The organism is Burkholderia sp. PAMC 26561 (assembly GCF_001557535.2).
Lineage (GTDB): Bacteria > Pseudomonadota > Gammaproteobacteria > Burkholderiales > Burkholderiaceae > Caballeronia.
Window position 1 is genome coordinate 1597684 of sequence record NZ_CP014306.1, and the last position, 57671, is coordinate 1655354.

47 protein-coding genes (1 of these 47 running past the window's edge) are annotated in these 57671 nt (G+C 54.9%); 20 read left to right on the forward strand and 27 right to left on the reverse strand.

All coding sequences use genetic code 11. The features are described 5' to 3' along the window. A protein-coding gene (locus AXG89_RS07560) for a response regulator (RefSeq protein ID WP_062168940.1) crosses the window boundary here: on the forward strand, nt 1-855 show its 3' portion. Its footprint begins 78 nt before the window's first position; 855 of the gene's 933 nt are visible here — the last part of the coding sequence; its start codon lies beyond the left edge, outside the window; its stop codon occupies nt 853-855. Between the two features lie 764 nt (nt 856-1619). On the opposite strand, the gene AXG89_RS07565 is transcribed toward AXG89_RS07560, so the two are convergent. Beyond that, nucleotides 1620-2360 (reverse strand): hypothetical protein, encoded by a 741-nt coding sequence (locus AXG89_RS07565; RefSeq protein WP_062168942.1) that lies wholly within the window; start codon nt 2358-2360, stop codon nt 1620-1622. Nucleotides 2361-2802: 442 nt separating this feature from the next. On the opposite strand from AXG89_RS07565, the gene AXG89_RS07570 reads away from it, so the two are divergent. The 4 genes from AXG89_RS07570 (at nt 2803) to AXG89_RS07585 (ending at nt 7053) form a co-directional block, all read left to right on the forward strand. Continuing rightward, entirely contained in the window at nt 2803-3474 is a 672-nt protein-coding gene (locus tag AXG89_RS07570) for a hypothetical protein (protein WP_062168944.1), read from the forward strand. Between the two features lie 288 nt (nt 3475-3762). Then, nucleotides 3763-4722 carry an ABC-three component system protein gene (locus AXG89_RS07575; protein ID WP_062168945.1) on the forward strand — a complete coding sequence of 320 codons (960 nt, stop codon included), beginning with the start codon at nt 3763-3765 and terminating at the stop codon, nt 4720-4722. Between the two features lie 46 nt (nt 4723-4768). Beyond that, nucleotides 4769-5188 (forward strand): ABC-three component system middle component 2, encoded by a 420-nt coding sequence (locus AXG89_RS07580; RefSeq protein WP_236873386.1) that lies wholly within the window; start codon nt 4769-4771, stop codon nt 5186-5188. Nucleotides 5189-5190: 2 nt separating this feature from the next. Further along, on the forward strand, nt 5191-7053 hold the full coding sequence (locus AXG89_RS07585) for an AAA family ATPase (protein WP_062168949.1): 1863 nt from the start codon (nt 5191-5193) through the stop codon (nt 7051-7053). 87 nt (nt 7054-7140) lie between these two features. Here AXG89_RS07585 and AXG89_RS07590 read toward each other — a convergent pair whose 3' ends face one another. The 14 genes from AXG89_RS07590 to AXG89_RS07660 all read right to left on the reverse strand — a co-directional run bounded on the left by AXG89_RS07590 (nt 7141) and on the right by AXG89_RS07660 (nt 24272). Further along, nucleotides 7141-8511, reverse strand: coding sequence for a class-II fumarase/aspartase family protein (locus AXG89_RS07590; protein ID WP_062170407.1), 1371 nt, complete (start codon nt 8509-8511; stop codon nt 7141-7143). A gap of 291 nt (nt 8512-8802) precedes the next feature. Beyond that, entirely contained in the window at nt 8803-9819 is a 1017-nt protein-coding gene (locus AXG89_RS07595) for a LacI family DNA-binding transcriptional regulator (RefSeq protein WP_062168952.1), read from the reverse strand. A 105-nt stretch (nt 9820-9924) separates the two neighbouring features. Then, nucleotides 9925-11181 carry a M20/M25/M40 family metallo-hydrolase gene (locus tag AXG89_RS07600; protein ID WP_062168954.1) on the reverse strand — a complete coding sequence of 419 codons (1257 nt, stop codon included), beginning with the start codon at nt 11179-11181 and terminating at the stop codon, nt 9925-9927. 93 nt (nt 11182-11274) lie between these two features. Further along, complete coding sequence (locus AXG89_RS07605) at nt 11275-12429, reverse strand: porin (RefSeq protein WP_062168956.1); 1155 nt, start codon at nt 12427-12429, stop codon at nt 11275-11277. 259 nt (nt 12430-12688) lie between these two features. After that, complete coding sequence (locus tag AXG89_RS07610) at nt 12689-14074, reverse strand: aspartate aminotransferase family protein (protein WP_062168958.1); 1386 nt, start codon at nt 14072-14074, stop codon at nt 12689-12691. A 100-nt stretch (nt 14075-14174) separates the two neighbouring features. Then, nucleotides 14175-15653 (reverse strand): aldehyde dehydrogenase family protein, encoded by a 1479-nt coding sequence (locus tag AXG89_RS07615; RefSeq protein WP_062168959.1) that lies wholly within the window; start codon nt 15651-15653, stop codon nt 14175-14177. Nucleotides 15654-15738: 85 nt separating this feature from the next. Beyond that, nucleotides 15739-16980 carry a Zn-dependent hydrolase gene (locus AXG89_RS07620; protein WP_062168961.1) on the reverse strand — a complete coding sequence of 414 codons (1242 nt, stop codon included), beginning with the start codon at nt 16978-16980 and terminating at the stop codon, nt 15739-15741. 3 nt (nt 16981-16983) lie between these two features. Beyond that, nucleotides 16984-18306 carry an MFS transporter gene (locus AXG89_RS07625; protein ID WP_062168962.1) on the reverse strand — a complete coding sequence of 441 codons (1323 nt, stop codon included), beginning with the start codon at nt 18304-18306 and terminating at the stop codon, nt 16984-16986. 54 nt (nt 18307-18360) lie between these two features. Then, complete coding sequence (locus tag AXG89_RS07630; RefSeq protein WP_236873387.1) at nt 18361-19083, reverse strand: ABC transporter substrate-binding protein; 723 nt, start codon at nt 19081-19083, stop codon at nt 18361-18363. A 161-nt stretch (nt 19084-19244) separates the two neighbouring features. Then, nucleotides 19245-20009 (reverse strand): amino acid ABC transporter ATP-binding protein, encoded by a 765-nt coding sequence (locus tag AXG89_RS07635; protein WP_062168966.1) that lies wholly within the window; start codon nt 20007-20009, stop codon nt 19245-19247. A 12-nt stretch (nt 20010-20021) separates the two neighbouring features. Next, on the reverse strand, nt 20022-20867 hold the full coding sequence (locus AXG89_RS07640) for an amino acid ABC transporter permease (RefSeq protein ID WP_442861748.1): 846 nt from the start codon (nt 20865-20867) through the stop codon (nt 20022-20024). Between the two features lie 473 nt (nt 20868-21340). Next, entirely contained in the window at nt 21341-22162 is an 822-nt protein-coding gene (locus AXG89_RS07645; protein ID WP_082771361.1) for a type IV toxin-antitoxin system AbiEi family antitoxin domain-containing protein, read from the reverse strand. 258 nt (nt 22163-22420) lie between these two features. Then, entirely contained in the window at nt 22421-22873 is a 453-nt protein-coding gene (locus tag AXG89_RS07650) for a response regulator (protein ID WP_082771362.1), read from the reverse strand. A 562-nt stretch (nt 22874-23435) separates the two neighbouring features. Next, entirely contained in the window at nt 23436-24272 is an 837-nt protein-coding gene (locus AXG89_RS07660; RefSeq protein ID WP_162916014.1) for a type IV toxin-antitoxin system AbiEi family antitoxin domain-containing protein, read from the reverse strand. Between the two features lie 413 nt (nt 24273-24685). Between AXG89_RS07660 and AXG89_RS42030 the strand changes: the two genes are divergently transcribed. Both AXG89_RS42030 and AXG89_RS07670 read left to right on the forward strand, forming a co-directional pair. Next, entirely contained in the window at nt 24686-25060 is a 375-nt protein-coding gene (locus AXG89_RS42030; RefSeq protein ID WP_162916016.1) for a hypothetical protein, read from the forward strand. A gap of 251 nt (nt 25061-25311) precedes the next feature. Next, nucleotides 25312-27435, forward strand: coding sequence for a hybrid sensor histidine kinase/response regulator (locus tag AXG89_RS07670; protein WP_062168983.1), 2124 nt, complete (start codon nt 25312-25314; stop codon nt 27433-27435). Nucleotides 27436-27646: 211 nt separating this feature from the next. Here AXG89_RS07670 and phaP read toward each other — a convergent pair whose 3' ends face one another. Next, nucleotides 27647-28042 (reverse strand): TIGR01841 family phasin, encoded by a 396-nt coding sequence (gene phaP, locus AXG89_RS07675; RefSeq protein ID WP_062168985.1) that lies wholly within the window; start codon nt 28040-28042, stop codon nt 27647-27649. A gap of 810 nt (nt 28043-28852) precedes the next feature. On the opposite strand from phaP, the gene AXG89_RS07680 reads away from it, so the two are divergent. The 5 genes from AXG89_RS07680 to AXG89_RS07700 all read left to right on the forward strand — a co-directional run bounded on the left by AXG89_RS07680 (nt 28853) and on the right by AXG89_RS07700 (nt 34168). Next, the gene (locus tag AXG89_RS07680; RefSeq protein ID WP_062168993.1) at nt 28853-30751 is read left to right on the forward strand and encodes a potassium transporter Kup; all 1899 of its coding nucleotides are present in this window, start codon (nt 28853-28855) and stop codon (nt 30749-30751) included. Nucleotides 30752-31499: 748 nt separating this feature from the next. Continuing rightward, nucleotides 31500-31844: a response regulator gene (locus AXG89_RS07685; protein WP_062168995.1), complete on the forward strand. Its 345-nt coding sequence runs from the start codon at nt 31500-31502 to the stop codon at nt 31842-31844. Between the two features lie 1185 nt (nt 31845-33029). Next, nucleotides 33030-33299 (forward strand): hypothetical protein, encoded by a 270-nt coding sequence (locus AXG89_RS42035; RefSeq protein WP_162916017.1) that lies wholly within the window; start codon nt 33030-33032, stop codon nt 33297-33299. Nucleotides 33300-33376: 77 nt separating this feature from the next. After that, the gene (locus tag AXG89_RS42040; RefSeq protein WP_162916018.1) at nt 33377-33781 is read left to right on the forward strand and encodes a hypothetical protein; all 405 of its coding nucleotides are present in this window, start codon (nt 33377-33379) and stop codon (nt 33779-33781) included. A gap of 96 nt (nt 33782-33877) precedes the next feature. Further along, nucleotides 33878-34168 (forward strand): helix-turn-helix domain-containing protein, encoded by a 291-nt coding sequence (locus tag AXG89_RS07700; RefSeq protein ID WP_062169002.1) that lies wholly within the window; start codon nt 33878-33880, stop codon nt 34166-34168. 545 nt (nt 34169-34713) lie between these two features. Here AXG89_RS07700 and AXG89_RS07705 read toward each other — a convergent pair. After that, on the reverse strand, nt 34714-34911 hold the full coding sequence (locus AXG89_RS07705; protein WP_082771366.1) for a DUF3562 domain-containing protein: 198 nt from the start codon (nt 34909-34911) through the stop codon (nt 34714-34716). Nucleotides 34912-35303: 392 nt separating this feature from the next. Between AXG89_RS07705 and AXG89_RS07710 the strand changes: the two genes are divergently transcribed. Then, nucleotides 35304-35816 carry an arsenate reductase/protein-tyrosine-phosphatase family protein gene (locus tag AXG89_RS07710; RefSeq protein ID WP_062170409.1) on the forward strand — a complete coding sequence of 171 codons (513 nt, stop codon included), beginning with the start codon at nt 35304-35306 and terminating at the stop codon, nt 35814-35816. A gap of 93 nt (nt 35817-35909) precedes the next feature. After that, entirely contained in the window at nt 35910-38768 is a 2859-nt protein-coding gene (locus AXG89_RS07715; protein WP_162916019.1) for a putative bifunctional diguanylate cyclase/phosphodiesterase, read from the forward strand. On the opposite strand, the gene AXG89_RS42045 is transcribed toward AXG89_RS07715, so the two are convergent. After that, entirely contained in the window at nt 38752-38976 is a 225-nt protein-coding gene (locus AXG89_RS42045; protein WP_162916020.1) for a hypothetical protein, read from the reverse strand. The genes AXG89_RS07715 and AXG89_RS42045 overlap by 17 nt on opposite strands. Before the next feature lie 298 nt (nt 38977-39274). Here AXG89_RS42045 and AXG89_RS07720 point away from each other — a divergent pair, with 298 nt between their 5' ends. Continuing rightward, a complete protein-coding gene (locus AXG89_RS07720) occupies nt 39275-40822 on the forward strand; it encodes a methyl-accepting chemotaxis protein (RefSeq protein WP_062169006.1) in 1548 nt (515 codons plus the stop codon). Between the two features lie 49 nt (nt 40823-40871). Here AXG89_RS07720 and AXG89_RS07725 read toward each other — a convergent pair whose 3' ends face one another. Continuing rightward, nucleotides 40872-41519 (reverse strand): ParB-like protein, encoded by a 648-nt coding sequence (locus AXG89_RS07725; RefSeq protein WP_062169008.1) that lies wholly within the window; start codon nt 41517-41519, stop codon nt 40872-40874. Between the two features lie 464 nt (nt 41520-41983). On the opposite strand from AXG89_RS07725, the gene AXG89_RS07730 reads away from it, so the two are divergent. The 3 genes from AXG89_RS07730 to AXG89_RS07740 all read left to right on the forward strand — a co-directional run bounded on the left by AXG89_RS07730 (nt 41984) and on the right by AXG89_RS07740 (nt 45159). Then, nucleotides 41984-42208 (forward strand): hypothetical protein, encoded by a 225-nt coding sequence (locus AXG89_RS07730; RefSeq protein ID WP_062169010.1) that lies wholly within the window; start codon nt 41984-41986, stop codon nt 42206-42208. Nucleotides 42209-42308: 100 nt separating this feature from the next. Next, complete coding sequence (locus AXG89_RS07735; RefSeq protein ID WP_162916021.1) at nt 42309-42620, forward strand: hypothetical protein; 312 nt, start codon at nt 42309-42311, stop codon at nt 42618-42620. A 286-nt stretch (nt 42621-42906) separates the two neighbouring features. Beyond that, on the forward strand, nt 42907-45159 hold the full coding sequence (locus AXG89_RS07740; protein ID WP_062169014.1) for a hypothetical protein: 2253 nt from the start codon (nt 42907-42909) through the stop codon (nt 45157-45159). Between the two features lie 114 nt (nt 45160-45273). Here AXG89_RS07740 and AXG89_RS07745 read toward each other — a convergent pair whose 3' ends face one another. Next, nucleotides 45274-45702 carry a hypothetical protein gene (locus AXG89_RS07745; protein ID WP_069638340.1) on the reverse strand — a complete coding sequence of 143 codons (429 nt, stop codon included), beginning with the start codon at nt 45700-45702 and terminating at the stop codon, nt 45274-45276. Between the two features lie 154 nt (nt 45703-45856). Between AXG89_RS07745 and AXG89_RS07750 the strand changes: the two genes are divergently transcribed. Continuing rightward, entirely contained in the window at nt 45857-47389 is a 1533-nt protein-coding gene (locus AXG89_RS07750) for a CYTH and CHAD domain-containing protein (RefSeq protein WP_062169016.1), read from the forward strand. Between the two features lie 141 nt (nt 47390-47530). Here the strand turns inward: AXG89_RS07750 and AXG89_RS07755 are convergent, their stop codons facing one another. From AXG89_RS07755 to AXG89_RS07775, 5 genes are all read right to left on the reverse strand, one after another. Continuing rightward, nucleotides 47531-48088, reverse strand: a complete 558-nt coding sequence (locus tag AXG89_RS07755) for a nucleotidyltransferase domain-containing protein (protein ID WP_062169018.1) — start codon at nt 48086-48088, stop codon at nt 47531-47533. A 114-nt stretch (nt 48089-48202) separates the two neighbouring features. Continuing rightward, nucleotides 48203-48418 (reverse strand): hypothetical protein, encoded by a 216-nt coding sequence (locus AXG89_RS07760; protein ID WP_062169019.1) that lies wholly within the window; start codon nt 48416-48418, stop codon nt 48203-48205. A 367-nt stretch (nt 48419-48785) separates the two neighbouring features. Further along, nucleotides 48786-49124, reverse strand: a complete 339-nt coding sequence (locus tag AXG89_RS42050) for a hypothetical protein (protein ID WP_162916023.1) — start codon at nt 49122-49124, stop codon at nt 48786-48788. A 1311-nt stretch (nt 49125-50435) separates the two neighbouring features. Further along, complete coding sequence (locus AXG89_RS07770; protein ID WP_069638370.1) at nt 50436-51224, reverse strand: metallophosphoesterase family protein; 789 nt, start codon at nt 51222-51224, stop codon at nt 50436-50438. A 600-nt stretch (nt 51225-51824) separates the two neighbouring features. Beyond that, entirely contained in the window at nt 51825-52394 is a 570-nt protein-coding gene (locus AXG89_RS07775; RefSeq protein WP_062169025.1) for a BPSL0761 family protein, read from the reverse strand. Between the two features lie 411 nt (nt 52395-52805). Between AXG89_RS07775 and AXG89_RS07780 the strand changes: the two genes are divergently transcribed. Beyond that, nucleotides 52806-53051, forward strand: coding sequence for a helix-turn-helix domain-containing protein (locus AXG89_RS07780; RefSeq protein WP_062169027.1), 246 nt, complete (start codon nt 52806-52808; stop codon nt 53049-53051). 609 nt (nt 53052-53660) lie between these two features. Here AXG89_RS07780 and AXG89_RS07785 read toward each other — a convergent pair. Beyond that, on the reverse strand, nt 53661-55082 hold the full coding sequence (locus AXG89_RS07785; protein ID WP_062169029.1) for a UvrD-helicase domain-containing protein: 1422 nt from the start codon (nt 55080-55082) through the stop codon (nt 53661-53663). Further along, nucleotides 55075-56802 carry an AAA family ATPase gene (locus AXG89_RS07790; RefSeq protein ID WP_062169031.1) on the reverse strand — a complete coding sequence of 576 codons (1728 nt, stop codon included), beginning with the start codon at nt 56800-56802 and terminating at the stop codon, nt 55075-55077. The genes AXG89_RS07785 and AXG89_RS07790 overlap by 8 nt, the downstream gene beginning before the upstream one ends. Nucleotides 56803-57671: the final 869 nt, after the last annotated feature.

Genomic DNA, 57671 nt, shown 5'->3' on the forward strand with positions numbered 1-57671 from the left:
GTGTTGCTTGTTGTTGTAGTTTTCGCCCTGTGGCACTGGCCTTATCTATCGGTGTGGCTCTCTACAGTTACTCACGGCGAGATTTATCCGACCGGCATCAGAGTTGACAGGGCGGTTCAAACCCAGCAGGCCATCTCCAAATACAGCGAGCGAGCTGCTACGGCCGGCATGCCGTTTAGTTTGGATTTCGCGCAGGCAGCGGTCACGCTCGCGGCAAGGACCGCCCCCGCTCTGGCGGGCGCCACCGTCCTTTGGGTTGATGATAAGCCAGGGAATAACCAGTTTTTAGTTGAGGCACTCGCCAGTTTTGGCATCAGCGTGATTCGCGCCTATTCCACGCAAGAGGCGATTGAGCGCTTAGACCGCGACAGCTATTCACTCGTGATTTCGAACGTTAATCGCCCCAAAGACGTCAACCCGTCCGTTCGTCTGTCAAATTGCCCCGTCCGTTACTTTGACTGGCCGAGAAATGTCGACCCTGTGACACACGGGAAGACGCTAGACGAGTTCACAAAAGAGAGCAATGAATCGCCCCAAGCCGGGTTGGCGTTAGTCGAGTTGATTCGTCAAAAAAGCGACGTTCCAGTCATCATATTTACGAGCGCGAGTGCGCACGTGCTCGCGGACCGGTGTACGGAGATGGTGACCGACCGAGGCGACATTTTGCTGCAGTACGTTGTCTCAGCCTTAGCGTTAACCCGTTGGCGTTTGTTGTCAGGTAAAGACGCGGACAATTGGGCGGCCGACACACGCCCAAGCTCAAGCGCGGAAGTCTCGACCCGTGTTCCTTATGGCGCGGCGGCGAGCGCCCCGTTGGGTGCCAGTCGCGGTCGGGGCGGTGCCTCTGTGTACTAAGTTGGGTCGGTCTTGGTCCCTACGCTTCTGCTCGCTAGCCGATGTCATTAAGGCTGAACGGCGTCCCGCCTTCGTGCAAGTCGAACCAAAGCGACAGCTTGTCGTGGACCTGGAATGGTAACCATCTCCTTCTTGGCGGCGACCGAGCTTACTTGATGCTACATCCTCTGGAAGATGGCAGCGGGCATGAGACTCATCGAAACGACATCGCGCCAACTGCGAACACGGTCGAGGATTGATGTCTTGGGCAAGCAAGCGGCCGGGCGCGGTTGTGCTGGACCCGAACCCAGCGAACCCACCCCGGAGGGAGGGTGTCCGCCCATTACGGAGAACGAGAGGCTTATTGCCTTGGTTGCTGGAGACAGTGAGCGAAATTGCTGGCACGACAGCAGACGCGGCCGGAACATTACCAACTGGATGTGAAGCCGAGCAAGACATGGAGCAATTGCAGTAGTTCTTTGGCAACAGTACGTCCGCTCGGAGTCGGTGAGACGTCTACATCTGGCTGCGCAGTCCTCGGACGTTTTGTTTTGGATGGTGCGACCTCTTGCCAGCGCCTCAGACTCGTCGTCCGCAACGCTGCGACCTGCCGAACGACCAGCAAGCGACGAGGTAACAGTGAGCGTCATGAAGCGGAAGGGGCCGGTGCGCGCGGGAACAATATCCATCGTGCTGAAACCGTCACCGGCATTGGTGAGTCCCCATGCCTTCTAGCTGAGAATATCGGCAATGTCCAGGCGATTTCCACCGCGCCATCTCGGTGACTAATGGGACTCCTCGTAAACACGGAAGTAGACTGCAATGCGTTTCCCATCAACCTCGCGTGGATGGTTGGAGTGAGGCACGGTGCCCTTGAGGACGAATACGTGTCCCGCTGGACCATAGACTGGCACAGCATCTGTATCTTCGAACTGCTGTTTCTCTGCTACCGCACACAGCGCTGCCGCCAACTTTTCGCCAACAGTCTCCCTAGCAAAAACTTTGTCGACGTCGGCGGCAAGCGAAGGCCATAGGACAAGAGCTGCATCCGCCTTCGCAGCTATGTCATCGAGGTAAACACCTACGATTGCCATGGGCACGTCAGGATGCTTAGTTTTAGCGCCATCCTCCAGTCCATCAAGATGTGAGCCATTCTCCAAGCCACCGGACTCGCGGACGGCTATTTGAGGACGTGTCATAGACCTACATTCGTCTATCGGCCCGATGGCGTAAGCAACTTTCTGTTGAACGATGTACCGTAACTGATTTAAGGGCAAGGAGGTCTCGTCTCTGCGCCGCCAAGCCTCCACACTTTCGTCGACCATCTCCGGGCAAGCAGTCACGTAGGCGACATCCCTTTTCTGTTCGTCCGTTTCTCCCAAGGTGTATCGGCGCTCTATCTCGCTTCGAAGTTCCCGCACCAGTTGTCCCGAGATGGTGTCGCCTAAGGTTGAGTAGCCAAGTCTTTCATAATCAGCGGCTGCCCACGTTGCGTTGGTAAAATATTTAGATGGAGCGGAGACCATAATTCAAATTCAGGCTAATGGACTGGCCTCGGCGTCGAACCGTGACCCATTCACATGGTTTGTGAAAAAGCGAGCGTATGCGTTGCACCGACATCGCTGACAAAAAGATACCCGGTACTTCTAGCTCAATTGCTCGCTGCATTTCCGGTGTGTTTAACTTGCTAGTTCGGACACACTACCTCACCACCAGAGCAGCTTTCCAACAAATTTTTCTAGGCCAACCGGCGAGCGGCCCACGGCAACAACGTCGGCGGCCTTGTGCTAGCTCGCCTAATCCATTGCACGATGTGCGCTACCAACTAGGGCCGAGTCAATTGCGGCGGGAGCTAAAGTGGTACGATAAGTGACTGCGCGTACCGCATCCTTGCAATACCGCACTGTCGGCAATAAAGCGGTTTTCATGTTAGGCCGCTCAACAATTTAACTCGACATGTGAGGCTTGATGGGAGACATTCCGCAGCCGCAGCCCGACGCGCGCGAAGTCGAGTTTTACGCCGCAGCGCTAAACGCATTTTATACAACATCGCTAGAGCACGACAAAAGCGTATTCACGCTGTCTGCAGGCGGGGTAGGTCTGCTGGTAGCCTTACTCACATCCTCAGTCGGCATCACTTCGTTCGCAGAACTTGTCGCATACCTGACAGGAATTTTGTGTTTCGTGCTATCACTGGCGCTGCTTCTTGTAATATTCAGACTCAACAAGAACCATATCGTTGCGGTGGTTAGCGGCGACGACAAGCTCGAAAGCAATTTCCTCAAGTACCTGGACATAGCCGCAATGACCGCGTTCGGCTTAGGCGCGATGTGCGCCGGGGTAGTCGGGGTACTTGGCGCAGTTCATATTTACGAGATAAAGGAAAACAAAATGGCTGAGAGCAAGAAACCCACGACAACTTGGGCAGTTGTTGGTGACAGCGTAGATGGCATCCGACAACTCCGGCCGGACGTGATGCAAAAGAGTTTCAACGGCATCGAAAAATTGCGGCCGCAAGCTACCGCTGGCGCGTCCTCGACGACTGCCACGGCTGCTAAGCCTACCGCATCAACGCCGTCAGCTTCCGGCTCGCCATCCGCGTCAGTGCCGACCAATTCCACGCCAGCAAAAGGTAAATAAACACGCGAAAGGTTTTGCTTTGCTATGGCCGCCTCCGCAGGCACCTGTAACCCTCTACACCGCTTTTGCCGAGCAGGGGTGCGAGAGAATCTGCCTGCAGATACGTATCCGGAAGGAGCCGGATGCGGAGCGAGCGATGCGCCGATACAAGTCCAGCGTGGGAATCGACAATAAGAAATGCCCAGAGAAACTGAGAAACGACCGCCACGCCGTGTATCGCCAAAGGCAGCAACCGCACAATACGAGATAAGACCTGGCGCCCATGCGCCAATCGCGCAGCTACGGCTCATGAACGCCGACTCTTGGGAGCTGTTTGTCGAGGAGTGTTGTCTCACCCGACAGGGTACGGCTTACGCGAAAGTAAAACGGCTCGGTATGTCCGGCGACAAAGGCCGCGATATCGAAGCGCTCGTATCGGTGCCGCGTAAGCCGCATCAGTGGGACCTATATCAGTGCAAGTACTACAAGGACCCACTGGCGCCGTCAAGCTTCTTTCCTGAAATAGCCAGCTTCTTCGCGCGGCTCGCTGACAAGAGCTATTCTGAGCCTCAGGTCTATTACATATGCGCCCCGCACGATTGCGGAGTCGACCTAAGCGACCTACTCGTCGGCGAACCGGAATACTTCAAAGCACAGTTTTTGGAGGACTGGTCACAGGGAATCAGAGGGCTCAAAAAGGTCCTTTCGCCTGAAATCAAGGCTGTCATCGACGCATTCGACTTTGCACGGTTTCAGGAACTACCGGCTCGCGACCTTATTCGGATGCACGAAGCCGACCACGTTGCCCATTTTAAACGCTTCGGTATTCGGCCAAAGCGGCCCGTGGACCCCTCAGTACCGAGGTCTCCGCTAAAGCGCGAGGACAAATACGTCGAGGCGCTCCTCTCCATTTACAGCGAGCACGCTACACATCAGGTGGACCGCAAGGCGCTTGCCGGCTCCACTTACGAAGACCATTTCTTCGCAAGCCGCTCGGAGTTTTATAGCGCCGAAGGATTGAAACGATTTAGCCGTGACGTCTTTCCTGGTGAATTCGACGTGTTTATAGGTCTTATGTTGAAAACCGTTCGTAGCGCTGCGAGCTTCCCAACGCACGAGACAGGTTTCCAGCGATTGGCCGCAGCGGTCGACCGCGCTGTGCAGTTTAGGATGCCGGACAGCCCGCTCAGCGAAAGCCTGCGGACGCCTGACATGCCCGGTGCTTGTCACCATCTGGCTAATGCTGGAAAGCTGAAATGGGTGAAATGACATGACCTCATCGCCTTTCAATTCACCCTTCGAGTTAGGAATGCGAATGGCATTTATCCTTCAGGCGTTACGACCCCGCACAGCGGACCTGCAGACATTGGTTTTGCTGGACTACGCTCTTGTGTATTCGGCCGACCTGGATGGCCCTTCGAGCTTGCACACGCCAGTGCCTCAGCGCAACAGCGAAGTTTATGCTCGTCGCGCGCTTATCGAAGAAGGGCTGTACCTAATGAGCCTTAAGGGCATTGTGTCAGCGAATTTCGGCGAAGACGGGATTGTCTATTTAGCCGGTCCTCGATGCCGGCAACTCGTCAATGCGTTCACATCGCGATACGCGCTGGAGCTCGAACGCAGGGCAACATGGGTTGCGGATGCTTTCGGGGACACTTCCTTTGACGAGCTAACGCGCGTCTTTGACGTAGAAGGACAAAGTTGGGGCGCCGAGTTCGCCAACATCATTAGCTAACCATGTCATTTAAACTCAGACGCCTGATAGTCACCGGCACCGGCAAGCCAACGGCCGAGATTGACCTCACCAAGCCCGGTACGGTCATTTTCGGCCCAAGCGAAACTGGGAAGTCGTACGTGTTCCAATGCATCACATACTGCTTGGGCGGCGACACACTACCCGAGGAAATTCCCGAAGCACAGGGCTATCAATCGGTTTTTCTCGAACTGCAGGCTGGCCTCGGTTCGGGAACGGTCGAGGATGAACCAGACATTCAAAGCTCGCTAGGTTTCGATGACCCGTCTCAGCACTCTGTTGACCGTGATATTTTCACAGTTGTACGACCTATTCAGGGAGGCAGTGAAGCGATATACCGAGCTGAAATTGAGGCAGTGCCAACTGCGCGCCGGTTGAAAATCGACTGTAACGAGCTGATAACGCGCCTTGTAGGGGTCAGCGAGAACATCGTATTTAAAAAAGCGGGCACGAAAGGCTCATTATCGGCTGGGCCGTTGCGGCATTGGTCGCTGCTCTCGCAAACGTCCATCGTTGCCCGTGACAATGTACTTGGTGACTCAAGTGCGCGAACCGAACGAAGCGCGGCACTTGCCCTAATGCTTACCGGCGTTGATGACACAGCAATCGAGACGGGGGTCAGCACCGAAGAAAAACGTAACGCTGCCGGCGGAGCCGATGCCATTCGAGGCATGATTACCTCGCTCAAAGCCGATATTCCTCCGGAGACATCGAAGAAAGACCTCGACGAGACGCTGGCTCGTGTAGATGAAACGCTGGCGGCGCTCTCGCAGCAGCAGAAATCTAGAGCTCAAGGCCTTGAGACTGTCCGGGGCGAAATTGCGTCCGCCAGCGCGCAATTTAGAAAGTGTGAAGGAGAGCTTGCACAGTCGGTTGGTCTTGTAAACCGATTCAAGCTGCTTGAGCAGAAATATCAGAGCGATTTAGAGCGATTGGTTTCCTTAGGCGAAGGCGCGGCCGTCTACGAGTTGCTGGAGACACTGCCATGCCCGCTATGTGGGACCAACTTCGAACACCATGCAAAAGACACCGCAACCTCTGCGGATTCCGCGAACAGGCAGCGTCGAGCGTTTGCAGCGGAAGCCGCCAAAATCGAAAAGCAGCGGTCCGGGTTGAGCGCGGCATTGTTATATGAGAGCGAACGACTAACGTTCCTTAAAGCGAGACGCATCGACGTAGAGGCGGCTTTGGAGGGACACAGCGTTCGTGAGCAGCGGATGATTCACTCTGGTATCGCCGAGTTCGAAGTCTCCGCCACTGACCTTGCACGCCAGCGAAGTGAACTTTCTACGCAGGTGCGCGCATTCAAAGAGATAGCGAAACTGACTTCGGAGGCCGCGCGCCTACAAGCCATCAGCGCAACAAAGAACTCACGAGTCGAACGACAACTGGCGCAGGACGGACTGGCGCTATCAGCGCTAACGCTTGACCTAATACACGCATGGGGCTTTGACACTGTCAAACAGGTCACTTTTGACGCTGCACTGTTTGATATCCGCGTGGACGGTAGGAAAAGGACATCTTTTGGGCAGGGGGTGCGCGCCCTGTTTCTGGCCGCGTTCTACGTCGCGCTTCTTCAACACGCCGACATCGCCGGTCGCCCTCATCCAGGCTTCGTCGTGATTGATTCTCCGTTGAAATCGTATGCTGACAGAAAACAGGACGACCCGAACGTACCAAAAGCAACCGTAAAGACTCGCTTGTACAGTTGGCTCGCAGACTGGAACGGTCCAGGGCAGTTGGTCATGCTTGAAAATGAAGAGCCGCCGGCCGCGCTATTAGCCGTTTTGAAGCCCTTGGAATTCACGAAGCAAGAAGGAGTTGGGCGCCGGGGCTTTTTCCCGTAACCGAGGCGGTTTGATGAATGCGCACTCCTGTTGACAACATCCATTGGACATTGCCCCGTTCGTAATCGCGCCCCTCGATTCACACGGTCAGATGCACTTTGAAAATTCGACCGCCTGGTCGACCATTAGGGGTGCAAGACCAAGGTAGTTGACGGGGTCGGTCATCCTTTCGATTGCCGCGTCATCGAAATGCTCAGTAACAGAGGGCAGCGCCTTTAATGCTTCCGCGAGCGTTCCGCTTTTCTCGTTCACCGTACGGCAAGCGTCATACACAATGTCATGGGCTTGCTGGCGCCCTGTAAAGGGTGCCATCGCCATCATCACGGCTTCCGCAACGATGAGTCCTTTCGTTATTCCCAGGTTACGCTTCATCTGGTCCGTATCGACGATAAGACCGCCGAGTGCGAACTTCGCTTGGTGAAGCGCGCCTGCGGTGAGGATGAAGCTCTCGGGAATGGCAATCCACTCTGCATGCCAAGGACCGGTCGCTCGTTCGAAGTCTTGAACCATCGAATCAACCATTAGTCCGGCATGCTGACGCACGCCCTTAGCCGCTGCGAGCATCAGTTCGCTGGAGATTGGATTGCGCTTCTGTGGCATGGTACTGCTCGCACCACGACCTTTGACAAAAGGCTCATAGACCTCGGCAAACTCGGTCGAAGCCATAATCATGATGTCGAGCGCAATTTTGCCGAGCGACCCAGTAATGAGCGCGAGGAGATTCACCGCTTCTGCAAACCCGTCGCGTGCTACGTGCCATGTCGTTGCGGGTACGCCAAGCTTGAGCTCGCTCGCCAATGCCTTTTGGACCTCGAAGCCCTTCTCACCCAAAGAAGCAAGCGTTCCCGCCGCGCCTGCAAATTCAACAACGGCGACTCGTGGGCGTAGCTCCGACAGTCGCTGTTGATGACGGTCGAACATTGCTAGCCAAATCGCAACCTTATAGCCGAACGTCACCGGCAACGCCTGTTGAAGGTGGGTCCGGCCTGCCATGGGTGTATCGCGATGTTTCAACGCGAGGTCTTTGAGGATAATTCGCAATGCTCGAATGTCGCCCTCAACGACGTCAAGGGCGTCTCGTACCTGCATTGAGACTGCGGTGTCCATGATGTCTTGAGTAGTGGCGCCCCAATGCACATAGCGGCCCGCGTCCCCACACATTTCGACCATTTGATGCACCAAGGGCAGAATGGGATAACCCACGATGTCAGTTTCTTCGCGCATACGGTCGAAATGTATCTTTTCAATGCTGGATTCGCGAGCAATGGTCTGCGCCGCATCCAATGGAATTACTCCGACGCTCGCTTCGGCTTTAGCGAGCGCCACCTCCACGTCGATGTAACGTTGGATGAGCGAGTGGTCCGAGAACAGGCGCCGCATTTGTGCAGTTCCAAACGCGTCACGAAAAAGTATCGAATCGAAAACGGTGCTTGCGGAGGGAGCGGTTTGGCTACTCATTGCGGCCTCTATCCAGAGATGAAAGAATTTCGAACGCGGACTTGCGCGATACAGCCGACCCACAAAAATCATACTTCCGACGTCAGTTGGACACACGACGAAAGATAGCTGAGGTCGCCGTCAGGGTGCACCCGGCAGCGCAATTTTCCGCTTCAATGAGCGTTCGGAATAGCAACGCTGTCGAATGATTTACCATGTGCTTGCTCGGCAAAATTCATCGAAAGGTCCGATACCATTTCCAATGGTTATAACGGATAGCAGTACTTGAAATTTACAAACGCGACTAGCTACTTAGCGCACTGGCCCCGTCGACTGTCTTTCCATAATGTTTTCATGCTGAATTGTTAGGCTAATGTCACCTGTTGACTGGCCGGTCAACAAAGCAACCAGCATAGAAACTGCCTCGTAACCTAGCCGGTCCAAGGGATAGAACACTGACGTAACTGTTGGGTTCAGAAGTTCTGCAACCGGTCCGTCATAAAGGCTTGCCACGGAAAGGTCATCAGGGACCGCGTAACCCCGACGGTGCGCCTCGTGCATTGCTCCAGCCGCAACCAACTGATTCGTGGAGAAAAAAGCCGTCGGACGCTGAGGCAAATCGAGGAGTTTGCTCGCGGCTTTTTCACCGCCTAGCCGGTCGTAACCGGCATCCACGACAAGACTGCCGTCAAACGGCACTCCAAGTTCTTCCAGCGCACGCTTGTAGCCCTTTAGACGTCGACTTCCCAAAAATCGAAGGGTGCCGCCCAGGAATCCAATCCGCCTGTGCCCAAGGTCGAATAAATATCGAACCATCGCCCGCACACCGCCCTCGTCGTCAAGGATGACGTGAGGCACAGAATCATCGGCATATCGGTTCACAAGAACAACCGGCGCGTTAAGCTTTTTCACTGCTGCGAATTGCTCTTTTTCTCGGCGCCCAGTGGACACCAGGAAACCATCTACGCGGTTGCGCTCGAGAATTCTCGCCGCAAGGGTAGGGTCTTCGCCCTCCTCACCGATTCCACCAAGAAGCATTGAATAACTTCGCTCTCCGGCGGCCGCCTGCGCACCGAGAATGATGGCGGGAAACGCCGGGCTGTTAATTTCCGGCACAATCATGGCGATGGTGCCAGAGCGAGACATGCGAAGCCCTCTCGCTTGCGGATTCGGAGAATACCCAAGCTTGGTTATCATTTCCCGGACGTGATTCTTCGTTTCCTCGCGGACGTTCAGGCTTGGGTCATTATTGAGAATCCGCGAGATTGCACCTGCCGAAACGCCCGTTGCTTTTGCAACGTCCGAGATAGTGACGCGTTTTACAGCCATACCCTAAAACCTCGCTTCAAGAAGGCGCCGCTGGACCTTCGCAACCAGAAATAGCAATCATAATCTGGTTGGGCGAATACGCGGCCACGAACCGTTCCCAACGCCTTATTGTCCCGCTCCCAGGTAATCCCACGCTGACATCGCGTGCGTCTTGATGACCGTCATAAATTCATCAATAGAGACGGCTTCGTTAGGTGCTGCCATACCACTCGGGGAAGGGCCGAAGATGTAGGCAGGAACCTTATGGTAACGCCAGAACTTGCAGTCTGTGGCGCCTAACGAGGGAATGGCAAGCGGTTTGTTCCCGGTGACTGTAAACGCGTTATCGGCGAGGATGCCCACCATCGGGTGGTCGTGAGCACACGAATTCGATGGATTGCTGGCAGCCTCTTGAACCGATACTTCGACTTGTGGATACGCTTTAAGAATTTCGCGGATAAATGCCATCGTACGGTCCGCATTCAATCCAATCGGCAGCCGGATATCCGCTTCGAACGTGCACGAACTCGGAATCATATTTACCTTCAAGCCACCATGGATAGTTCCAATGTTCAGGGTGGGGCGCGCGAGTATCAGGCCGGCACCTGCACCCATCGCACCATCTGCGGCAGCCTGAACGTCCTTGCGTTGTAAATATGCGGCCAAGTCAGTTGGCAAGTCCGGCACGACGGACTCAATCGCGCCAAGTTTCGATATGACCTCGGCAGCGATGCGGCTAGCACTCTCGGTCTTGTGCACGTACGCGCCGTGAGCCCCTTCGGTGCGGACAACAAACGTCAATCGAAGTGTGCCTTTCTCAGCGAAACGTATGGTGCCGATACCGCCAGGTTCTGCGTTCAGCATACAGTCCCCATGCCAGCGCGTGTCGTTCTCAAGCAGCCAGCGACTACCCCACTTGCCGCCGGTTTCTTCGTCTGATACTGCTGTCAGACCGACGCTGCCCTTGAGCAAATCGCGAAACCGATGAAGATATGTGAACGCAATGGTGGAAGCTGCGGTGCCAGACTTCATGTCACTTGCGCCGCGACCGTGCACCTTTCCACCCTCGACCTCTCCTGACCATGGGTCTTTTGTCCAACCCTCACCTGACCCTACCGGAAACACGTCCATATGGCCGTTGAGCACGAGGCGACGGCCGTCGCTTCCGCCCTTAAATTCACTGACGACGTTCGGCATGTCGGGATTGGGCGCGACAATCGAGGCATCAACACCTTTCTGTTTCAGATACCTCGCAACAACATCCGCAACGTTACGCGTATCTCCTGGCGGATTCGGAGATGGAGTGCGAATAAACTCCTGCAAAAACGCGACGTGGGCATCTCGGTCGGCATCGATAGCCGTAAGCAGTTCTGATTTAGTCATGGCTGTAGTAAAACGATTTACTCTAAAATACCACTGAACCGGGGCAGCGTCAAACGAAAGGTGCTCACCCGGAATCAGGCGTTTAATACTCGCTTAAAACTTGTGACGGATGCCAGCAATCACGGCAGTTTGGTTGGACGTGGATGAAGCGGACAGGCCGGCGATATTGGCCACCGCCGTTGTTCCAGTCGAATCACGCCCAGACGCGTGCTGGAATACGCCATTCAGGTGAAGGTCAGTTCTCTTTGACAGGAAGTAGTCGACACCCAACATGCCTTGGTGATACTTGGCGTCGTTCACGCCATAGCCCTTTGTGTAGTCGTACGCGACGCCAAGAACGAGGGCCGGGGACAACTGGTACTTGAAGTTGGCTTCGGCGTTATGGTACTTAGCTGCGCCGCCTGCGCCAACACGCGGCAAACCTGCCTCCGTGCCGATGTCCTTGAATTGCGTGTTGCTATACGTAGCGCCAACAGTGGCGGCACCGAAGTTGTAAGCTGCCGCAGCAGCGATAACTTGCTGCGTCTTCGCCGAGGCGTAGCCGGAATAAACCCGACTTCCGGTCATGTTCGATGTTGCGGTATTGGACGTCGCGTTGTTGCCAAAGAACGAATAATTCGGGTCTTTGACGTTAAGGTAAGAGGCGGCAAACGAAATCGGTCCCTGAGCATACTTACCCCCAAGCGAAAAAATCTGGTTCCGATTGAACTGGCCCGCTACGCCGCCTAAACTGTAAAGTCCGCCGAATGAGAGGCCATTAAATATGGTATTTGCGTATTTAACGGAGTTATTGACTCGGTTAGTGTTGTTCATGTTGTCCAGGTCGCCTGGGTGGGCTCCGTAGAACGACATCCACTGGTCGGCGGCCATGAATGGCCCAACATAGTCCACTACAGAGTCATATTGGCGACCCAACGTAACAGCTCCGTATCGTGCAGACGACAACCCGACATATGCCGTTCGCCCAAACTCATCGCCGCCTTGTCCAAGACGCCCGGTGAACGCATTAAAGCCGTTCTGCAAGTCAAAAATTGCTGACAGTCCACCGCCGAGGTCCTCGCTTCCTTTAAGGCCCCACCGACTCCCCTGGATGTTACCGCCGCTTGTCTCGTAGAGCTTTTGGCCGCCACTATTGTTGCTATATAGGAATCCAGCGTCAACGATTCCGTACAGGGTGACATTGCTTTGTGCGTGAGCCGAACCCACGATGCCGACGCAAGCTGAAACTGCGATATAGACTCTTTTCATGACATTCTCCAATGTTGTCGAAAGAAAACTCTTTACCTAAAAAACGCATTTTTATTTGTTGTACTAATTGAACGAATTTGCAGATTTTGGAGTGCGTAGAGGGTCACGCGCACGTACCCTATGCAACATCGAAGAGACCAGCGTGGCACATGCGGGTTTCCCTTTTTAAGCTGTAGCGCTCAAAGCGAGACCGTTGTACCTAGTCTTATCGAACGTGCGACGCACAACCTCTCAAACCGCTTCCGTCAACCGCACCGCGTTATCTTGCCAATACCTCGTCCGCGACCTCATTCACCGCGCCAAGCGTGTGCGCGACAATCGTATCGACGTCCTCATTCGTGAGGATGAGCGGTGGGGCAAATCCAAGGATATCCCCGTGTGGCATTGCGCGAGCGATGACACCGCGCTTAAACAATGCCGCCGCAACTTTGGGTCCGACCTTGATAGATGGGTCGAACGCAATGCGTTCGACCGGCTGCGCCATAAACTCAATCGCTGCGAGCAAGCCGGTGCCTCTGACCTCGCCAACCATCGGATGGCTAGAGAACGTCGCGCGTAGCTGCTGTTGCAGATAAGCGCCGACATCCGCTGCGTTCAGTGTCAGGTTTTCGCGCGCAAGGATGTCTAGGTTTGCGAGCGCGGCAGCCGCGCATAGCGGGTGGCCGGAGTACGTCCAGCCATGACCCAATGCCCCATTTTCGATGGAGCCGCGCTCAAGCACGTCCCAGACGCCCTCGCTAACAATGACGCCCGACAAGGGCGCATAGGCACTCGTCAAACCTTTGGCAACGGTAATGAGGTCCGGCTTGATATCGAAATGCTGCGACCCCATCGGGGAGCCAAGCCGTCCAAATCCACACACAACTTCATCGGCAATGAGCAAGATGTCGTGCTTTTTGAGTACGGACTGAATTGCCGGCCAGTAGCCGTTGGGCGGAACAATGATGCCCCCGGTGCCCATTACCGGCTCGCCGATAAATGCTGCGATGGTCTCCGCGCCCTCTGCGGCAATGAGACGCTCAAGTTGGTCCACGCAGTAGCTGACGAACTGCTCCTCACCCATCCCAGCGGGCGCTTGGCGGTACCAGTGCGGACATACGGTGTGCTTGACGCGGTCAAACGGCAAGTCGAAATGCTCATGGAAACTAGGCAGGCCTGTCAGGCTACCCGTCATCAGACCCGAACCGTGATAGCCACGCTCACGCGAGATAATTTTCTTTTTCTTTGGGCGACCCAGCACATTGTTGTAGTACCAGACGAGCTTCACTTGCGTTTCATTGGCGTCGGACCCGGACATGCCGTAGTACACTTTTTTCATGCCGGGTGGAGACCACTCGATTACCCTTTCCGACAGCGCAATGATGGTGTCGGTCGAGTGACCTACATATGTATGGTAGTAAGCGAGCTTCTTCGCCTGCTCGTAAATCGCCTCTGCGATTTCAGCGCGCCCATACCCAACGTTGACACAGTAAAGGCCGGCAAAACCATCAATGAATTCACGTCCTTCATGGTCGCGAATCCGGATGCCATCCGCGCCCGTGATGATGCGTCCCGGAAGGGCTCCGCTCGCATGGTCGTGCGCATGCGTCGAGGGGTGCATAAAGTGACTGCGGTCCGTGCTAAGTAATGCGTTAATTTCGTTCATTTCAGATTGTCTTCGAATGCGGTTTCAGCAAATGTGTCAACGCTTCAACCAAGGCTCTGCCCCGTGCGTACCCGGGGATGGGATAGTTGTTGCCCGCGCTTCACTCACGCATATCTATCAACACGCTTTTGAACCGAAGGTTTGCCTCGTACGCCTGTCGTCCAAGGTCCTTTCCGATACCGGAACGTTTGTAACCGCCTGTGGGAATCATGAAGTCGGAAGTGCGTCCGTAGCGATTCAACCACACGGTTCCCGCCTCCAGCCGGCGCACAAACCGAAGTGCTCGACCAATGTCTGCCGTGTGCACCCCCGCTGCCAGACCGTATTCCGGGTGCTGCGCTAGTGACAGGGCTTCCTCGTCTTTATCGAACACCTGCAGCGTCAGAACGGGCCCGAAAATTTCGTCCGTCACCGCTTCCGAAGAAGGCGTTACGTTAGTCAGCAGGGTCGGCATAAAAAACGTACCAGCACCCTGATTTGACACACGGAAGCCGCCGCACTGAACCGATGCGCCCGACGCTTTCGTCCGGTCGACAATCGATTCGATACGCGCGATTTGTGGTTCGGAGATGATGGGGGCGAGTGTCGTTTCTGACGACCAGGTATTGCCGGCTTTCAATAGCGCAAACTGTGAAGCAATTCGGTCGGCAAGAGACTGGGCGATAGAACGCTCCACGATAAGTCGCGACCCCGCAACACAGACTTGTCCAGCGTTCGCCGAGATTGCACCCGCAATCCGACGAGCAACGTCATCGAGTCGGGGTGCATCGGCGAATACGATTTGAGGACTTTTTCCGCCGAGCTCCAACGTGACCGGCTTCGTTCCCGATTCGGCGCACGCAGACATGATTGCCGCACCGGTCTTTGTAGAGCCGGTGAACGTCACTTTCGCTACCTTCGGATGCCGCACCAGTGCGTCACCTGTAGTGCGACCATTGCCCTGGACAACGTTGAAGATACCCTTTGGGATGCCTGCCTTCACGGCGAGCTCCGCCAGCCGAATCGCGGAAAAAGGGGTCATCTCCGACGGCTTTAACACCACTGCGTTACCTGCGGCCAATGCGGGAGCGAGCTTCCAAGACGCCATGACTAGCGGAAAATTCCACGGGGCGATTGCTCCAATCACACCGTACGGCTCGGCAATCGTCATCCCAAGATGGTCTTGGTCCGTTGCAATAACCTCTCCGCCGACCTTGTCCGCAAACTCTGCGTAGAAGCGAAAACCTTCGGCAGTGAAGGGGATGTCCCACGCGGTGGAATCGCGTATCGGACGCGTCGACCCGAGCGACTCCAGGGGCGCCAGATACTCCACGTCCTTAACAATGAGGTCAGCAAATCGCCGTAGGACTGCTGCGCGCTCTCGTGGCGCAATGCGCGCCCAATCGCTCGTTTGATATGCCTGCCACGCATTCTCAACGGCTCGGTCGACCATCGCAGCATTTGCGATGGGAATGGACGCATACACAACGCCGTCAGATGGTCGAGCGACGTCAATTCGCTCGTCCCCCTCATCAAAGAGTTCACCTCCGATGAAGTGTCCACGCGGAATTTTGATGGTTTCTGGGTCGAACTGATTCATCTCAAACTCCTTAAACTGTAACGGTCCAACGCGACAGCGTCGTGGACTGGCTAAACGCCTATATCGACTAAAGCTGTCGTTTCACTTAAGCAACTGCCTGGTTTTGATAGCCTGCCCTTGAGGCGACTGCGTGGAGCAGTACGTTCGCTCCTGCGCTGACATCGTTCGGCAGCGCTTTCTCGGCTTCGTTATGGGACAGCCCGTCAACGCACGGTATGAAAACCATAGTGGACGGAACGCAGCGACTCAGGTTTATGGCGTCATGCCCTGCGCCGCTTGTAATAGGCTCATGCGAATAGCCGAGGTCTGCCGCTGCCGTCCGGACGAGCTCGACACAAACGGGGTCAAACGTGGTAACCGGAATCGACAGATAGGTATTGATTTTGACGATAACGCCTCGAGAATCAGCTATAGCCTCGAACGACTCCCGCACGGCTTCCTCCATCTCGTCGATTTTCGCGGGTTCAGGGTGACGGATATCGACGCTGAAATAGAGCTGCCCCGGGATGGTGTTTCGGGACGCGTTTGCTATGGAGATTTCACCGATTGTTGCCAGACCTTTTGGACCAAATCGTTTCGCGATGCTTTCAAGCGAAGAGGCCATCTCTGCGGTTGCAAACATCGCGTCTTTGCGGACTTCCATCGGCGTCGTTCCTGCATGCGAAGCGAAGCCCGACACGTTGATGTCGAGCCAACGCACCGCTTGGCCGCCTGAGACGACGCCGATTTCTGTGCCGTTACGTTCAAGGATTGGACCCTGTTCGATATGAGCTTCGAAATACGAGTCCACATCGTCTTTGGTTAGTGCGCCCGAGCCCTTGTAGTCACAAAGGGTGAGCGCGTCTTCGATGGAAACGCCATCGCTATCTTTTAATCCATATGCTTTTCCCAATTCGATTGCTCCGGCGAAGACCGCCGAGCCAACCATTGAAGGCGTGAACCGCGCTCCCTCTTCGTTGGTCCACGACACAATTTCAATGGGCTTGTCAGTCACGGCGCCTGCGTCGTTGAGGGTCCGTATCAACTCAAGGGCTGCTAATACGCCATACGCTCCATCGAAACGTCCACCTTTCGGCTGAGTGTCTAAGTGGCTGCCGACAAGGACAGCCTTGGCAGTCAAATCACGTCCGTCACGCCGGCCGAAAATGTTCCCAATTTCATCAATGCGAACGGTCAATCCAGCATCACGACACCAAGTGATAAATAGGTCGCGGCCACAACATTCTTCGTCCGTGAGTGCAAGCCGGCAAACGCCGCCCAATGGGGTGGCGCCAATCTCGGCCATCTTCATCAAACTGTCCCACAAGCGTTCATCGTTGATTTTCATGGTTCACAATCCTTTGTACATGTCGGAAAAGGAGCGGTCCGTTGCATCCGCTCTCTGATGCTTAAGTTTGCCGAGTGCCCACACGCAGACGAAAGACGTCGCGGCCAGGGCGCTGTAGAAGACAGCAAGGGGCCACCATTTGCCGCCGGCCTCATGTGCAAGCCATGTCCCGGCGAGCGGGGTTAAACCGCCCGCAACCGCGCCGCAAACCTGATACGAGATGGAAATGGCCGTGTAACGCACCCTTATCGGGAAGACCCCGCTGACGAATCCTGCAATGACTGAGTAAAAGCTCGCCATACAAACGACAGCGATGGATATCCCAAGGAACATGAGACCCGGTTGTCCGCTGCTGACGAGTTCAAACATTGGATAGGGCGAAAGCACAGCCAAGAACGAAGCTAGGAGGAGGAAGCGAGTAGCGCCGACTTTTTCTGAAATCCAGGCTGCGACCGGCTGAACTAAGGCCTGGACGATAGCAACGGCGAAGAGGCAGTCGAGAATGATTGTCTTATGGACGCCAAGGGTTAGCGTCGCATAGGTAATCATGAAGGTGTTCGTAAAATAAGAGCATGCGATTCCGAGCGTATTTGCACCAATGCACAACGCTATCAACTTGCTTGACCCCCGGAATGCCTCTGCAATTGGTATCTTAGGCAACCTGCCCGCGTTTTTCTCCTCCTCAAACTCAGGGGATTCATCGACACCTTTCCGTATCAGCACACCGACAATGAGCAGGACGACGCTGACCAAGAAGGGCAAGCGCCAGCCGAACCGGATAAAGTCATCGTGCGGCATCGAGATGACGAGCCGGAATGCCACGAGCGACAAAATGAGAGCGACGCGGCTTCCAAGTTGAGCAAACGACGCATAAAACACACGTCGGCCAGCCGGCGCGTGCTCGCCAGCCATAAGAACCGCTCCTCCCCACTCTCCGCCCGCTGAGATGCCTTGCAAGATGCGCAACAAGACGAGCGCCAAAGGCGCCGCCAATCCCCATTTCCCGTAACCGGGGAGCAAACCGATACCGATGGTTGCCAGGCCCATGAGGATAAGCGTCGTCATCAAGGCACTCTTTCGCCCAATTCGGTCCCCTATGTGCCCGAACAATATCGCGCCGAAAGGGCGGGCGAAGAATCCGACAGCGAACGTTGCGAACGACGCCATGGTGCTTATGAAAACATCGTGAGATGGAAAGTAAAGCTCTGCGAATACCAACGCTGAAGCGGTCGCGTAGAGGTAAAAGTCGTACCATTCAATCATCGTCCCGATAAACGCAGCCGCAGCTGCGCGCGTCGATTGCTTCCTCGCAGTCGCCCTAGCCATAAGTAGTCCTTATCGGATAACGAACAAAAATAGCTTTTTTAAAAACGGCCTCGGCTATTGCTTGCCGTTGATACGTGCGGCGTCGACAGCGCTGCCCTCCAGCCCCCACTTGGTCAGTATCTTTTTGTAGGTTCCGTCGGCAATGATTGCGTTGAAGGCTGTCTTCAGCTTCGTCCCGAACTCGGCGTCATTCTTTCTGAATCCCATACCCATCAACTGAGGCAGAAAGGGCGTACCTATCTGGACGTACTTATTGCCCTCCAGCTTATTTTGATATGGGAGCGTTGGCGCACCCTGAACTGCAGCATCGATGCGGTTCTGGTTAAGCTGTAGACGGGTGTCAGGTGAGCCGTCGGTGCCGACCACCACGACGGCAGGTTTGCCTTGCTTAACGCAGTGCTCCTCGCTCCAAGCCGCGATTGCATCTGGCCAGATTGTCCTTCGCGCGGTACCAACTCTCTTTCCGCACAACGCATCCATGTTCGGAAACTTCGATGCTTGCGTCTTCAGCGTGTAAAAGATGGAGTCAAGCCGCAGATAGTCAAGAAAACTTACGCTGGCTTGCCGTTCCTGCGTGTCCGCCATGCCGCCAACAATCAAATCTAGTCTTTTTGTCGTGATGGAGCTGAGCAGTTGGTCAAAATTGGTATCCTGCCATTCGACCTTCGAGCCCATCTTCGCGGCCACCGCCTCAACGATGTCTACGTCGAAACCGACCGTATTGTCTGTTTCGGGGTCTTTGCTCTCAAACGGCGGGTATTTGGGTGCAGTTCCCACGACTAGCGTCCCGCTAGCCGACTTTGTGGTTTGTGCCGTTGCGGTAACTGCGCTTGACAAAAGACAAGTGAGCGCAGCCGCAGCAAGGGGTCGAAAGACATACTTATGCATCATGAAACTCCATGCTTAGTTAGCTTCAGTCTTGGCGTTGGCAGTCGCTGCTAAGCAATAACCGCCGAAATAAACTCTTGCGTGCGCGGGTGCTGTGGGTGAGACAGCACTTGGTCCGGCGGTCCACTTTCGATAACCCGGCCTTGGTCCATGAAGAGGACGCGACTGGCGACCTCGCGAGCGAATCCAAGCTCGTGTGTGACGACAATCATCGTCATTCCCGTCTTAGCGAGGTCTCGCATAACGGAAAGAACCTCTCCCACCAGCTCTGGGTCAAGCGCGGACGTGGGTTCATCGAACAACATCAATTTCGGCTTCATTGCCAACGCTCTAGCTATCGCCACGCGTTGCTGCTGCCCTCCCGAAAGCTCGACGGGAAACGCGTCGCATTTGTGAGCAAGCCCAACCCGCTCCAAGAGGTCCCGTGCTTCGCGGGTGGCGCTGCTTTTATCGCGCTTTAACACTTGTACCGGACCCTCGACGACATTTTCGAGGACCGTCTTATGTGGGAAGAGATTGAAGCGCTGAAAGACCATTCCTGTCGTGAGGCGTTGACGGGCCACCTGCTTCTCTGAAAGTTGATAGAGCTTGCGCTCGACCCGTCGGTAACCCAGGAGTTCGCCGCATACCCACAACGCGCCGTTGTTTATGGTTTCGAGTTGATTGATACACCGTAGAAAGGTGCTCTTTCCGGACCCTGAAGGACCAATGATACAAAGGACTTCGCCTTCGGCCATCTCCAAGTCGATACCCTTGAGAACCTCAGTACTCCCGAACGACTTATGAATATCAACTGCTTTAATAATGGACGACATAATTTCTCCCCTTTACTGTTTGGCCGGGGCGCGTCCGGCTCCGCGAGCGAAGCGACGCTCGACACGCGCTTGGACAGCCGAGAGGATTGTCACCACCACGAGATACCAAATGCCGGCCACAATCAGCAATTCGATGACTCGTTGATTTGCGTAGTAGATGTTTTCAGCGCTGTGCACCATTTCCGCGTACTGCACGACGCTTGCCAAAGACGTAAGTTTGACCATCCCAATGAGTTCGTTTCCGATTGGCGGCACGATAACTCGCATGGACTGAGGGAGAATGATTCGGCGCAGCGCCTGCAGACTTGGCATCCCGATTGCCTTCGCAGCTTCGTATTGACCGGGGTCAACCGAAAGGAGACCAGCCCGCACTACTTCGGACGTATAGGCGCCCTGGTTAATGCCCAATCCTAATAGGGCCGCCAGAAAAGGCGTCATGACGTCAACTGTTGGTACCTGGAATAGCCCCGGTATTCCGAGCGTCGGAAAGATGAGTCCGAGGTTGAACCAAAGCAGCAATTGCAAGAGAACTGGCGTGCCGCGAAAAAACCAAACATACCCAGACGCGACAGTCCGTAACACGGGATTCGGTGAAAGCCGGGCAATCGCTACCAGTACACCAATCAGTATTCCTAAGCTCATTGCCAAAGCGGTCATGACAATGGTGTTCACCAATCCAGTCATGATGGTCCGAATGGTAAAGAACCGGACAACATAGGACCATTCGACTTGGCCGTGGGCAAATGCTGATGCTAACCAGGCAAGGAGTGCCACAACGACTACCGACGACACGATGCGCCCGTAATAGCGTCTAGGCACATGCTCGTATTGCGATTCGTCTGACAAACCAACTGTCATATTTGCTTGCCGCTTTTCCATGAATGTTCCGAACATGGCGTGCTCGCCTTAAAAGTCTTCCAGCAGCGTCGCCGATGCCAGAAAATGTTGGGTAAATCGATTTACCTACAAACTCTACGGAACTCAAAAATCACTGTCAATGAAAAAAAGCGTCGCTAGGGCAAACCAGAGGTTGACGCTCAAAAACCGGCGCAGACCGTCTAGCTAACTACAAGGACGCGCTGCAGCGCTTTGCGGGTGGCCTTCCGGCCCCTCAGTTAAGCGGAAGAGGCGATGTGTCTTGCGAGTATCGAGCGACTGGCGCGAGCGGGTTTTGTGCAGCACAGGAACCATCCCTTATCGCGACGTGCTGCGTCTGAAAATATCCCGAAAGATGGCCGCTACCGATTTGGACAAAAGGTAGCCCTACTTTACCCGGTCGACACTGGGCGAGAAGGCACGTGGCGGCCAGCCAATCAAGTCCTGCAAAGGAATCAATCGATACTCTCCAGATTCGTATTGGGCACTACATTCCAGCGTTGCGAAACCGGACAATCGGCTGCCGGGCTGGATGTGTCCAACCGCGTGCGCTGCGTCCTGTGCGGGCTCAGCCACTCTTCAACACGACTCGCGGGCTTGCTGTGGCCATAGAGGTCGAGGAGGTAACCGAATCTTTGAGCGCCGGCGATGTCACCTGCGGCCGCGAGCGATTGGCTGATATCTTGAGGTGCGAGCTTTGGAGCGAGGTCTTGGAGAATGAGTGCGGCGCGTTCGATGCCACCAATAGCCAGGGCGTGCCGAAGCAGGTCTATAAGGGTCGTCGCAACGGAGCTCACACGAACACGGGTCTTTTCCGTCGACAGCATCACTGTCGGTGCCTGAGCAACCGACTGTTTGCAAAATAACCGCAGCCGGAAGCGCCCCACGTGCAGAACCCGGCGAGGAACGGGCACGAACACCTGAGTTTCGAGAACGGCGAAATGGGAGGAGCCGTGAGCTTGCGCCGCAGAGAGAAGGGCCAGTTGATAGTCGTCTTCCTTCTGTATCAGGTAATCGTGCAACCACCACATCACGGGCGGCGCTCCCCGGTCGAGGTGCTCCGGCGGCACAATGAGCCAGAGGCCGGCGCCGCGAGCCAGCGGCTTGATGAGGCCCTGCGCGTGAAGGCGATGAAGCGCAGCCCGGCTGGCTGATACGCTTGTCCCACGTCCCGTGAGCGCTTCGAACCGCTCGGTGCTGAAGCAGTAATGCGCGCCCATCTGGAGCTTTCTAAGTGCTGCAAGGCTGGAAAGAGGACAGGATTGTTCGCTATTCATTTTTCATAACGTTGTACAAATCGCTAACTCGCGCAAGTTGAATAGCACGATAACTTGCTAGTTGGTTCGCACTATGATGCAAAACCGGAATCTGAAACACCTTGCGCTAGCAAGATTGACTCGGAAGGCGTTTCGAACCGGAGTCTGCGTGCTCGGCGAGGAATCGGTGGAGTTCCGCAATCGAAAATGGCTTGGTCAAGTGGAGGTCAAAGCCCGCAGCACGTCCGCGCGCCACCTCGTCTTCGGCAGTGAATCCCGTCAGCGCGACAAGGATGGTATCGTCGAATAGCGCTCGAGCTCTGAATGTCGCGCCAATTGGAAACCGTCGGTGCCGGGCATGCCGATGTCGATAAGTGCAACTTCCGGCGAAAATTCGGAAGCGATGGAGAGCGCGGCGGCAGCGTTACTGGCGGCACGAACGTGACGTCCCTGTAGCTCTAGGAGCACGCCAACTGCGTCATGAGCATCTTGGTTGTCGTCAACGAGTAACACTTTGATTAGCCTGGTGCTGACAGCCTCATGGCACGGAACGCCTTCGGGACTTGATACGAGGATGGGCAGGCGTAGTTCCACCGTTGTACCGCAGTTGTGTCCGTCGCTTTTAATGTGGATGGTCCCCCCATGGAGTTCAAGCACACGTTTTGCGACGGCCAATCCAATTCCTAGGCCGCCCTCGGCGCGTCCATTGCTCGAAGCCGTCTGTCGATACATATCAAACACATGCGGTAGCTCGGACGCTTCGAGGCCTACACTCGAGACTCTTTCCCGTTTCAATCCTTCGTGAGGAGCATCGCACGACACTGCTCTAGGTCTTTGCTGAGCGCGTCTATTTCCGATTGCATGCTAGCCGCTCGATTTAGCAACTGTCCGACTTGGTACCAGTACGCATAACCCAAGTCTCCCTCCGCCGAGGCGAGTTCGTGGATTTTACGAAGGGCGATTTCCAGGTCGAATTGGTTTTCTGGCGGCATATCGTTTTATCTCCGGTACGGCAAGGTTGATGATTGTGCCACCAAGCTGGCGGCCTCCTGAACAAGACCCGTCATTCGCAAAAACGCTTCTTGATGCGTAACGAGACTCAAGATGAGTACACCGTTGTTTTGCGAGGCCAGCGTTCGTCGTACACAATACCGTCCCTTACAGCGACGTGCTGCGTCTGAAAATTTCCCGAAACATAGCCGCTACCGATTGGGACAAAAGGTAGCCTGCTCTACCCAGTCATCGCTGGGCGACAAGGCATGTGCCCGCCAGCCAATCAAATCCTGCAAGGAAATCAAGCGATACTCTCCAGATTGGTATTAAGCATTACGTTCCAGCGTTGCGAAAGCTGACAATCGGTCGCCGGGCTGGAGGTGTCCAGCCGCGTGCGCTGCATCCTGTGGGGGTTCAGCCACTTTTCAACACGACTCGCGGGCTTGCTGTGGCCGTAAAGGTCGAGAAGGTAACCAAATCTTTGAGCGGCGGCGACATCACTTGCGGCCTCGAGCGATTGGCTTATATCGTCAGACGCGAGCTTTGGAGCCAAGTCTTGAAGAATAAGGGCGGCGCGTTCGATGCCGCCAATAGCCGGGGCGTGCCGAAGCAGGTCTATAAGGGTCGTCGCAACGGAGCTTACCCGAACACGGGTCTTTTCCGTCGACAGCGTCACGGTCGGGGCCTGAGCGACCGCCTGTTTGGAGAAGAACCGCAGCCGGAAGGGCCCCACGTGCAAGACCCGGCGAGGCGCGGGCACGAACACCTGAGTTTCGAGAACGGCGAAATGGGAGGAACCGTGAGCTTGCGCAGCGGAGAGAAGGCCCAGTTGATAGGCGTCTTCCTTTTGTACCAGATAATCGTGCAACCACCACAGCACGGGCGGTGCTCCCCGGTCGAGGTGCTCCGGCGGCACAATGAGCCAGAAGCCGGCACCGCGAGCCAGCGGCTTGATGAAGCCCTGTGAGTGAAGACGATGAAGCGCGGCCCGGCTGGCGGATACACTCGCCCCACGTCCTGTAAGCGCTTCGAACTGCTCGGAGCTAAAGCAGTAATGAGCGCCCATCTGGAGTTTTCTAAGGGCTGCAAGGCTGGAAAGAGGGCAGGAATTTTTACGACATCTTGCGTAACGATGCACGAAACGTCAACTCGTGCAATGTGAATAGCAGCCTACGTCGACTCCGTATTTAGCTTCAAGTCGCGCCTAATGCGGCTCTCGGCGATTACTTGGGCTCGCCCCGTAAGCTTCTTCCGGCCAAGGCGAGCTTAAGCTCAGACCATTACGAACAATTTCCACAGCTACGCCAAGCGAAGTTCGCGTAGTTTTCGCAGACAGCGAACATAACAGCCGCTAACGAGCACAACCGGGAGTGCAAGCCACAACGCCCAACCCGGCAACCGAACAGCCCGTCCCAATGCAAGCCAGAGTGTCGCCGGTGAAGAAGTTTTTGTAAAAGTAAATAATCGCAGTTTGACGAGCTTTATGGCCCTCGTTTGAGTGGAGACGAACACGCACGATGTCAATTGCATCGGCTGCAACCATCCCCTCTCGTGGCACGCTACCCCTGTCGCTGGCAGTTCCGCCTCGAAGCCCAACGTAGTTCGTTATGCATCACAATAGCGGTACAACCTCAAAGTAAGGAGAAGCGAAATGCCGACTGTTTCGATGCTGCTGCTACGCATGGCGGGATGCTATCCACCGAGGGAATTGCCGAAATTTTGAACGTCTCTTGTCCGTACGTCGTCATGCTGGTCGATTCCGGTCAACTAGGCGTAGTGGCGAGAGCAGAAGACGGGAAACGACGAATCCCAGTCGCGGCGGTCGAAGCTTATCGCACCGAGCAAACCACTCGAAGCCGCAATGCGCTGGATGAGCTCGCTGCTCTTTCCCAAGGAATCGGCCTCTACAACACCCACAAACGCTAGAGCTGAACTGCCATGTCCCGGTGGAACCTTATTGGGGACTACTACCCCGTGAACGCATAAATGCTTTGCTGAATGTCATCAAAATCGCGGAAGAAGTGAACCGCCGGCCTGTTATATTGCTTCGGCCATGAACGGGAATATGCTAAGTGCTTATAAGAATTAAACCGTAAGCTTGGGACACGCAACTCTTTCAATTTCACCCACTGAATTGCGGAGATGGCTTGCTAGTTCCACATAAAGAAGAAGGCTTAATGCTGCCTTCACGTAGCTTCTTGGCTACTCGCCGAATTCTGTATGCCGCGCTCGCAATATCGACCGTGGTCCCTTTGGTCCTGGTGACTTCGTACGGCTACTACGATTACCACCGTCGCTTTGCGGACGCGAACGATTTGGTTGACCGAAATTCCCGTGTTGCCGACGAGCAGGCTTTGAAAGTCGTAGACCTAAATCGCGAGATGGGGGCGCGGATAGTAGAGCTGCTGGGAGAAGGCGATGACATGACACTTAAGGATAGCGAAGATGTTATCCATCGTCGGCTTGAAACAATAGGGGGTGCGTTCGCTCAAGTCGCCGCGATTTCAGTTATTGGGAAAAACGGAGCGCTTCTTGCGAGCAGCAAACACTATCCTGTACCTTCCGTTTCGATTGAGGACAGAGAGGATTTCGTCGCAGCGCGGAACATCAGGCCCGAGCCATACTTTTTGCTGCCTGTGCTCGGCAAAATTTCGCAAACCGACGTGTTCACGACCAACATGGGACGCTCAAGCTATGACGGAACGTTTCTCGGCCTGGTGTCAATCGCACTGAAAAGGGAGTACTTCCAAAGTTTCTACAACGAACTTGCGAATGACGACGCATCGGTCAACATCGCACTTTATCGACAAGATGGCGGGGTTTTAGTCCAATACCCCGATACGAAGCCGACACCGCTAGGCACGGCATCGAATTCGGCTTTCGCGACGGCTCTGCAACACAATGCGCCATTTGGTCAGTTACAGGTAGTGTCGTCCGTCGATGGCTTGGAGCGGGTCGTCGCATTCCGGCGCGTCGGCGACTACCCTCTTTATGTTGCCAGTGGCTACGAGACGCACGCGATAACGTCCCAATGGCGTGAGCATTTTACCTTTATCCTTCTCCTGACGGCGCTGCCCTGTTTAGGCATTTGGCTGCTCGTGGGGTTCTCGCTGCGTCGACTGGAAGCCGAAAAGAAGGCTTGGAACAGTTGGCAGGCCGAGGCCGTCAGGCGAGAACAGGCCGAAGCTTCGTCGCGCCAGCTACAGCGGATGGGCGCGCTCGGAAATTTGTTTGCAGGTATCGCCCACGATTTCAACAATCTGCTTATGGTCGTGTCAACAAATGTCGCCTTGGCCGCAAGCAAGCGGTTCACTCATGTGGAAAGAGAGGTTCGTGCTGTGCAACGAGCTGCGCTGGGCGCAGAACCTCTTGCTCGGCGACTCATGAGTGTGACTCGGAAGCAGCCACTCAAGCTTGAAACCGTGGACCTCTCGACATGGTTACCGGCTGTACAGAATCTCATCGCAACCGCGCTGGGCGGGCGCGTCCAGTTGACCCTCACGGTTCCTCATGACATTTGGAAAGTCTGCGTCGATAAGACCGAATTAGACTCGGCCATCGTCAACATTGCAGTGAACGCAAAAGATGCCATGCCTAACGGCGGACGCTTTATTGTTCGATGCCAGAATTTGCAGCTCTCCGCCACCGACAGTCTGTCCTTGAGCGGAGAATACGTCGCATTATTCTGTTCCGATAACGGCGATGGAATGAACGCCGACGTTCTTCGGCGAGCGTTTGAGCCGCTTTTCACCACCAAAGCGCAAACAGCGAGCACTGGCCTCAGATTAGCGCAAGTTCTTGCTGCTACTGAGCAGGCAGGTGGCGCCGCACGTATTGAGAGCCGCGCCGGAAAAGGAACTACCGTTAGATTGTACCTGCCGCGCCATCACGTAAAATCGACGGCCCAACCAACCGTTCATGTCCCCGATACCTTGAAGATTGTGGGCGAAACATCCGTACTCTTGGTAGAAGACAATGTTGAAGTGGCAGCTGGCGTTTCGGCGGTCCTCGAGATGCTTGGATGCATCGTCAGGCATGAAGTAACTGCCGACAACGCCGCTACGATTTTGAACGGCGGGATGACGTTTGACCTCATCTTGTCTGACATTCAGATGCCTGGAACGATGAACGGCATCGACCTTGCTGAGCACGTACGCAGCACTTGGCCAGCACGGAAGATAGCGCTCATGACGGGATATGCCGACGAGATTGACCGTGCGAAGCACGCCGGGGTGAAAATCTTGGCAAAGCCATTTGACTTGGACGAGCTCGAAACGCTCGTTGCAGAAAGCCATGGGTGAATCCGGAATGAAAAATTTGGGCCATGCTATTGCTGGCGCGGGGATAGGTCTTACCCGTGTGGTTTCGACACTGCATTGCGGCATACCGGAGGTTCGACAGGTAGAAGCGAGCGACGCTTACATCTATTGAAGGATTTTTTCTGCGCGCTCGTCGATTAAATCGGCCGCCGGCGCGGCTCACCTATCCAGATTCATCGGCGCCGTTCCCCTTCTACGTCGTAGCAATAATGACAGTCGATTCAGTGCTCAACTTGTCTGCCACCCGTTGGCCGTCGCGTTGCGCCCGTTCAAGCTTTGACACAACAGCGGCAGTCGCTTCGCTTTGCGCACCAGAGAATATTTCCTGCACCTGTCGACCGTAAATCGCCGCTTTCTCGGCCGATGCCTTGGCTGTGTTCGCCGAAAGCGCTATCAGCTCCTGCGGACTTTTTGACGCGAGTGCGGTCTCCCAGATAACTTGATTCTCAGCAAGCGCGGTCTTTAGCACCTGCATGTTTAACTTAAAGAGCCTCTCGAGGACGCTGGAAGAAGTATTTGAAAGCTCGAACAAGTTGCTGAAGTTCGTCGCTTGACCTGGGATGAGTTGCTGAAAACTCGTTGCGTTCATGGCTGTCCCATAAAAGCAGCCGCCGAAACGGCTCAAAATTGCCGCGCTGACGGTTGCGGGTGATGTTGAATTGTGCGGTGTAGCAATTCAGTCTACGGCAATTAAGCTTCAAGTCAAACGTCATATGTTGAACGCTCGTTCGCGAAAACACGTCGTTGTGACAGGTGTGGCCAAGAACAAAACCTAGCCCCGGCGTGGGATGTCAAGGTTGCCGCTGTTGGGCAACAAAGCCTGCTTTTTGTTGCAGCCGTCAGCAGCTTCGCCATCGGGCTTGCAAGTAATTCGCCGCGTCAAATGTGGCAGGCGCTATAAAAACGTGCGCGTGCAAGCCCGCAGGTCCAATTCCGGCTCCCGGATGGGCATAGCTTCTCCCATCAGTCGCATGTAGCATCTGCTCTCACCGGCCTACAAGACAACACCGTCTTCATGGGTAAACGGCGACGGCCGGCAAGCGGATATTGACCTGTGCCACGCCCCGTGCCAGCACTGCACACCTCGTCCACTCCACCGTGCAGCGCGACGATATGCTGCACGACAGCCAAACCGATTCCCAGGCCGCCGTCGCTGCGCCCCAGCGCACTCAGTCGCCTGAGAGAGATTCTTTCCCATGAGTGCGTCCTTTCTTTACAGGAGTCGTCGAGCGTCCTGGACGAACGGACGGCCATCAAGTTAGGGGTGCCCTAGGCGGCAGTAACTCCACGATTCGCGTCCCAAAGTCGCGACCGATTTCGTTGGCCCGTTCTACAGGAATCGAGTAGCCTAAGCGCCTCCTCGCAGAGCAGTTACGACCATCAACGGGACGAAAGCCATATGTCAGTATCAGTTGCAAACACTCCTGGTAAGACGGTTGAAGCAGCGCCCGGGTTGGTTCTCGGTGCCGTTGGCGTAGTCTTTGGAGACATCGGAACAAGTCCGCTTTACACGCTCAGGGAGTGCCTGAAGGCAGCCGGCGGTGTTACCCAGCCTAACGTCTTTGGCATCGTATCGCTGATTTTGTGGTCGATTGTCATCGTGGTTACGCTCAAATACGTAAGTTTCGTGATGCGCGCGGACAACGACCGGGAAGGCGGCATTCTTGCTCTCACGGCGCTCGCATCTGGCGTGGCACCAGCAAAATTGCGCAACGTCCTGCTGACGCTGGGCGTATTCGGCGCCGCCATGTTTTACGGTGACTCCATGATTACGCCGGCAATCTCGGTCATCTCGGCAGTGGAAGGCGTGACGCTCATCGACGCGAACCTGACTCGTTGGATTGTCCCTATCTCCCTCGTCATCCTCACTGGCTTGTTCGCCATTCAGAAGCGCGGCACTGGCGCGGTAGGGAAAGTGTTCGGTTCCGTTATGGTGGTCTGGTTCATCACCCTCGCTGCGCTTGGCGTGCTTCATATTGCTCAGCATCCAACCATCCTCATGGCGGCTTCTCCTACCTATGCGATGAACTTTGTTGCCCATAATCCCGGCACTGCGTTTGTTGTACTCGGTTCTGTTTTCCTGGCGCTTACGGGTGGCGAGGCCCTGTACGCTGACATGGGCCACTTTGGTAAAAAGCCGATTCGACTGGCTTGGGTGTTCCTCGTGTGGCCGAGTCTCGTGATGAATTACTTTGGTCAAGCGGCGCTCGTGCTTTCGAACCCGAAGGCGGTGCAACAACCGTTCTTTGGGTCGGCGCCCGACTGGGCACTCGTGCCGCTTGTCATTTTGGCAACGGCTGCGACCATCATCGCGTCCCAAGCGGTCATCTCCGGGGCGTTTTCGATGACCAAGCAAGCCGTGCAGCTCGGCTTTCTGCCCCGCATTCCAATCGTCCATACATCGACACATGAAATTGGACAGGTCTATGTCCCATTCATTAACCTCTCACTGTTCGCAGCTGTCGTGTTCTTGGTGGTGTTCTTCAAATCGTCCGATAACTTGGCATCTGCGTATGGCATCGCGGTGGCATCGACAATGCTTCTGACGACGCTGCTCATGTATTTCATCACCCATTGCTTGTGGCACTGGAAGCCATTGACGACAGCTCTAGTGATAGGCCCGCTTGCCATCGTCGACGCGGTTTTTGTATCGAGTAACGTAAGCAAGGTGCTGGATGGCGGGTGGTTCCCTCTGTTAGCGGGAGCTGCGTTATTCACGGTGATGACGACCTGGCATCGCGGCCGTGAGACGCTCATTGAGCGGATGAAGGCCGAGAATCTGCCGCTCAAAGACATCATCCATTCCTTATGCAGAAGTAGTCACCCGCCTGCACGCGTTGAAGGCACCGCCGTCTTCCCAGGCGGTGTAGCCGGCATGACCCCAACCGCGTTCATGCACAACCTGAAGCATAATCGCGTGCTGCATCAGACCAATATTTTCCTGGCTGGTACCACGGATAATGTACCTTACGTGAAAGAGGCCGACAAGGCGGTAGTGGAGGACCTTGGCGACGGATGTTATGCCGTCACGGTACGCCACGGCTTCATGGAAATTCCGGACGTCCCGGCCCTCTTGTCGCTGGTCGAAAAACGGATACCCGGCTGGACTTACGACGTCGGCGATACGTCTTTCTTTTTGGCTCGCGACACCATTCGCGCGACCGGCGAAAGCAAGGTCATGGCGCTTTGGCGCGAAAAGCTATTCGCGTTTCTCGGCCGCAATTCGGCGCAAGCCGCCGAGTACTACAGCCTGCCGCCAAACCGTGTTGTAGAGATGGGTGGCCAGATAAACATTTAACGACGTCTTGCGTGGCAGTGCGACGCGACGCGGCAGTTTCGGCCTACATCACCGAAAACTACTAGAACGTCGGAGGGTCACTCGAATCCGTGTCGAGCAACTCGGGATGCAACTGGACATGCAAGAGAACGAACCACCGCCTTGGACATGTCGAGGCGATGGAAGTGATGCGAGGAGGAGCCGCCTGCAAAGCGCGCAAGTTGGTGCGGACGCGGGCCAGCAATGGCGTGGCTCGCGAGCGTTCGCGACCGAAGCAAGTTCCTAGTAGCGGCAAGCTCGATACCGCGAAACCAGCGCTGGGAACGATTCAAGTCGCACAAGCGGTACTCTCGCCAATAATGCGGTCGCGTCGACAAAAGGAACTGGGAAGAAAACATTCCCTTCGAAGAGGCGACCGCAGCGAAGTTAGCTCGAGGTAAAAAAGGTCACAGTTAAAAGGCTGCAATGCCGGCGTTAGAAAGGGCGCGGCCGAGATGCGCCGGCGCACAAGAGGCTGCCGCCAATGTAACGGCGAAGCAGCCTGACAACGCGGCCGAACCGGAATTGGTGGATGCGACCAATAGCATCTAACAACGTGAGCGCTCGACAAGCGAGCAACTTGGAACTAGCGCACGCATCGCACTTATCACGATATGATAAGTGCCCTACGTTTTATTTGATTTTAGTCCAGCAGTATGTCCTCACGCATCAAACGGACGAAAACGAGTGAGCATTATCACGAGGAAGTACCAACCTTGGAGAGCGAATTTTGAAAGTTCTATTTGTCGACAACGATAGGGGGTCTGCCGACAGCCTAGCCGCGCTCGCTGAGGCGATGGGGCACCAAGTTGCCACCGCTTACGATGGCGCAACAGCGCTGGAAACTGCACGTAATTCGACATTCGACCTGATACTCCTCGACATCCACCTCGGGGAATCTGACGGCAGGAAGGTTTGCGCAGGCATTCGCCACGATGGACTGTCGAAGCAATCGCAGATAATTGCTATAACGGGGCACGTCGGCCTTGAAGATACACTCAGTCTCGGAGATTTCAACGGGTATGCGCTTAAGCCGGTTGAATTCGACCGGCTCGAAGAATTGCTCACGTCATAGCGACGTCGGAGCCATTGGAACGTCAGCCGCAATTCGAGCTGAAGATGCGCGCTTGCCGAGACTGTGACGTTGCCGGGTGAATGAATGCGTTAGATAATTGCGAGCGCCGAGAAATTGGTCGAGGCACCTGCAACGCGGCCGGAATACTTCGTCCGGCGCAGCTTTCCTGTCCATATAACATTAGCGCCCGGCTTTGACGCGACACAGATTCGCCTGAAGGCGACGTCCACGGAAATGTCGACGAAAAGCGTGAGCGAAAGCATTGGCATGGCGAGGTCAGTTCGTTCATAACGTGGCCCACTAGACATATCCATATCCCGGCCTTGCCGCGCGCGTCTTGACGTGCTTCGCATGGTGAGCACGCTCATTGTAAGACTTTCTGAGGCGTTGGCATACGTGGGCTTGCGCACCACCCTGCTATCAGCATTTTAAATCCGCTCGGCGATGCCGTCGACCATACTGCACGCTACCTAAAACGACCGGCTTGGAAATTAAAAACCCTTTTGCTAGATATGTCTTTCAACATCTACGTCCGTTACAGAGTCTGGTCGACATACAAAAGCCATGTTTGGTAGAGGCTCTTTTGAATTGAGCCTTCGCAATCGCCCAAGGCTGCCCTTGTTCAAGACGCATGCTTCAGCGGCAGAATAAATATGACTCAAGTCAGCCTCGCAGCAAACCGAATTGTCGCCGTGTCCGAACGGGGCCACGTAGGAAACCAACTACGTCAGCCGTTCGGCTTCCGCAAGTCCGGAACAGCGCCCAATTCGCGCGGTTCAACGGCGGTGGACGGAGGTCGAGCTAACACTCGCTTACAACGACGTTCATAGCGCAGTCCACCGCCGCTCTCGCACTGCGTTAACTATCAAAGCCTCCAATTCCGTGAATAGCGGTCTGAGGTGCGAGTTTTGGCGTTCAGACTTTGACCGCGTGGGGCTTGTTGTTTCCAACCTTGAAGGAGCCTGGCCGTGCAACATAAATACCTCGCGTCTGCTCTAGCATGCGTCGCGCTCAGTCTTCCGGGTTTAGCTCTGGCAGGCGCAGATATAGGCGTCTACTTTGGCGGACCTGGACCCATCTACGCTCCGCCGCCCGTGTATTACGCGCCACCGCCCCCGGTATATTATGCGCCACCGCCGCCTGTCTACTACCAGCCTCCGCAGCAGGCATATTACGGTCCCCCGCGTGAACATATATATGGCGGTTATGGCGACGGGGACGGGTATCGCGGTGGGCACGACCGGGACCGTCACTGGGACGGCGACGGCGGTGGTTGGCGCCAACGCGACGGACACCAGGACCACGATGGCGGACGCAAAGACTGGCGCGGTGAACGTGACTGAGTCTTGCCGGTCCGATGGCAAGCGCGATAGCCACCTATCTCGAGGGTCACCCTTGGATGCCGAGTCGCTCGCCAGCAGTGAACGGACGGGCGATTCATCCGCCGGCGTCTGAACGTTGCCTTCTCACATTCGCGGTCGTCAGTATGCTTGTCGCGCTACATCGTCATAACTCGGTCCTCGCCAGTAGATTTGGCAAAGCAAGCGAGCCTTGTAGCCGCTTTTGTATTACGCGACGACCGCATTATTGAAAGTGTTGCTCCCTCTGAGTATCTACCTAAACTTGAAGAGGAAAACTCAACAACACCACCGATTGCTGCAGAACGACTGGACAAATACCTGCGCTCCCATTTCCTCAAACCAGCGCTGCCGCGCGGCGACTCGTTTGAAGGTTTCGCGCCGAACAGGCAGCGCCGACTTCTGGAGTTGATTGACAGGCAATGGGGAAACGGGCGTACCTCTGGGGAAGCTCTCGAAGATGACGCTTACGAATCGGACGAGCCGACACTCGAGGCTCATTTGACTATCGCCGCCGGCTCAGGCTTCACTAGTCCGCACAGCTTAATGCGGGTTTGCCAGATTTCGGCTGCCCCGTAATTCCACGTTCGACAGTCTCCCGCTTTGACATTCGAGACCTTGGTTTCTTCGTTTTGCAGCACAATGGACGCTGACTCTAGGGTTTGGAGAAGTGCAATGCCAACTGATTTCGATGCCTCCGGCCCTTTGGTTCCGGATGACCGGACGTTGTCCGTCGACGACGTCGCCAAAATTTTAAACGTCTCTCGTCCATATGTCGTCGCGCTGGCGGACTCGGGCCAGCTAGGCGTAGTGGTGAGAACAGAAGACGGGAAACGACGAATCCGGGCTGCGGCGGTAGAAGCTTATCGCACCGAGCGAATCACTAGAAGTCGCGATTCACTGGATGAGTTAGCTGCAATCTCCCAAGGAGCCGGCCTCTACAACGCCGACAGGCGCGGGAGTTGAAATGCCAGATTCCAGTGACATAGGTTGTTTTGCTTTCAAGCTTGATGCAAAGAACCTATTCCAACGCGTGACAGCGGGGGTTTTTAAGCATGCTGGATTGGACTGCTAAATTTCGCCGCGAGACGCTGCGGCTTTGCACAGGGGTGACATCCGAACGCGACCAAACACAGCAGAATTGGACAATTTCCTCTCTGAAGCCTGCGCAATCGCAGTTTTGCATGGGCTCTGGCTGAGCTTCTAAATAGACGTAGAGGGTGTCCGGAGACTTCGCGTCGAAGCGATACAGGCGAGAGACTCTCAGTCTAAGGCCGGTGAGAAAACACGCGGCTGTCGATACTCGCGGCCAGTCGTGCTGACGCGTGGCCCATGCTGTGCCGGCACCTCTGGATTCGACTTTAATGCCGGCCACACATTGGTTAAACCGAAACTTCAACAGCGAAACTTGATGAGAATCACTTACATCGCACGCGTGAATTTCGAGATATAACGCACCCTGCCCCGTTTTAATCTTTATCTTGTGCGCGGCGTTTTTCAGTGTTGAGAAGTCAATGCAGTTGCGCCTCTTTTAGCCTGGAGCGAACGCGCTTAGCAGCGAAGAGCGGCACAAAGTCGTGGACAATCGCACCCTCGGCAAATTCTGCAAGCGCGTCCGCATACAACTTTCCAACGACCTCTGGCGGTGTGTTTGTCTCAGATGCGATTGAGCAAATGAGTTCGTTGTTGTCCGAGATAGTGGTCGTCACAAAGTCGCCTCAACTGGGATGCAGAAACGCAGTAAAAGCGAACCAGCCGTGGAAATCCAATCAATCGTGACTATGAAAAAGAAAGCGCGAGAGCGCCCGCCACACGCACGGCTTCTTTCGCCAACGACTTTGTTCATACAGCTTCACGCGCGCGTTGCATTCCCAATTCGGCGATGCTGCGACCGCTCTGTTGCCAGCACGTTAAAAGGAGGGGCTGTATCTCGTATTTTCTTCACGACATGATTCGGTTTATCCGCGCGTCACACCCATTCCTCAAAATCTGCAGGAAGGCGAATGCTCTAAAGCAATTCACTGCGCCGCTGTCATCGCATTGAAAAATTCGTCTTGTAATATTTTTGCAATATAAGGCCCTCAGTCTTTCGGACAGCACTATGCGCGACAAGCTAAATGTTTTGTTTCTTTGCCGCGCGAATGCCGCGCGCAGCGTCATGGCGGAGGCGCTATTGCGCGAACTTGCCGGCGACCGATTCAACGCTTTCAGTGCGGGTGTTATGCCTGCGTTGAAAATCCACAGGCTGACTCTCGAGCGACTTAAGTCAACCATCTCGAATCTGGAAGTATTGCGCCCAAAAAGCTGGATAGAGTTTTCCAGCAAGTCGTCGCCTAGCATGGACGCAATCATTGCATTGAGCGACGAGGCTGTAGGAATAAATGCTCCCGTGTTTCCCGGGGCGCCCATATTTTCCCAATGGACGTTCCCGGACCCGCTGGTCGACTTCCTGACTGAAGATGCGCAAAAAATAGCATTTGAACAGGTCTACTTGCAGATTCTCCGTCGCATAAGCGTATTTATTACGCTGCCGCTTCAATCCATGACTGCTCATGAACAAGCGCGTGCGTTGAGTGAACCGCCCGACAGCGATGAAGAGACGCCCTACCGCTAGACAAGCCGTGCCGCCTAAATACTCGTTATGTACTCAAGAAAGAGTTGGTTCGTCCGTTAAAGCGGATGACCGACTTTGCGATAGGTGGAAGTAGTGAAGCATACAGATGCTCCCGCGACAAGCGCGGTAGATGCCGGACCGAACAAGAAACCAAGCCTGGGGAGGTACAAAAGTGCTTTGCCCCGCAAGATGGGCGCAGTGACTCTTATCGCCGTTATTTTTATCCTCTCAGCGATTGCCCTGAATACCGTCTTGGCCATACAGCAGACGCGCGAGGAGACCAACGTTCTCGCTGCTGTACAAGCATCGAGCGACGTGAAACACAATCTGGATGAGCTTCAACAGCTCCTTTTGGATGAACATTCTGAGCTGTATACCAACATAGGGACCATACCGTTTTATGAACGAGCACCCTATGTTTTTCCGCTCAATCAAATAGTTGAATTGAAGGAAAACGCACGTGTTGCGTGCAACGGTCGTGTTGGATGTGTTTTTCGCCTAGACGAACTTGACCGCATGGTGCATCAGTTGTCGCAGCGCAGCACGGCCATTGCGAAAGCCGTGGCGCAACGGCCCGCAAGCGTGAAGCTGAACGACACCGGTCTGGCCGAGCTCGATGCCTTCTTCTATAGTGTATTAGCAAAACTTATTGAAATCCGCGTTGATAATGATGCCGTAGCTGAAAAAGCGGTGACACATACGTCCTTAGATAGTCAACGAACGTCCAATATCCTCCTTGGTTCCGCGCTTTCCGCAGGTCTGATTCTTTTAGCGTTGCTCTTTCGGCTCGCACACAGCTCGCGCCGGCTCCGGGATGCGCTTCTAATTGCCGACAACGCTCGCCACGAACTCTTTCGCTCGAAGCAGACGCTTGAGTACGTTCTTGACCATATTCCGCAAGGTATAGCGTGGAAGGATTCGCAGCACCGCTACGGAGGAGGCAACGAAGTATTCGCACGTGACGCGGGACTCAAGTCGCGCACGGACTTGGCCGGCTTGACGGACGAGGACTTGCACTGGGGAAGTGACCCGGGTGTCGTCCAAGCAGAAGACTCGATGGTTATGGCAGGATTGCTTGCTATAAAGCACCGCGAGCGTGAAACGACGGCGGTGGATGGTTCGCAAGAATGGATTTCGGAGACGAAATTGCCGTTGCTTGACCCGGACGGCGTTGTCGTCGGTGTGCTGACAGCGTATGAAAACATCACGGCACGTCGTGGGGCCGAACTGACGCTCCGCCTTCAGGGCCGAGCCCTTGACGCGAGCGTGAATGGCATTCTTATCACCGAGCCACAAGCCGGTTCGCACGTGGTCCTTTACGCTAATGCGGCATTTGAACGGATAACTGGCTACAGAAACGACGAAGTCGTCGGGAAAGGATGCGACGAACTGTTTGGCATTGCTGGTGAGCCGGAGAAATGGGGACCGGTGAAGGCCGCGCTAGATGGTAAAACGGAGGCCAACGTCACTCTGTTATGCAACAATAAAACGGGTAATAAATTCTGGAACAACATCTTGGTTGCACCCGTTCGAGATGTGACCGGGGACGTGACCCACCATGTTGGGGTGATGAGCGACGTCTCCGCGCTTGTCAATTACCAGTCCGAACTTCAATACCAAGCTAGATACGATGCGCTTACCGGCTTGCCGAATCGGGCCGCGCTCGACGAACGCTTGCACGATGCGATTGCACGGGCTGGCGAATCCGGCACGGAGGTCTCGGTTCTATTTCTGGACCTAGACCGCTTCAAGGAGGTCAACGACTCGCTTGGACACCGCGTCGGCGATGCGCTGCTAGCGCAAATGGCCAAGCGTCTTGTTCAAGTCGTTGGGGAATCTGACCTCGTTGCACGTTACGGCGGCGACGAGTTCATGGTCGTTGCGGAGCATTCCGATGCGCTGCAGCTTGTACCAATGGTCAAGAGAATAATCGCTTCGATGACGGAGCCTCTCCTTGTGGCGCAGCAAGATTTGTACGTTGAGGTCAGCGTCGGCGTCAGCACCTTCCCACACGACGGCATCGATGCGGACACCCTCATTCGGAATGCAGATGCCGCCATGTATTTGGCCAAAGACAACGGTCGGAATGGTTACCAATATTATCGTCCTGAGCTCAACAGGGCCGCCGCCGACAAGCTTAAGCTTTCTACGAAGCTTCGCCGAGCGGTAAAAACAGGTTCGTTAGGCGTCGCTTATCAGCCTCAGATTGATATGGCGACCGGGCGACTTTGCGGTGCTGAGGCGCTTGCACGGTGGACGGATGACGAGCTGGGTGCTATCTCACCGGCGGTGTTCATCCCCCTTGCCGAAGAGAGCGGCCTTATCATTCAAATCGGAGAATGGGTGCTTCACGCGGCCTGTGCGCAGGCCCGAGCATGGCTCAACGTAGGCGTGGATTGCGTTCGGATGTCAGTGAACGTTTCGCCGGTTCAAATGGAGCGTTCTAACCTGGTTGAAACGGTGCGAAACGCACTCGATGTAACCGGGCTACCCGCGACAATGCTTGAGCTCGAAGTTACCGAAGGTGCGCTGATGCGTAATGTCGACGACGTAGCGCGCACGCTGCGTGAATTGCGAGCGCTCGGCATTCGAATCGCCATCGACGATTTTGGTACCGGTTATTCGAGCCTGAGCTATCTGAAGCGATTCAGCGTGGACCGACTCAAAATTGATAAAGCCTTTGTTCAGGAAATCGGAAGCGATGCGGAATATGAAGCGCTGACATTGGCCGTGATTGCGATGGCCGGTGCGCTCAACTTCGACATCATTGCGGAGGGCGTGGAAACCGAGGCGCAGCGCGACTTCCTTGTCGCCCACGGGTGCGCTCGTGGGCAAGGATTTCTTTTCAGCGCACCAATCACGGACTCGAACTTCGAGAGCTTTGCGCATGAAAAACGGTTGATTGCGCGAGGTAAGATGACCACGCAGCCATCGACTACGGCCTTGGCCTGAGCTTTTTTGCGCGTTGGTACCAAACATCCATATCTCGAAGCACGGTGATGTAGTCACCAATGTCTTCACTGGAAACCAATTGTGAAGCTGCCGCATTTGTCTCGTCCCACAGCCGCCCAAATTTCGCAAGTGCAACTGAGACGGGGATGTTTTCCGCCGATATGAGGATGAAATCAACGCGAAGTTCATGAGGTGTTCTGTTTTTCACAAATGCTCTTGGTAGTTTGTTTGGATAGAACTGCGCTCGAACGCATCCATTGAACAGGTCCGGCCGGTTTTTCGATGGAAGGTGCGACTTGAAACTGGCGCATAAACGCCCCACCAAATTCTGCCACAGCGGTGCACATTAGTGCCGCGCTTCGTCACAAAAGCTTCATTAAACATGCACTGAATAGCGCCGTTATCAGGTGCAAACGGTGCGGATAATTCGTTCCTCACCGACCCTACGGGCGCGGCCTGCAGATATGAAATCAGGTCGCCGAGCAGAGCCATTATCCTGGAATCAAATGCGCACATTTACGGTCAAAGCCCGCTTATCAGTCATTACTTTCGCGGTTGCAGGCGTTCTCATTGCGGTCGGCGGCGTTGGACTGTTCGGCGTTGCCCAAAGCAACGAAGCACTGCAGGATATCTATGAAGGACGAGCGAAAGCGCTTCAAAATATCTCGACCATCGACGAACTGGTTTCGGAAACGCATTTTGCCGTAAGCGATGCAGTGCTGGACCCTTCAGCGCAAAAGACTGAGGCAGTGGCACAAGCCACGAGTCAGCACGTCGGACGAATCGACGTGCTGCTTGCGGAATACTTGCGCAAGCCGTCTGACAGCTCCGAGCAGAAGCTTGCCGCTCGCTTCTCCTCCGACTGGCGTTCATTGCGCGATAAGGGGTTCGCGCCGACGACAAAGCTATTGCAAGCAAACAATCTCTCTGAGGCACAGTGGATTGTGACGCAACAGATTGAGCCAACAGCCAAGTTGGTAAAAGCTGAAGGTTCCGACCTACGGCAGCTCCAGCTCGTGGCGGCTCAACAGGAGTATGAGCACGCCAGAAACGTGAGCAAACTGGTTCAATGGTTCGTCGTCGGGTGCATAGCAGTAGGTGTTGGGCTGGTTGGTTTGCTTTGTGCGTCAATGGTTCGCGTCTTGTTTGCGCAGCTCGGCGGGGAACCGTCGACAGCAACTGCCGTCGCGCATCGGGTCGCTGGTGGAGATTTGTCGGTTGTTTTTGCCGTCAAGCCAAACGATACCTCAAGCATGATGCATGCATTGAGCTTGATGCAAAGACGGCTCGCGTCGATGGTAGGTGGAATTCAGGATGCGGCTGACACCATCGCGAGCACAACGTCCCACATCACAGCGGGCAATACCGCGTTGTCCAGTCGGACGGAAGAACACGCGGCGAGCATCGAGCAAACTTCAGCCAGCATGGAGCAGCTTGCGTCGACCGTGAAAGCAAACGCCGACCATGCTGAGCAAGCACGGGTCCTCGCGATGTCTGCCACGGATAAGGCGCGAGACGGCGACCGGGCGGTCTCAGACGCAGTTCAGCGAATGGGCAGTCTCGCTAAGCGCTCCGTGCAGATTCGTGAGATTACATCGGTCATTGAAGGTATTGCGTTTCAGACCAATCTTCTTGCCTTAAACGCAGCGGTCGAAGCCGCGCGCGCTGGTGAACAAGGGCGGGGCTTCGCCGTGGTCGCGCAAGAGGTAAGGGCTTTGGCCGGGCGCAGTTCAAATGCCGCAAAGGAAATCGCCACGTTGATAAACGATGTCACGAGCGAAGTTGACTCGAGCGGCGCGACCGTCCAATTGGCCGGCCGGACTATCGTCGAACTTCTTAGCTCGGTCACCGGCGTGGCTGGATTGGTCGACGCCATCGCCATAGCATCGCGCGAACAAAGCGTTGGTATCGACCAGATAAACGCTGCGGTGATTACGATGGACCGCATGACCCAACAGAACGCGTCGCTCGTTCAGGACGGGGCGACGACCGCGACCGAACTCGACGCACAAACCGAGCAACTGCGAAGCGCGGTGCAGATGTTCACGGTGTGAGAAGCAGCGAATCGCTTTTAAAGACGCACCATTTCGTCAGGCCGAAGGCTTACCTTTTCGCCGAGGTCTTTGGATTTTTGACTTTTGGTGCTGCGATAAATCCGGGAAGAACGAGGGCATCTGGGCTTTGAGCAAGATGAATGCCCTGAGCAACTGCCGCGTTGAGCTGAGATGGTGTCGTCCAAAGACGCACTCGCGTTCGAAAGAAATCCGCCCACTGGAATTCGGCGAACGGCTCCGGTGTCTTGTTGTAGCCGCCACCATTGCGCACGAACGCCGAGAGACTGCGATAGGGGTCGTCTATCAGTTCGGACACCTCTTTCGGAATCGCCGCGACACCGTGAAGAATGCCATGCTCATCGTAGGGATGCACCCAACGCTTACCAGCCATTTGAAGCCAGAATGCATCCCCCTCAAACTTCGATAGGTCAGCCATCACTTCGACATACGCATAATCGATTTTCGCATCGGACAGCGCGCGTGCGAGGTGATGATGGTCGGTCGCAAAGTGTGCCCCGTCCGGTCCGGCAACGGCGGGAATGGGGACCGCCTTCAAGGCGTCTTTTAGCGCGTTGCCTGATAACGATTCGTAATGCCTTCGCTTCTCATTCACCTCAAGGAGGCCCGCTGTGATTTGCGTGGGACGGATTTTGCGCAAATCCATTTTGATTGGCTGTGTCATAAGGTATTTTACCATCGACGGTTTCGTCTATAAATACCGAGCTTTTGAACTGCGCGGAATTTGCTCTACCGTGGCTCTGTCTTCATCCCTCGTCGCGCGTCTGAATCGGCCGCCGCATCACCTGTTACTTGCCGGTCGGCCAAAGCTCCGGAAAGCGCTGAGCAATCTTTAACGAATCGCGTTAACAAGGACGGGTTTTACATGACCGGAATCTACCATCTGTGCGTCTCGGCCTGCGCCTGCAAGACGTTCTGACTCGGCGCAGCGACTAAGCGAGTTCAGGTCGTTATGAGAATCAAAAAAAAATAGCAACCGCATTGCTATCCGCCGCGCTGGGTCCTCCGCGCATGCCCCACTGGATTTTTTGGCGGCTTGTCCACTGGTCTGCCGCGAAGTCATATCGTTTAGACTCTTGCCATGGTTTTTTTGAGCGCGGACCATGAAACATAGCGCCTTACGAATCAAGGAAATTTGCTTATATGAGTGACGGCTACGATGATTTACGCTACGTGGATATTGAATTGGACGGTGTTCGATACGAGGGGCGATTTCGGGTGTCCGGCCGCTCAGTCATCGTCTACTACGAAGCTGAAATCAAATTTGTCGATTTCGGCATGCACCGGCCGGAGACGGTTGCAAGATGGATGCTTTCCGATTTGGTTCGCCGCCCTCGGTCGGTGAAGAAGCGACCGGTTCGACGTTAAGGTAAAAGAAGCATTTGGTATGACAGGTTTACGCCACGCGTATTCACGGCCACCGGCTTTAAATAGTTTTTGCAGTTCTTGCAAGACGGTCGCAACGTTCATGGAGGAGTTACCTCCGGCACCTTTTGAAAGAGGACATATGCGGGGCGACGCGTCGAAACGCCAGCGAGCGGTTGAACAGATTGAGCACGAGTTCGCCGGCATGCTGCTACAACATTGGCACCCTGACATCGCGCGCCAGCGTTTCGAGGTGCTGTGGGACGAGGTCAATGTCGCCGCAATCAAAACGCTCGGTAGCGATGCGGGAAGTGCATATATCGCCTTGCTGATTCGTATGCAGTATGAATTCGACGAGCAATATCGTGGCGTTCATTGGCTCACGGTGAACTGTACCGGTCACAAAATCAGATAGGCTGGACACGTCTTCGAGCTGTCGTCCAAACGTCCGCAGCACCGAAGTGCCTGGCTTTGCATTGCCGTGAACCCCCGGACCAGCGCGCGCTCAAAAAATAGGCAGCCTCTTTTTTTCGATACGGCTCAACGGGTTACCGCACCATTACATTAGTTATCCCCAGCTTCTTGCACGTTATTTGTGGAGAATCATCCCCATCGTTTGGGTGCAAAGACTTCAGGACCGCATCGATAAGCTGTCACACAACCATGCGTCAATCTCCTGGTCAACAACGCAGGGGACGACCATGGACTTGCTTTCCAATCAGTTGAACTTCAAAAGCCTATCGATGAAGGACCTTCTCGAGGCTCGCGATGCGTATCACTGGCATCTGATGAACAAGGCAAACGTGGTCGCGACCGCCGTCGGCCTCTACCTTATACGCAAGTCGGAGCCATGGCCTAACGAAGGGTTTGCCCCGGCCGCGTCGTCAAGAGCGAAGGACGCCCGAACGTTCAGCAACTCGGAGGTGCGGCGCTATTCGTGGCCTTGCGTCATCGTGCTGGTCCGCGATTGGATAGAGTCAACGGAATTCGGTCATAACGGCGTCGACCCGGACCGTATGGTGCCCCGCACACTCTATCTCCCTGATGGCCGTTCAGTACCCGTTTGTGTGGTCGCCGTCGAACCGGCGACGGCTCATTTGGCGAAACCCGCAGACACCCGTTGGCCGCGTACCTACATCGGCGGTGGCTGCCCGATTGTTGCCGATGTCCAAGGCCAGCAGCATACCGCGAGTGTCGGATGCTTAGTCACAGATGGACACACAACATACGCGCTTACGAATCGCCATGTCTGCGGGCTTCCCGGCGAACGAATCAGTGCGAGGGTGAGGGGCGAATTAAAAGAGGTTGGCCGAGCCTCGGAAAAGCAAATAACCCGCGAAGCGTTCGCTTCGGTCTTTCCTGCGCTGCCGAGTGCCCGGACTTACCTGACGCTTGATGTAGGCCTCATAGAGGTCGACGATGTAAATGATTGGACCAGCCAGCCGTTCGGACTTTTAAACCCTGTCGGGGATATTGCGGACTTGAACGAACTCAATTTGGGGCTTCAGCTTATCGACCAGCCCGTCGCCGCGTTCGGCGCTGCGTCGGGCGCGCTTAGCGGAACAATCAAAGCGTTGTTTTACAGACATAAATCGATAGGCGGATATGACTTCATCTCGGAGTTCCTCATCGCTCCGGAGGACGGCGCTGTACAGACGCTACCCGGTGATTCCGGAACTGTATGGCATCTGCAAACTGTCGCGAATGGCAAGGAAACGATTCTTCGCCCGATGGCCGTTGAATGGGGTGGTCAAGCTTTAGTTGGAAACGACCGGGAGCGGTTCAACTACGCCTTGGCTACGGGGCTGGGCACCGTTTGCCAGCTCTTGGATGTGGACTTGATTCAAGGTCACAACACTGGTGCCAATCCCTTCTGGGGGCAGACAGGGCACTACAGCATCGCGACGGCAGCGATAGACCACGTCAAAAATGAAAAGCTGAAGGCATTTCTCACAGCGAATGTTGAACGCATCAGTTTTCCGCCTGACCAGCCCTCACCGGGTCAAATCCGCAAAGCGCTTGCTAATGGAGATTTTGTCGAGCTAGCGGACGTCCCGGATTTGGTCTGGAAGAAGGTGAAGAATAAAGTGCCTGGCGGACGGGACTATGCGCAAAACGCGGGGCCCGAGCATCCTAATCACTATGCGGATATTGATAAACCTGATGCGAACGGCACAACGTTGCGCGATTTGTCGCTGGAAAGCACGAACAACATGACTGTAGAAGTTTGGCAAAAATGGTATGAAGCGAATGGGAACACTGATGCCCGGTCGCAAGGCTTGCTGCCTTTTCGAGTCTGGCAGCTCTTCGATGAAATGGTTCTGCAGCTTCGCGAAGGCAACATATCTCAATTCCTTTGCGCCGCCGGCATCGTTTCCCACTACGTTGGTGATGCCTGTCAGCCGTTGCACGGCTCTTACCTTTCCGATGGTTATCGGGAACAGCAGCAACCGGGCGCAAAAACTTGGCCTGGCAAGGGCGTGCACGCAACCTACGAAGACAAGATGGTGGACCGATATTCGAGCCAGCTTTTAGCTGCGATACCAACGGCTGGGGATAACTTTCCGAAACTTCAAAGCGGCATTACCGCCGGGCAAAGCGCGGCGACCGCAACGGTTGAACTAATGGCTGCGGCGGCGACAGTGATTTCGCCCAAGGAACTATGTGATGAATACATCAGGTTGGGCGGCGGAAGTTCGGCTCGCGTGGTCGATGGACTCTGGAGCGCCTTCGGAGAAAAAACGGCCATCCTGATGGCTGGTGGCGCCCTAAGCCTCGCGGCGTTATGGGACGCAGCATTCAAGGTGGCGGCTGTCACGTGGCAAGAGAAGCCGGAGGCAATCGATGAAAAAGCGCTTGCCACCATTTATCAGGATGCAACCTTCGTACCCTCACATACGCTCGACAAAATCGGAACGGTGCTTTTGCCGATTCAGGCGGAAAATCAAAAGTGAAGGCCGAGGGGTTAGCTTGGCATCGCGGCTAACCCCCGGTCGAAGCCGACTCCGCTTGTCCGCAAACGTAGGCACCATCCGCTAAACGGCAATCGCGGCGTTGGGGCGATTTAACTATGCGTTGGCAGGCCGCCCAGTTTTAACCGCTTCAACCGCTGCCACGGCAGCGACGAGTTGTTCATCAGAAGCGCGTGCCAGAATTATCAAGCCTGCTCTGAGCAGTTCGCTCTTTTTGACGGTAACTCCGTTGTCGGCGCATTGCTGCTTCAGCGCCGCGATTTTTTCGTAGTCGGATTTCGGCATCGTGAAACTGTCGCGCACGACCTTCTCCTTCTTTGTCCGTTTCGGCTTCTTCACGACCGTGGATGCATCGTTGCTATTGGCCTGACCAACGTAAACCTCCGATGCTCCTATGTCAGTAGCATTATCGACGGCTGCCACTGCGGCTTTGTGCTTGCCGACTCGTGCTGGCGCTGCGCGAGGTTTGGTCTGAGGAAGCCGCGACGGCTTTTTGTTCGCTGCTTTAGTTATCGGGCCGGCCATAGGAACTCTCCTCAAGTAAGCTGTGAAAAGAGTATATACGGTTTAGTTGTTCGGTCAAATCTGAGCGTGCTCTCAACCGAAGCGCAACCTTGCACGATTGCGAAAGAGTATTATTCCACCGCCGGGGCGGACCTCGGCACAAGGAGCGGCGTGCATGGAACGGGAAATCAAGCTTCAGGCAAACAAAGAACAAATCAAGCAGGTTTTGTCACTGCCGATGTTGGTCCCGTTTTTCGCCGGGCCACCTCGAACCCAACTCCTTATCAGCACATACTTCGACACTCGCGACCTCAAATTGCGCGACGAAGGTATTGTGTTACGCGTACGAGCTATCGGCGATGCGTTTGTACAAACGCTCAAAACGGAGGGCTCGACAAAAGCAGGTATGTATTCCCGAGACGAATATGAGACGCCGGTTGATGCTAACGTCCCCGACATTGACGTGCTCAAGAGATGCATGCCGAAGAAATCATCCGCTGCCAGACTCTTGTCGATGACTGACGAAGGTATGGCTCTCATCCCGCAATTTACGACCCGAATCAAGCGTACTATTTTGAGTCTGCAATTTCCGGAGGGAGATGAGGTCGAGTTCGCGCTTGACGACGGCGTCGTTGAATGCGGTTCCTCGTCCGAGGCGTTTCAGGAAGTCGAACTGGAGCTCAAGAACGGCAAGCCGGACCGTCTATACCACCTCGCGTTGGACATATTGCGAGCGGTCCCGATGCGAATTAGTCGTCTCAGTAAAGGCGAGCGTGGCTACAACTTAATTCGTCCGATGCGGTATGCCGCAACGCGGGCGCAGCCACTCGCACTGAAAAAGAAAGATACGGTTGAAGCCGCGTTTGAAAGCATCGTACAGAACTGCATTGCACAAATTCAGGGAAACGAACTCGGCGTCATAAAGAGCGGTGATGGGGAACCGGTTCATCAAATGCGTGTGGGCATTCGACGTCTGCGCTCGGCAATCGACCTCGTCGAACCCCTTCTGGTGTTTCCCTCGACTCTCGAAACGGAGCTCAAATGGATTGCCGGGAAGCTGGGTGCAGCACGTGATTGGGAGGTCCTGGCTGCCTCAACGTTGTCCGGAACGTTTGGCAATGCGCACCGCGACTTTGATGCCGAACCAGTGATTCGGATTGTCGAAGAAACTGCGCGGCAACGTCGTACTGAAGCTGCAGTAGCGGTAGATTCCAATCGATACGCTTGTCTCGTTATCGAATTGACGCGTTGGTTCAAACAATCGCAATGGCGCGAGGGCCTGGATGACGAGCGACGCGGTGCCCTCAGTATGCCGGTGAGTGAGTTCGCTGCGGAGGCGCTGCATGAGCGCCACCGTAAGCTGATGAAGCGGGGACGACATCTTCCGGACCTCGACCCGAACACGCGCCATCGCGCCCGCATTGCGGCCAAAAAGCTTCGGTACGCGATGGAATTTTTCGCCACGCTTTATGAGAAAAAGACGCTTCATAACTACGCCGAAACGCTTTCACAACTGCAGGATGATTTGGGCTGGCGCAATGACCTAGCTGTTGCCGACGGCTTACTACGTGACTTGGCTGCGGCAACACCCGATGCCGCAGCCGGTGCGGCATATGCGCGAGGCTTTTTAGCATCTCGTATGGCTGAGGACTACGGCAAACTAAAGACCCTATGGAGCGAATTTAAGCGGCTATCTGCGCCAAAATGACGCTTATCTCTGAAGCAATCCATGTTGCATTAAACAGTTGCTGTAACTAACCACAATTTGCGCTCCGAAGTCCGCGCCGGCGCGGAGTGAGCGCATGAAGCTGCTCAGCAATGTGGTTCTCATACTCGGCGGGGCGCTGCATCACAGAATCTTCAGTGTAGGGCCCTGGGCAATCTGACCCAGAATCGGGTCAGTATCCGCCAGCGCAGCCCATTCAAGAGGCTCGTAGAGGAAGAAGTTGACGGGGCGCAACAGACGTTGCTCGGCTAAGTGAAGCGCCTCTGACAGGTCAAGGAGCGGCGCACTTCCGATGACAATCAGGTCGATGTCGCTTCGGCCAGTGTCGGTGCCCTTCGCCAGGGAGCCAAACACGAACGCTGAGGAAATGAGTTCGGAAAAAGGCCAAAGAGCTTCTCTCAGCGGCTCTGCAACGGCAAATGACTTGCGAGCAATACTAACCAATTCCGGATAGAGGATGAATTCGGTATTCGCACGGATGCTCCGTTGTCGACCTCGTCGAGCGTCTTCCTGGAGAACGCCAACCTCGACCATTCGGTCCACCTGTTTTTGAGCGCTTCCGCGCCCACTATCAGCCAAACGTAGCAGTTCCTGAAGGGTAAAACTGCGGTCAGGCTGTAGCAGCGTGGCGCCAAGGACTCGTTGCAAGCTTGGCGTGAGGAGAAAGTCGGCAAGACCCATAGAGTTATAACGAAACGGTCGTCCTTGATGCGAAGATTTTTCCGATAATCCTCAATGTAGGGATACGCATCCCTACATTGAGGATTAACCGAAGGTGCTAATGAACAAGCTCCGCTAGCCGGTAGTTTCAATTCGAAAAACCTCGCAGACGATGACCTCAATTCGCTGCACGACGGCGTCTGGCAAGTATTTGTAACGGTTACGCCCATCGGGTGGTAGCCATCCTCGATTCGCGACAATCCAACGGATTAGAGTAGATACGTCGTATTGCGGAATATCGAACTCCGCATCAATCCGTTGCGTCGCAACTTCGTAAGCGTCAAGCTTCATCGGACATCCTTTCCGTTTCAGTCGCCCCGCAGTCAAACTTAGGCCTCGATTGCGGTAAGCGCCACGGTGTAGGAAATGGTCGACCTAAGCGCGACAAGCAATATGCGAGTCGCGTGCCCACCTGTTTGGCTCGAACCAAGAGCAGCCCCGGTCGTCATCTGTCGCTCAATTGAGCGACAGATGTTGAACCGGTCTTTATCGCGAGGAACATTGGCATTAGCTACGACACTGACACTAACCCTGGTCGTTGCGAACGCCAGACTCCGGCCGGTGCCCTTCCTGCGCAACGAACATCCATCCTTCAAATCGCGACAAGCTGTCTGCGAAAATTTGCTGCACCTAAGCGGTGGGATATCGCTCAATCGTCTCAAGAAGGTGTATCAATAGCTAGCCCCTGTCGCCAGTCTGGAACAAATTCTTGCGTCACGTCTTTCCATGTTTTTATGTTCCATGCCCTTGCCGCATGAGTCCAGACGTATTCCGCATCTTTATCGTTACCAGCGCGTCCGACGAGTTCATAGGTGCTCCCGCTTTCCGTAGACCCTGTGCGCGTGACTGGGTCGAACGAACGAATGGATGTGCTAACACGACCTTCACAGTCGATAATGTTGAAGCCCACGAAATGACGTCTGCCATCGCCTGCCTCGCGAATAGACCAACGTTCGAGCACCACGTGAGCACTTGAGTTATGCACGTAAATCGACATGACAGTTTGCTCCTTGTTGCGTTAAACATCAATCAACTAACACCCAATCGAACGCCGCGTTCCCAAAGGAAATATCTGCATAAGGGCGTTTCCTGTTTGACCTGCCGAGAAAGTTGCTTAGGACACGACAATAACTAATTTGATAGTCACAAAAAAGTTGTTGTTAGGACCGGACACAAACTCCCGCGCGCAGAGCAGCAACTCGACAATGAAAGCATGGGCTGGCGCCGAAGCATGCTGGCGGTTCGCGTGAGAAGTCGACAGTTCAATCTGAAGACGGTGAGACCAGACCGCTTTTCGAGCTAACGGGGCCTCGAGACGCTCTCGCACCCCGAGCGGCGTTTCGTGCACGACACGCTTGGCAGGTTTATTTTTTTGCCTCTACGCTTCAGACTGGTTACTTGAAAGACCTCAGAACTGCTCGCACAACGGTCACAATGTCGGCCGACTTGGCTACACGAACCGGGGGTGCGTCGAGCCGTGGAAAATTTTGCACTGAGACGCTCGTGTGTGCCTCGTCTTTCACCAATATCAAATCCATTCGTGCTTCCCGAGAAAACCTCCGCTTCTCGCCATCGCTGCGTGATATCAGGACTGTGGATGTTTCCGTGCGCAGATAGGGACCAACTGGTCGCAGCGTTCTTGGTTCAAGGGCTATAAGCGCGCGGTTCCAAATGCTAAACGTAGAGTCAACCTCTATGATGCTGGTGCACACCAGCGGCAAGCCGGTGTTATGGCTAAAATACTCTCCATCATAGATTTCCACTTTTGTTCTAGACCGTCCAGAGCTGGCAGCATGAATGGCTGAGTCCATCTTGCTTTCTATGTCACAGTTCGACTTCACATCTATCAGAGACTCGCATAACCGCGTCCTGCCTTCGGCGACACGGCTGCGTGCGCTAGATGTCCTGGAACAGAATTGGACGGACATCCAGAATCTGGCGAGGCGCCTTAGATAAATTGACGTGAGCTCAAAAAATCGACGTCGACTGAGAGAATGACGACGGACACAGATTCCACGACAGCGTTCTCGCTCCCAAGCGGGAGGTCCGTGCAGGGCCCCTCCTGGTGAAGTGCTTTGCATTCTTGACCCTTCCAAAAATATGTTTCGCGAATCCACTTTCTTTCTGGCACACGAACAGCGTCGACCTCCTCGACTCCATCCTCGTCAGCGCCCCACGGCAGAAACGTCACTCTGGCTAGCGGTTCAGCGGTACGCAATATTTTCATGAGGTCAACCACGGTCACGATGTCAGTTCCTCTACGTTTAGCGAATTGCGCATGGATGACACCTGAGCACACGGCATTCGTTCAGATGTCGATAACCAAGTCGGGAGCAAAATCCGGATTTTCGAACGCGAGCAGTGCCGCAGGATTTATCGAATAGCGCTTTGGATAGCCGCGTGGATTGCATATAACCCTGCACCCGCCGACCATGTAATCCACCGAGCGATGGATATGGCCATGAACCCAGACGTCAACTTGCTCCATTAAAGGAGTCTGGTCGCTCGCGAATGCCGCGCTCAGAATGTCTCCTTCGTACTCCGGCGGAATCGAATTTGCATGCGGCGCATGATGGGTGATTACGACAGTCTGTCCTCTGAAGGGCTTGGCCAAGCTGTCTGCTAGCCATGCCCGGGATTTCTGATGTTCGGCCTCCGCATCACGCGGCGAAAACGCATGCGCTCTGCCATATCGAATATGCCTGTGGTCGTTCATCGCGATTTCAGCTTCGCGTAGAGCTACCGTCTTCCATTCAGGTCTTAGGTTGTAGTCTGTCCATAGGCAACAGCCAAGGAATCGAACTCCGTTTAAAATCAGTTCATCACGCTCGAGAAACCTCAGTGATGTTGGTGCCAGGTTGGTGCGCAGTTGATGCTGCGACGTGAAAAATTCGTGGCGATACAGTTCATGATTTCCGTGGACGTACAACACTGGCACAGGGTACTGGCCATACAAACCGACTGCCTGAGTGCCGGCGTGGATGTCCCCTGCAAGAATGAGGATGTCAACATCTGCTGCGAGCTCTAGCGCTTCACTCCCAGGCACGCCATTTCGAACAAACTCGTGATGTAGGTCTGAAGCAATCTGTATGCGCACGTTGCCCATCCTCCACATGTTAGGTGTAGCCGTGTTGCAGAATGCCATTCATGCAGCAGGTTTCGGGGTGCTTCAGTTTCTCGGGTAGCTTTATCGCGGTAGTTTCGAAGAATCTTTGCGCACAATTTCTACGCGGTCAGAGGCACCGTTTGTCGATGTGGTTGCCATCGTCTCTAGGAAAAAATCTGTGGTTACGACACCAATGATTCGCACTGGCGAATGAGTCATCGAGTGCGTACCCCGCCGGTGAACATCGAACTGAGAATTGCGCTGCTCGTGCGGCCCGTAGAGTCGTTGGCACTCGCACTCGCACTCGCACTCCACGAAGCGTAGTTCTTCACGTTCTGTTTCCATGATTTTCCATTACACCGATGATTCTGGGCTCGTGGTCAACGGCTATTTCTGTGTTCTACTAGGTCGATTTTAAATATGTTGTACTAATCGTATAGATACGACGGCGCTGTCGATTAACATCACCTCTCAACGTGATTTTATTACTGGATGTGCGAGCTTTGCCAGTCGCAAGGGGCTGCGCTGACGCAGGTCATATCCATATGCTTCTTCGGCGGGCCGGTTGAACGCCGGTATGTTTCGAACATCTCATGCTTTACTGCGCAGAAAATCCAGCGCGAGATTTCGAATTCGTTGTGCCCACGCAATTGCTTGGTCTGCGCCACATGGAGGGCAACGCTGCGCCCACGGATGGGGACGCCAGTTCACGAGGCGTATTGCCAGGGACCTGTCATCCTCGAGCGCGTTGATGGCTTTGAACGCCGACCAGCAGATACTTTCGTTGGGATGTTCAGAGTAGTCGGGGAAGCCGTTTTCGACTGCAACGGCGAGCAAGGGTAGGTAGCCGGCGTCGCAGGCGAGCATAAGCCGAGAAGGCTCCGATAGAGCTGGCCTCAGCGCATCTTGGAGAAATTGTCTCGACAGCTCGATGCGACTACGACTCAGGTCCAATTCATCGTCGCTTGGAGGCATAGCGAGAACGCCTTTCTTTCCGTTAGCCAGGAGCCCAATATCAAACGCGTCGGGAAGGTGTTTGAGGATGGCACCAGCCTCGCTGCGAATTGCATTGGTAACGTCCTCGCGGGGCACATTGACCAGTGCGCTGAAGAATTCCCTTGCTCGCAGTATGGCGAGGGTCCGCTCCCGTGGTGTGTTCATCAATGTAAGCTCCATTTTCGAACGCCGATGATGAGAAGGTCCGACCGGTCGACCGTACGCGAAAAAACAAACCGTGCGATACCCGAGTTATTCAATTTTGAGTGCCTCTCGGTACCGAACGAATCCAAGAATATTTTGTATTTGTCTAGTCAATCGCCGAGGCGCGGGCCCCTTAGTTAGCATGAACATGACCAGCAAATCACATTGACTTAACTAAACAAACACCCTCATTCGTTCTCGTCTTTATCGTTCCGCATTACTGTATGCCACCTTTCTGATTAGGAAAGCACCTGCAAGGGCGCCTATACCCAAGTGTAGACGCATATCACGTAGATGTAAACACAGTAGATGTATAAACGGTAGACGCATGAGCGGTAGACGTTTGACGAGCGCTGAGCGACGCTGCGGCTCATGGAATTTGATAAGAAACCCCCTGAGCGCCTGCTACGCATCCGCGTTGCTGGCAATGTCCGACGGCTCCGTGTAGAGCTAACTCTTTCGCAAGAGGATTTGAGCGAAAATTGTGGGTTCCACCGCACTTATGTTAGTCAAGTCGAACGCGCGGTCACCAACATAAGCCTAGACAATCTAGAAAAACTCGCGAAGGCGCTGCAGGTTGAGCCTGCAGAGTTACTAGTTGATTTCAAATCCTTGTAGCTACGTGCCGAAGTCAGCGAGGCCCGTCAGGGTCGATGCGTGTCGCTGCGTCGCATCCGCGCAGGTCTCGCAATCCAGCGCCTTTGAATCGCAAATTTTCGGCGGCGACGGCTGGCAATGAATATGGGAGCGCAGGTTGCCGGTGTCTGTCGGCTGGCATTGCAGTCGGTTATCCAACGCACTAACCGGCGCACGTCGAGATGTGGCGAACGGCTAGGGCAGACGACTAACGGCCTGGACGGCAAAGTTGAAGTCGTCGAACAAGAATTCGCTCGCCAGCTTCGAGGCCACATCAGCAAATGAGCGCAGGTGGGAAGCCGCTACTTGCCTCGCTGTGCAGCGCGAATTTATCAGTAACGCGCCCTTCACGCACCGTGCGATGTCCTTATAAGTCTCCAGCACGGTCACACTGTGAGTCTTGATGTCACCGAAAGCAATGAATCAGCGTACTAGTGTGTTGAGGGGGGCTTACTAAACCCTGAGTCTTCATACTTCGTAGCGATGTTGCTTCACTGGTTCATTTTTTGTGGGGCATTAGTTATCTCCGAGAAGCGTTTCGATGGGACGGGTGGGTCGCGGGCATCCGGAATCGAGCTATTGAACTTGTGATTACGGGGAGGGGATAAGAATCGGCGTTCGTGAGCAGACAACGAGCTTCCTCGCACCTCGAGTGAGCGCGACATAAAGGTGGCGCGCGTCCATCAATTCCGGGTTCAATATCACAGCTGTATCTGCTTCAAGACCTTTCAAAAGTAGTGTGCTACCAACCGCGCGCCGAATTGTTGGGCGACCGAGGTGGCGATTGCGCTCACGCGATTGTGCGACGGCTTCTGCGAACGTGCATTTACCGAGAGAGGCCATTGCAAACGCAGACCGCAAAACCCGAAGCGCCTCGGGCCGGTAAACTCTTGCATTGGGCGCGTCCTCTAGTGCACGCAAGACAATCTGTGCCAAAGAGAAGGATGGGGCACGCTGAAAATCCAGAGTGGCGGATTCCGAAACAGACGCCTCGTTTCGCGCGGTTCCGCGACCAAGTACGTGCATGCGGCGCAATAGCTCTGCTTTGCCGACGCCGGTCATGAGCTCAGCGGCGAATGAGAGCAGGCATTCGAGCGCTCTCGCATCGGCGAGGTCAAACTCACGGCCAAACTTGGTAAGGTCCTTCAAGTCGACCGCTTCGACGGTCGTCGCGCCGAAAGTCTGTGACGCCATCAGTCGTTGACTCCGGGGACTTTTGCTATCACCGATAATCAGAACGGCGCCATCGGGAGTAGAAGGTTTGGTTTGTGCGGCTTCCTGGCGAACCTTATGGGCGGGACCGTCCTCGTTCGGGAGTAACTTCCAGAATACCTCCTCGGGTGCTAGACGGAGGTCAACAGGCTGCCCGGCAAGCAGCAACTGGCGCACCGTCATTAGCCAGGTTCCCAGCCCCTCGGTTCCCGCATTTTTCCATCTCCAGGGTGTCGCAAGTTCGCCGACCGGAGGAAAAATCTTGTGGACATTCGTCGTCCAATCCACTGTCGGCTCATCAAAACCAAAGATGGCTTGGAGAGGGTCGCCGAGCACGCATGTCGGCAGCACCGTCGCCGTCCAGCCGATAATGTTGTGTTGAGCAACAGTGCAATCTTGGTATTCGTCGACGAGCAGATGGCTGTATGTAGCCTGAAGCGCATCGCTGATGTCGCCGCTGCGCAGCAGGGTTCGCGCCGCTTTGCGGATGTCGATATAGTCCGAAACCGGGTGGTTCAGCATTTCAATGGCCCGGTCATGGCCGCTACGCAGGGGAAAGCTGGAGATGAGCCGAATTGACCAGCTATCGATGGTTGCAACGCGATAGACATGCTTTGGCACGCCAGCCTTCACAAGTCGGGCTTCCAGCGCAGACCGGCCTGCGTTCGTATGGGTCAATACCAAGACGGGTTTGTGCCCTGAATGAGCAGCGAGGCAATCTGCAATGAGTTGCGTCTTTCCGCAGCCGGCCGGCGCCGTTACCGTGCCGCGCCTCAATGAAAGTAGGTCAAGCTCAGGCATTGTGTGCCCACTTGAAAAGCGCTGCTACGATGCCAATGAAGTCTTCGTCCGCGTCCTTTAAATGCGGTCCGACTATATCGCGGGCCACTGCCTCCATCTTTGATATCGACTTGAACCAGCCTGCCTTGCGGGTGCGCGAAGCAATGCCGAGAACGACTCGAGTCTCAAATGAATATTCCCCGACAAGGCTTTCAATTTGTACCTTGTCGAGATTCAACTTGCCGTCCGACTTGGTCTTAATGTGAGCGTCGACCTTTCCATCTTCGGTGAGCTGGAGCGCTCGAGCGATTAGCTTGTCGACGGCATCGTCCGGAAGGCTTGTGAAAAGCTCGTCCTCAAGCGCTTTCCCGCCGCGCCACGTAACGTGGTATCCGCCAGCAGTTTTGAATTCCTCTACCAACTTTGCGGTGGGTGCCTTGTCTGCGTCCTGCACAACGGCAACTCGGTATCCAAGCTTTTGGAAGGCCTTTGCTTTGTGGAAGCAAGTGTCAGCCTCGCCTCCGCCGGCGTCGGCATACGAGACGCCGGACGACTGCAGTGACTCGTCGCCCTCGTTGACGAAGAAATCATTCAGTCCTCGAATGAAGCCTATCTCGCTCGCTCCCTCACACACGAGCACCGTTCGGGCAAGGAAGGCCTCGGGATACGCTCTAATGGCCCCTTGCACGTCGTTGTCCGCTCCTACAGGTTCGGCCTGATGGCCACCAGTGTGAGTCCGGAGCACAAAGAGCTGCGTGCCCGTCAGCTCCCTCAAAGCCACAGGAGAATGCGTGGTGATGAAGGCTTGTAGCGGTGGCGTCTTTTCCTTCGAACCCAACGAGTTCAGCAGCCGTGTGAGCCGATGTGGCTCAAGTCCGTATTCAATCTCATCGACCAGTACGACACTTGCGAGCGCGGCCGCTTCGCGATGAAGGCCCGCAATGAGCAGTCGGCTAGACCCGGTACCCAGGTTGCGTAGAGGAATGCCATCTTCGGAATGGAGCGAGATGGCCCCGTCGCCAAAGGAGACCGCATGGGTGTCGAGAAGAGCGGTGGCAGAAGCGCCGACCGGTACGCCCAAACTGTTTGCGGTCTTGGTGACCGCTTTCAGGGCATTCTCGAGTTGTGGTGCTGCCCTAGCACCAAAGCCGGAGCGCGCTTCTCGCGCGGCCTTTAAGAGCTCGGACCCAACGTTGGCCCGCTCATCGGAAAGACGATTCAAGACCGAGCCTCTGGTCCACGATAGGTTGGCGTTTGGATGGTACCCAAGTCGGGCCGGAGCGAGCGCCGTCCTGTCCTTCCACCGGAGCGCACGCGGAGGGTCTTCCGTTACAGTTCGCTCCGAAAACAGCGACCACACAGGCTCGAGGTCAGCTTTCACAGTAAGTCGCTGCGTGAGTACCATTTCGAGCCCTTTACGCGGCTCATCCTCGACTTCGCCCGTTGCTTGGTCGAAGCCCCGTAGGCAAGCCCCGTAGTGCTCAATGCTCTTGAGGGAATCTGGCAGCGAACCGAGCGTTAGCCTAATAATAATGTCCTGCGTGACATCGAGATTGAAGAAATCGGTGTCGGAGATATTGAGGTTACGTCGCGCGCCGAGGCAGTAATCAATGGCGTCAAGAACGGTGGATTTACCGCCATCACCAAGACCGATGAGACAATTGATACCTTCCGACGGTGCCCAGGAAAATGAGCGAATGGAGCGAAAGTTGTTGATTTCGATTTTTCGAATGCGGACCACTGTTTCTCCCTATCGACCTGGCCTTACTGCCCCCGCACATGCGCGAACTAAAGGATTTCCTTCCATGAAGGAGGTCGGGATTGTTGGTTGAATTTGTCGCGAAAATTCGGCTTGGATTTCACGCGTCGGAGCGATTTTAGATTGAACCGCAGACACGCAGGTCCGCGTAGCTCTAATTTATCTCCGAAAACCATAGGTAACCTCAAGTCTTCGCAGCCGGTGCCGTTAGCGGAACAGCGCCTCCGAGGACGCGTTATTTAAACTCACTCGCGGCAATCGAGCCGAATCTTGAGCTTAGATAGATAGATGCTCGGCGGCCACGAGCGAGAACGTCAACCGGTCAGGCGTAGGCTCTAAATTCTTATCCATTTTCGCTCAAGCTAAGGAGTGACATGACCTTCCACTATAAATTTCGCCGAACGGAATTCGGAAGAAACTAATTATCTCAACGGCAACCGTCGACCGCCGCAAGTCATTAATTTTGTCATTTCGCTTATGCCTGCAACTATAAATGAACCGAGTAGCCAGTCAGCCAGTTTATGGCAATAAAAATAGTACCCGGCACGGCCTTTTATATCGATTCTATAATGACTTTCCTTTAATCTAACAAGCGGGAGACTTTCGCTATCCACCGACGGCATATCGAGCTATCAGGGCCGACTATGTTTATCAGCGGCCAAAGCTTAGGTTCGGCCGGACTAAGGTCAGCTAAAATCACGTTGCCTTTTTACACGTGCCCGCGTAACACTAATGCTATCATCTTTGCAACGTGCCAAATAGAAGTCACCCGCAACAATAGATTCGTCCAAGAGTACTTTGTTTGTTATGCAGTCCTGGATTTCGAGTGATTTCAACGATTGTGGTACCAA

Excerpts from the sequence above, each read along its gene's own strand:
- AXG89_RS07565 (WP_062168942.1), bottom strand. The coding sequence starts at position 2,360 with ATGGTCTCCGCTCCATCTAAATATTTTACCAACGCAACGTGGGCAGCC.
- AXG89_RS07570 (WP_062168944.1), top strand. The coding sequence starts at position 2,803 with ATGGGAGACATTCCGCAGCCGCAGCCCGACGCGCGCGAAGTCGAGTTT.
- AXG89_RS07575 (WP_062168945.1), top strand. The coding sequence starts at position 3,763 with ATGAACGCCGACTCTTGGGAGCTGTTTGTCGAGGAGTGTTGTCTCACC.
- AXG89_RS07580 (WP_236873386.1), top strand. The coding sequence starts at position 4,769 with ATGGCATTTATCCTTCAGGCGTTACGACCCCGCACAGCGGACCTGCAG.
- AXG89_RS07585 (WP_062168949.1), top strand. The coding sequence starts at position 5,191 with ATGTCATTTAAACTCAGACGCCTGATAGTCACCGGCACCGGCAAGCCA.
- AXG89_RS07590 (WP_062170407.1), bottom strand. The coding sequence starts at position 8,511 with ATGAGTAGCCAAACCGCTCCCTCCGCAAGCACCGTTTTCGATTCGATA.
- AXG89_RS07595 (WP_062168952.1), bottom strand. The coding sequence starts at position 9,819 with ATGGCTGTAAAACGCGTCACTATCTCGGACGTTGCAAAAGCAACGGGC.
- AXG89_RS07600 (WP_062168954.1), bottom strand. The coding sequence starts at position 11,181 with ATGACTAAATCAGAACTGCTTACGGCTATCGATGCCGACCGAGATGCC.
- AXG89_RS07605 (WP_062168956.1), bottom strand. The coding sequence starts at position 12,429 with ATGAAAAGAGTCTATATCGCAGTTTCAGCTTGCGTCGGCATCGTGGGT.
- AXG89_RS07610 (WP_062168958.1), bottom strand. The coding sequence starts at position 14,074 with ATGAACGAAATTAACGCATTACTTAGCACGGACCGCAGTCACTTTATG.
- AXG89_RS07615 (WP_062168959.1), bottom strand. The coding sequence starts at position 15,653 with ATGAATCAGTTCGACCCAGAAACCATCAAAATTCCGCGTGGACACTTC.
- AXG89_RS07620 (WP_062168961.1), bottom strand. The coding sequence starts at position 16,980 with ATGAAAATCAACGATGAACGCTTGTGGGACAGTTTGATGAAGATGGCC.
- AXG89_RS07625 (WP_062168962.1), bottom strand. The coding sequence starts at position 18,306 with ATGGCTAGGGCGACTGCGAGGAAGCAATCGACGCGCGCAGCTGCGGCT.
- AXG89_RS07635 (WP_062168966.1), bottom strand. The coding sequence starts at position 20,009 with ATGTCGTCCATTATTAAAGCAGTTGATATTCATAAGTCGTTCGGGAGT.
- AXG89_RS07640 (WP_442861748.1), bottom strand. The coding sequence starts at position 20,867 with ATGACAGTTGGTTTGTCAGACGAATCGCAATACGAGCATGTGCCTAGA.
- AXG89_RS07645 (WP_082771361.1), bottom strand. The coding sequence starts at position 22,162 with ATGAATAGCGAACAATCCTGTCCTCTTTCCAGCCTTGCAGCACTTAGA.
- AXG89_RS07650 (WP_082771362.1), bottom strand. The coding sequence starts at position 22,873 with ATGTATCGACAGACGGCTTCGAGCAATGGACGCGCCGAGGGCGGCCTA.
- AXG89_RS07670 (WP_062168983.1), top strand. The coding sequence starts at position 25,312 with ATGCTGCCTTCACGTAGCTTCTTGGCTACTCGCCGAATTCTGTATGCC.
- phaP (WP_062168985.1), bottom strand. The coding sequence starts at position 28,042 with ATGAACGCAACGAGTTTTCAGCAACTCATCCCAGGTCAAGCGACGAAC.
- AXG89_RS07680 (WP_062168993.1), top strand. The coding sequence starts at position 28,853 with ATGTCAGTATCAGTTGCAAACACTCCTGGTAAGACGGTTGAAGCAGCG.
- AXG89_RS07700 (WP_062169002.1), top strand. The coding sequence starts at position 33,878 with ATGCCAACTGATTTCGATGCCTCCGGCCCTTTGGTTCCGGATGACCGG.
- AXG89_RS07710 (WP_062170409.1), top strand. The coding sequence starts at position 35,304 with ATGCGCGACAAGCTAAATGTTTTGTTTCTTTGCCGCGCGAATGCCGCG.
- AXG89_RS07720 (WP_062169006.1), top strand. The coding sequence starts at position 39,275 with ATGCGCACATTTACGGTCAAAGCCCGCTTATCAGTCATTACTTTCGCG.
- AXG89_RS07725 (WP_062169008.1), bottom strand. The coding sequence starts at position 41,519 with ATGGTAAAATACCTTATGACACAGCCAATCAAAATGGATTTGCGCAAA.
- AXG89_RS07730 (WP_062169010.1), top strand. The coding sequence starts at position 41,984 with ATGAGTGACGGCTACGATGATTTACGCTACGTGGATATTGAATTGGAC.
- AXG89_RS07735 (WP_162916021.1), top strand. The coding sequence starts at position 42,309 with ATGGAGGAGTTACCTCCGGCACCTTTTGAAAGAGGACATATGCGGGGC.
- AXG89_RS07740 (WP_062169014.1), top strand. The coding sequence starts at position 42,907 with ATGGACTTGCTTTCCAATCAGTTGAACTTCAAAAGCCTATCGATGAAG.
- AXG89_RS07745 (WP_069638340.1), bottom strand. The coding sequence starts at position 45,702 with ATGGCCGGCCCGATAACTAAAGCAGCGAACAAAAAGCCGTCGCGGCTT.
- AXG89_RS07750 (WP_062169016.1), top strand. The coding sequence starts at position 45,857 with ATGGAACGGGAAATCAAGCTTCAGGCAAACAAAGAACAAATCAAGCAG.
- AXG89_RS07755 (WP_062169018.1), bottom strand. The coding sequence starts at position 48,088 with ATGGGTCTTGCCGACTTTCTCCTCACGCCAAGCTTGCAACGAGTCCTT.
- AXG89_RS07760 (WP_062169019.1), bottom strand. The coding sequence starts at position 48,418 with ATGAAGCTTGACGCTTACGAAGTTGCGACGCAACGGATTGATGCGGAG.
- AXG89_RS42050 (WP_162916023.1), bottom strand. The coding sequence starts at position 49,124 with ATGTCGATTTACGTGCATAACTCAAGTGCTCACGTGGTGCTCGAACGT.
- AXG89_RS07775 (WP_062169025.1), bottom strand. The coding sequence starts at position 52,394 with ATGAACACACCACGGGAGCGGACCCTCGCCATACTGCGAGCAAGGGAA.
- AXG89_RS07780 (WP_062169027.1), top strand. The coding sequence starts at position 52,806 with ATGGAATTTGATAAGAAACCCCCTGAGCGCCTGCTACGCATCCGCGTT.
- AXG89_RS07785 (WP_062169029.1), bottom strand. The coding sequence starts at position 55,082 with ATGCCTGAGCTTGACCTACTTTCATTGAGGCGCGGCACGGTAACGGCG.